Source organism: Anaeromassilibacillus sp. An172, assembly GCF_002160515.1.
GTDB lineage: Bacteria > Bacillota > Clostridia > Oscillospirales > Acutalibacteraceae > Limousia > Limousia pullorum.
In genome coordinates, this window is sequence record NZ_NFKS01000013.1 from 1 (window position 1) to 57,671 (window position 57,671).

45 protein-coding genes and 1 tRNA gene (1 of these 46 running past the window's edge) are annotated in these 57,671 nt (G+C 40.0%); 34 read left to right on the forward strand and 12 right to left on the reverse strand.

Going from position 1 to position 57,671, the window contains the following annotated elements; all coding sequences use genetic code 11:
- Positions 1-385: 385 nt before the first annotated feature.
- The 13 genes from B5F08_RS07350 (at position 386) to B5F08_RS07410 (ending at position 18,885) form a co-directional block, all read left to right on the forward strand.
- Positions 386-1,834, forward strand: a complete 1,449-nt coding sequence (locus B5F08_RS07350; protein WP_087377888.1) for an amidophosphoribosyltransferase — start codon at positions 386-388, stop codon at positions 1,832-1,834.
- A 236-nt stretch (positions 1,835-2,070) separates the two neighbouring features.
- Positions 2,071-3,294 carry a helix-turn-helix domain-containing protein gene (locus B5F08_RS07355; RefSeq protein ID WP_158096248.1) on the forward strand — a complete coding sequence of 408 codons (1,224 nt, stop codon included), beginning with the start codon at positions 2,071-2,073 and terminating at the stop codon, positions 3,292-3,294.
- A gap of 685 nt (positions 3,295-3,979) precedes the next feature.
- Positions 3,980-5,116, forward strand: coding sequence for an RCC1 domain-containing protein (locus B5F08_RS07360; protein ID WP_242968342.1), 1,137 nt, complete (start codon positions 3,980-3,982; stop codon positions 5,114-5,116).
- Positions 5,117-5,258: 142 nt separating this feature from the next.
- Positions 5,259-5,756 (forward strand): hypothetical protein, encoded by a 498-nt coding sequence (locus B5F08_RS07365; protein WP_087377892.1) that lies wholly within the window; start codon positions 5,259-5,261, stop codon positions 5,754-5,756.
- A gap of 36 nt (positions 5,757-5,792) precedes the next feature.
- Positions 5,793-7,520, forward strand: a complete 1,728-nt coding sequence (locus B5F08_RS07370) for an Hsp70 family protein (protein WP_087377894.1) — start codon at positions 5,793-5,795, stop codon at positions 7,518-7,520.
- Positions 7,521-7,543: 23 nt separating this feature from the next.
- Positions 7,544-9,310, forward strand: coding sequence for a hypothetical protein (locus tag B5F08_RS07375; protein ID WP_087377896.1), 1,767 nt, complete (start codon positions 7,544-7,546; stop codon positions 9,308-9,310).
- Positions 9,311-9,341: 31 nt separating this feature from the next.
- Positions 9,342-11,267: a hypothetical protein gene (locus B5F08_RS07380; protein ID WP_087377898.1), complete on the forward strand. Its 1,926-nt coding sequence runs from the start codon at positions 9,342-9,344 to the stop codon at positions 11,265-11,267.
- Positions 11,268-11,323: 56 nt separating this feature from the next.
- Entirely contained in the window at positions 11,324-12,583 is a 1,260-nt protein-coding gene (locus B5F08_RS07385; RefSeq protein WP_087377900.1) for a hypothetical protein, read from the forward strand.
- Between the two features lie 40 nt (positions 12,584-12,623).
- On the forward strand, positions 12,624-13,346 hold the full coding sequence (locus tag B5F08_RS07390) for a hypothetical protein (protein ID WP_087377902.1): 723 nt from the start codon (positions 12,624-12,626) through the stop codon (positions 13,344-13,346).
- Between the two features lie 15 nt (positions 13,347-13,361).
- Positions 13,362-14,633, forward strand: a complete 1,272-nt coding sequence (locus B5F08_RS07395) for an AAA family ATPase (RefSeq protein WP_087377904.1) — start codon at positions 13,362-13,364, stop codon at positions 14,631-14,633.
- Positions 14,634-14,644: 11 nt separating this feature from the next.
- Positions 14,645-15,655, forward strand: a complete 1,011-nt coding sequence (locus tag B5F08_RS07400) for a hypothetical protein (protein WP_087377906.1) — start codon at positions 14,645-14,647, stop codon at positions 15,653-15,655.
- 29 nt (positions 15,656-15,684) lie between these two features.
- Positions 15,685-17,631 (forward strand): ATP-binding protein, encoded by a 1,947-nt coding sequence (locus B5F08_RS13515; RefSeq protein ID WP_242968345.1) that lies wholly within the window; start codon positions 15,685-15,687, stop codon positions 17,629-17,631.
- A gap of 930 nt (positions 17,632-18,561) precedes the next feature.
- On the forward strand, positions 18,562-18,885 hold the full coding sequence (locus B5F08_RS07410) for a hypothetical protein (RefSeq protein WP_004613237.1): 324 nt from the start codon (positions 18,562-18,564) through the stop codon (positions 18,883-18,885).
- Positions 18,886-18,965: 80 nt separating this feature from the next.
- On the opposite strand, the gene B5F08_RS07415 is transcribed toward B5F08_RS07410, so the two are convergent.
- A complete protein-coding gene (locus tag B5F08_RS07415) occupies positions 18,966-19,145 on the reverse strand; it encodes a hypothetical protein (RefSeq protein ID WP_087377908.1) in 180 nt (59 codons plus the stop codon).
- A 358-nt stretch (positions 19,146-19,503) separates the two neighbouring features.
- A tRNA-Arg gene (locus B5F08_RS07420) sits at positions 19,504-19,578 on the reverse strand.
- Positions 19,579-20,289: 711 nt separating this feature from the next.
- Between B5F08_RS07420 and B5F08_RS07430 the strand changes: the two genes are divergently transcribed.
- The 6 genes from B5F08_RS07430 (at position 20,290) to B5F08_RS07455 (ending at position 26,351) form a co-directional block, all read left to right on the forward strand.
- Complete coding sequence (locus tag B5F08_RS07430) at positions 20,290-20,805, forward strand: PTS sugar transporter subunit IIA (RefSeq protein WP_087377912.1); 516 nt, start codon at positions 20,290-20,292, stop codon at positions 20,803-20,805.
- A gap of 68 nt (positions 20,806-20,873) precedes the next feature.
- Positions 20,874-22,523: a phosphoenolpyruvate--protein phosphotransferase gene (gene ptsP, locus B5F08_RS07435; protein ID WP_087377914.1), complete on the forward strand. Its 1,650-nt coding sequence runs from the start codon at positions 20,874-20,876 to the stop codon at positions 22,521-22,523.
- A 46-nt stretch (positions 22,524-22,569) separates the two neighbouring features.
- On the forward strand, positions 22,570-22,827 hold the full coding sequence (locus tag B5F08_RS07440; protein ID WP_087377916.1) for an HPr family phosphocarrier protein: 258 nt from the start codon (positions 22,570-22,572) through the stop codon (positions 22,825-22,827).
- A gap of 340 nt (positions 22,828-23,167) precedes the next feature.
- The gene (nagE, locus tag B5F08_RS07445) at positions 23,168-24,712 is read left to right on the forward strand and encodes an N-acetylglucosamine-specific PTS transporter subunit IIBC (protein WP_204245169.1); all 1,545 of its coding nucleotides are present in this window, start codon (positions 23,168-23,170) and stop codon (positions 24,710-24,712) included.
- 231 nt (positions 24,713-24,943) lie between these two features.
- Positions 24,944-25,339: a NifB/NifX family molybdenum-iron cluster-binding protein gene (locus B5F08_RS07450; RefSeq protein ID WP_087377918.1), complete on the forward strand. Its 396-nt coding sequence runs from the start codon at positions 24,944-24,946 to the stop codon at positions 25,337-25,339.
- Positions 25,340-25,463: 124 nt separating this feature from the next.
- Complete coding sequence (locus B5F08_RS07455; protein WP_087377920.1) at positions 25,464-26,351, forward strand: cohesin domain-containing protein; 888 nt, start codon at positions 25,464-25,466, stop codon at positions 26,349-26,351.
- A gap of 69 nt (positions 26,352-26,420) precedes the next feature.
- Here B5F08_RS07455 and B5F08_RS07460 read toward each other — a convergent pair whose 3' ends face one another.
- Positions 26,421-27,008, reverse strand: a complete 588-nt coding sequence (locus B5F08_RS07460; RefSeq protein ID WP_087377922.1) for a uracil-DNA glycosylase — start codon at positions 27,006-27,008, stop codon at positions 26,421-26,423.
- 185 nt (positions 27,009-27,193) lie between these two features.
- Between B5F08_RS07460 and B5F08_RS07465 the strand changes: the two genes are divergently transcribed.
- Together B5F08_RS07465 and B5F08_RS07470 are read left to right on the forward strand one after the other, a co-directional pair.
- The gene (locus B5F08_RS07465) at positions 27,194-27,760 is read left to right on the forward strand and encodes a PduL/EutD family phosphate acyltransferase (protein WP_087377924.1); all 567 of its coding nucleotides are present in this window, start codon (positions 27,194-27,196) and stop codon (positions 27,758-27,760) included.
- Positions 27,761-27,881: 121 nt separating this feature from the next.
- Positions 27,882-28,697, forward strand: a complete 816-nt coding sequence (locus B5F08_RS07470; protein WP_158096249.1) for a dockerin type I repeat-containing protein — start codon at positions 27,882-27,884, stop codon at positions 28,695-28,697.
- A gap of 232 nt (positions 28,698-28,929) precedes the next feature.
- Here the strand turns inward: B5F08_RS07470 and B5F08_RS07475 are convergent, their stop codons facing one another.
- The 4 genes from B5F08_RS07475 to B5F08_RS07490 form a co-directional block, all read right to left on the reverse strand.
- A complete protein-coding gene (locus B5F08_RS07475; protein WP_087377928.1) occupies positions 28,930-30,804 on the reverse strand; it encodes an ABC transporter ATP-binding protein in 1,875 nt (624 codons plus the stop codon).
- Complete coding sequence (locus B5F08_RS07480) at positions 30,797-33,019, reverse strand: ABC transporter ATP-binding protein (protein WP_087377930.1); 2,223 nt, start codon at positions 33,017-33,019, stop codon at positions 30,797-30,799. Before B5F08_RS07480 ends, B5F08_RS07475 begins: the two co-directional genes overlap by 8 nt.
- A 128-nt stretch (positions 33,020-33,147) precedes the next feature.
- Positions 33,148-33,684, reverse strand: a complete 537-nt coding sequence (locus B5F08_RS07485; protein WP_087377932.1) for a Gx transporter family protein — start codon at positions 33,682-33,684, stop codon at positions 33,148-33,150.
- An 11-nt stretch (positions 33,685-33,695) separates the two neighbouring features.
- Complete coding sequence (locus B5F08_RS07490; RefSeq protein WP_158096250.1) at positions 33,696-34,082, reverse strand: NusG domain II-containing protein; 387 nt, start codon at positions 34,080-34,082, stop codon at positions 33,696-33,698.
- A 329-nt stretch (positions 34,083-34,411) separates the two neighbouring features.
- Between B5F08_RS07490 and ilvB the strand changes: the two genes are divergently transcribed.
- The 4 genes from ilvB to B5F08_RS07510 all read left to right on the forward strand — a co-directional run bounded on the left by ilvB (position 34,412) and on the right by B5F08_RS07510 (position 41,051).
- Complete coding sequence (ilvB, locus tag B5F08_RS07495; RefSeq protein WP_087377936.1) at positions 34,412-36,034, forward strand: biosynthetic-type acetolactate synthase large subunit; 1,623 nt, start codon at positions 34,412-34,414, stop codon at positions 36,032-36,034.
- A gap of 12 nt (positions 36,035-36,046) precedes the next feature.
- Entirely contained in the window at positions 36,047-36,541 is a 495-nt protein-coding gene (gene ilvN, locus B5F08_RS07500; protein WP_087377938.1) for an acetolactate synthase small subunit, read from the forward strand.
- Between the two features lie 60 nt (positions 36,542-36,601).
- Complete coding sequence (ilvC, locus tag B5F08_RS07505) at positions 36,602-37,594, forward strand: ketol-acid reductoisomerase (protein ID WP_087377940.1); 993 nt, start codon at positions 36,602-36,604, stop codon at positions 37,592-37,594.
- Positions 37,595-38,129: 535 nt separating this feature from the next.
- Positions 38,130-41,051 (forward strand): lectin like domain-containing protein, encoded by a 2,922-nt coding sequence (locus B5F08_RS07510; protein ID WP_087377941.1) that lies wholly within the window; start codon positions 38,130-38,132, stop codon positions 41,049-41,051.
- A gap of 301 nt (positions 41,052-41,352) precedes the next feature.
- Here B5F08_RS07510 and B5F08_RS07515 read toward each other — a convergent pair whose 3' ends face one another.
- The gene (locus B5F08_RS07515; RefSeq protein ID WP_087377943.1) at positions 41,353-41,934 is read right to left on the reverse strand and encodes a sigma-70 family RNA polymerase sigma factor; all 582 of its coding nucleotides are present in this window, start codon (positions 41,932-41,934) and stop codon (positions 41,353-41,355) included.
- Positions 41,935-42,121: 187 nt separating this feature from the next.
- Here B5F08_RS07515 and B5F08_RS07520 point away from each other — a divergent pair, with 187 nt between their 5' ends.
- The 7 genes from B5F08_RS07520 to B5F08_RS07550 all read left to right on the forward strand — a co-directional run bounded on the left by B5F08_RS07520 (position 42,122) and on the right by B5F08_RS07550 (position 52,342).
- A complete protein-coding gene (locus B5F08_RS07520) occupies positions 42,122-43,657 on the forward strand; it encodes a YifB family Mg chelatase-like AAA ATPase (protein ID WP_087377945.1) in 1,536 nt (511 codons plus the stop codon).
- A 308-nt stretch (positions 43,658-43,965) separates the two neighbouring features.
- The gene (locus tag B5F08_RS07525; RefSeq protein WP_087377947.1) at positions 43,966-45,255 is read left to right on the forward strand and encodes a UDP-N-acetylglucosamine 1-carboxyvinyltransferase; all 1,290 of its coding nucleotides are present in this window, start codon (positions 43,966-43,968) and stop codon (positions 45,253-45,255) included.
- Positions 45,256-45,544: 289 nt separating this feature from the next.
- Positions 45,545-46,333, forward strand: a complete 789-nt coding sequence (locus B5F08_RS07530; protein WP_087377949.1) for an MBL fold metallo-hydrolase — start codon at positions 45,545-45,547, stop codon at positions 46,331-46,333.
- Between the two features lie 13 nt (positions 46,334-46,346).
- A complete protein-coding gene (gene rlmH / locus B5F08_RS07535; protein ID WP_087377951.1) occupies positions 46,347-46,829 on the forward strand; it encodes a 23S rRNA (pseudouridine(1915)-N(3))-methyltransferase RlmH in 483 nt (160 codons plus the stop codon).
- Between the two features lie 320 nt (positions 46,830-47,149).
- A complete protein-coding gene (locus tag B5F08_RS07540) occupies positions 47,150-48,901 on the forward strand; it encodes an Rqc2 family fibronectin-binding protein (protein WP_087377953.1) in 1,752 nt (583 codons plus the stop codon).
- A gap of 99 nt (positions 48,902-49,000) precedes the next feature.
- A complete protein-coding gene (locus B5F08_RS07545) occupies positions 49,001-50,035 on the forward strand; it encodes a LacI family DNA-binding transcriptional regulator (RefSeq protein ID WP_087377955.1) in 1,035 nt (344 codons plus the stop codon).
- A 354-nt stretch (positions 50,036-50,389) separates the two neighbouring features.
- Complete coding sequence (locus B5F08_RS07550) at positions 50,390-52,342, forward strand: beta-galactosidase (protein WP_087377997.1); 1,953 nt, start codon at positions 50,390-50,392, stop codon at positions 52,340-52,342.
- An 87-nt stretch (positions 52,343-52,429) separates the two neighbouring features.
- On the opposite strand, the gene B5F08_RS07555 is transcribed toward B5F08_RS07550, so the two are convergent.
- Genes B5F08_RS07555 through B5F08_RS07565 form a run of 3 tightly spaced genes read right to left on the reverse strand, consistent with a single transcriptional unit; the run spans position 52,430 to position 55,539 of the window.
- A complete protein-coding gene (locus B5F08_RS07555; RefSeq protein WP_087377957.1) occupies positions 52,430-52,711 on the reverse strand; it encodes a DUF6506 family protein in 282 nt (93 codons plus the stop codon).
- 27 nt (positions 52,712-52,738) lie between these two features.
- The gene (locus B5F08_RS07560) at positions 52,739-54,835 is read right to left on the reverse strand and encodes a sensor histidine kinase (RefSeq protein ID WP_087377959.1); all 2,097 of its coding nucleotides are present in this window, start codon (positions 54,833-54,835) and stop codon (positions 52,739-52,741) included.
- The gene (locus B5F08_RS07565; protein ID WP_087377961.1) at positions 54,832-55,539 is read right to left on the reverse strand and encodes a response regulator transcription factor; all 708 of its coding nucleotides are present in this window, start codon (positions 55,537-55,539) and stop codon (positions 54,832-54,834) included. Before B5F08_RS07565 ends, B5F08_RS07560 begins: the two co-directional genes overlap by 4 nt.
- Positions 55,540-55,755: 216 nt before the next feature.
- Between B5F08_RS07565 and B5F08_RS07570 the strand changes: the two genes are divergently transcribed.
- Both B5F08_RS07570 and B5F08_RS07575 read left to right on the forward strand, forming a co-directional pair.
- Entirely contained in the window at positions 55,756-57,066 is a 1,311-nt protein-coding gene (locus B5F08_RS07570) for a glycosyltransferase family 2 protein (protein ID WP_087377963.1), read from the forward strand.
- A gap of 120 nt (positions 57,067-57,186) precedes the next feature.
- Positions 57,187-57,498, forward strand: a complete 312-nt coding sequence (locus B5F08_RS07575) for a rhodanese-like domain-containing protein (protein ID WP_087377965.1) — start codon at positions 57,187-57,189, stop codon at positions 57,496-57,498.
- A 43-nt stretch (positions 57,499-57,541) separates the two neighbouring features.
- Here B5F08_RS07575 and B5F08_RS07580 read toward each other — a convergent pair whose 3' ends face one another.
- Positions 57,542-57,671 carry the 3' portion of a magnesium transporter CorA family protein gene (locus B5F08_RS07580; protein ID WP_087377967.1) on the reverse strand. 803 nt of this gene lie beyond the right edge of the window, so the window shows 130 of its 933 coding nt (coding positions 804-933); the start codon falls outside the window, past its right edge; it ends in the stop codon at positions 57,542-57,544.

The window sequence follows — 57,671 nt, forward strand, 5'->3', positions numbered from 1 at the left end:
ATTTGCTCTCTGTTTTTTCTGTTTTTCTCTATCATTTTTATCACCTGCTTCTATTTTACCACTTTTATCGAAAAAAGCCCAGCGAAAGCTGAGCTTTTTCGACAGGCTGCAGGGCGTGTGTGAAAAATACACGCCCTTTTTCATGTTATTTTCCAAAAAACAGGTTTTTTTCTGTGATGAAATTATGTTGATTTTGAAAAATATATTCCGCCGACAGAAAAAAACTATGCAAACGGTGTTTTTTAGTGTATAATATTTACGTTGTGTTTTAATTTAAGGTTGGAACACAATACAGGGAAAATGATTTTTTTATTTAGAATTTCGTAATCTCTTTTTGCAGGTTAAAGAAATTCTTACCGAATTTAATAATGAACGGAGTGTAATTATGGGCGGAGTATTTGGAGTTGTATCGAAAGAACCTTGTGCTTATGATTTGTTTTTCGGAACGGATTACCATTCTCATTTGGGTACAAAACGTGGAGGTATGGCAGTTTATGGTGAAAAGGGCTTTGAAAGAGCCATTCACAATATTGAAAATTCACCTTTCAGAACTAAGTTTGAAAAGGACGTTGACGAACTTACCCAGCATGGCGGCCATTTGGGAATAGGTTGTATTTCAGACTCTTCTCCTCAGCCCTTGCTTGTTCATTCAAAGCTCGGAAGCTATGCAATAACAACTGTTGGAAAAATTAACAATTCAGAGGAGCTTGTAAAAGAGTCTTTTGACAACGGTTTTTCACATTTTCTTGAAACCAGCGGCGGCGTTATAAACCCATCAGAGGTTGTTGCAGCTCTTATAAATCAAAAAGATACAATGGTTGAAGGAATAAAGAATGTTTTGGAAAAGGTAGACGGTTCCATGACTTTCCTTATCCTTACAAAAGAAGGAATTTATGCTGTTCGTGACCGTTTGGGAAGAACACCTCTCATTATCGGTAAAAAGGACAACGGAGATTACTGCGTTTCCTTTGAAAGCTTTGCTTTTATAAATCTTGGATATAAGTACGAAAAAGAGCTTGGTCCGGGTGAAATTGTTTACATAGACCAAAACGGCTATAAAACCCTCAGCGAGCCTCAGAAGAAAATGAAAATCTGTACTTTCCTTTGGGTTTATTACGGATATCCAACATCCTGCTATGAGGGACTCAATGTTGAGGAAATGAGATATAAGTGCGGCGAAAAGCTTGCAATGAGAGATAAGGAAGACCACACAATCGAGCCTGATATTGTTGCCGGAGTTCCGGACAGCGGTATTGCCGATGCTGTTGGATATGCAAACTCTTCCAGAATTCCTTTTGCACGTCCGTTTATTAAATATACACCAACCTGGCCACGTTCCTTTATGCCGTCAAGTCAGGACCAGAGAAACAGAATAGCTAAGATGAAGCTTATACCTGTTGACGCACTCATAAGAGATAAAAAGCTTCTTCTTATAGACGACTCAATAGTAAGAGGAACTCAGCTTGGCGAAACCACAGGATTTTTGTACGAAAGCGGAGCTAAGGAAGTTCATATAAGACCTGCATGTCCTCCTCTTCTTTTCGGATGTAAGTACCTTAACTTCTCACGTTCTAAGTCAGAGCTTGACCTTATAACAAGAAGAATAATCCTTGAAAGAGAGGGAGAGGAAAGAGCATATCTCCCTGAGGTTTTGGAGGATTACGCAAATCCGGACAGCCAGAACTACAAGGAAATGCTTGATGAAATCAGAAAGCAGCTGAAATTCACAAGCCTTAAATATCTCCGTCTTGACGATATGATAGACGCAATTACAGAGAACTCCGACATCAAACCATGTGACCTTTGCACATATTGCTGGAACGGAAAAGAATAATTATTAAACTTAGGCAGACGTTTTTGTCTGCCTTTTTTTATTATTTTAAGATATGCGGCTGCAAATTTGCTGTTATTTTAAATTTTATAAATTGAATTTATCTTAAATATAAATTTAAAATATAAATGCTTAACAGTAGTTAAATTTGTATTAAATATTAGTAACTTGCACTTGTACTTTTGTCTATTTTAATGCATAATTATGATAATAGAGAGTCTGTTTGGGGAGGAGTAAGAATGTGCAAGACAGATGATCTTATAAAAGCTTTGCGGATATATTACAAGTGTACAGAGTGTTATGCGTCTTTATATGATTTTAAATCTTCCGAAATTATAATGTCCTGTGAGGAAGAGTTTTCGGAAATTTTCTGTGCTTCTTACAGCAGAATTTGTTCCCATTTTTCAAAGGAACCCAGCTTTGTTTTTGTGAACGGATTTGAAATGTATTCCGGCTTTGTGGTGGAAGAGGAAGGCAGGGAATATGCCGTGGTTTTAGGCCCTGCTTTTACCGCAGACCCTTTTAAAGATAAGCGTCTTTACGGAAAAACTCTTTATATGGCTGCAAACGGCGATACAGAAAAAGTAAAAAGCTTTTTGTATCATGCCAGTATTGTTGATAAAAGTAAATTTGTGGACAATACCGGCCTTTGCTACTTTATGACTACAGGAAAAGTTTTGAAAGAATTGGAATACAAAGAGGAAGCTGACGAAAGATTTAAGGATATAGGAAGAACAATAGAACAAAGCATGTTTGAAATGAGGGAAGAGGGAATAGATAATTTTTATCCTCTTGCAAGACAGGACATGGTTTTGGACTGCGTAAGGAGAGGAAATCTTCACGGTGTGAAGCAACTTCTTTCCGACTATCAAAGGCATAATGTTTTTAAATGGTCACGTGACGATATTTTAAATTATAAGCTTATATACACTTCCGCTATGGTTTTGGTTTACCGAACATCTGTTGAAGCTGGAATGGTTGAAAGTATTTCTGCAATGATTTTTAAAAGCTTTTGCGATGAGCTGGACGATTGTAACAGTTACAGTCAGATAAAATCTTTGTTTGATAGAATTATTATTGACTATACCCAAAGAATAGCGGATATAAATATGGAGAAACACCAAAATATACATTTCCGTCCAATCGTAAAAAATGCCTTGGACTATATAAACAATCATCTCCATGAAAATATAACTGTTTCGGAAATAAGCTGTTACTGCTCTGTAAGCGAGTCAAATCTGAGAAAAAAATTCAAAGAGGATGTTGGTGAGAATATAATTTTTTACATAGCTAAACAAAAAGTCAGCGAGGCAAAAACACTGCTGAGGTACTCTGACTACAGTATTATAGAAATTTCCGAATACCTTTCCTTTTCATCCCAAAGCTATTTTACGAATGTATTTAAGAAAGTCTGCGGAACAACTCCCGCAGAATACAGAAATAGTTTCGAGATAAATCGATAATTACAATAAAAAATTGAAATTTGTTATGAACACAACCGCCCAAGTGATATAATCATCTTGTAAGCGGTTGTGTTTTTGTACAATATACAATGCTTAAAAATTTGATTTGTACGTGATATTGTATAGAGATTTACAATAGATTTTAATATTTTGCTACAATCTTATTTGTAGAAAACAATATAGTTGTTATTTTAAATAAAATTTTTAGGCGATTAAATAATGTCAAAGTGTTCGCAGCTGTAATTTGCTTTAATGCTGCGGGTAAATTAGAGATATAAATTTAATTTAGCTTTTTCTTCATCTCCTTTTATGTTTTTGATGGGCAGGGAACAAGTGGAAACTTGTTCCCTGTTCTTGATTTTATAGGGTATAAATTATAAATGACAAATAACATGATATTGAAAAATTTATAATATATTGATTTTATAATGCAGGCTCAATAAAGGGCTGATTTTTATTTTTTGTAGTATTGTCACAAATTGCAGGGCGTATTATTGGTAGTTAAAACTTGATTTTTAGTGGAATTAAATATAATCTTGTGATATAATGACATATATATGCAAATATACAAGTTTGTTTATTATTTAGACGCAATAGTTGATTTGTTTAGTATGAAACAAATATTGATGCAAAAAGACAGAATTTGAGATTTAATTTTAACAGCTGTGACTGAGGTGAGATGTCTATGTTCATATGTCCCGTGTGCAAAACCGAAAATGAAACACTTTTATGTAAAAACTGTGGATTTGACGGCAGTTGTGATTTTGAAAATTATGCCACTCTCAGCATGGTTCCCGAAAATCTTAAAGCGGTTTCAAGTTTAAAATACGAAAGACAGAAAATGCTGGAAACGTACAGCCTTTGCCCAAACTGCGGCGGATATACCTTTTATCTTAATAAAAAAGATTTTACCTGCGTTTGCGCAAACTGTAATACTCCTCTGAAAGACACTTACTTTGTAAACGGACTTTTTAAAGATAATTTTATAAAAAACAATAATGTTTTAATTAGCAATAAAAAAGAGTACCGCCGTATTTCCGCAGGACTTAACCACACTGTGGTGGTTCTGAGAAACAGGCGTGCTGCGGCTGTGGGCGACAACGAGGACGGACAGTGCAACGTGGACAGCTGGAAAGATATAATCTCTGTTTCTGCGGGAAATTCCCATACTGTCGGACTTAAAAGCGACGGGACAGTGGTTGCGGCAGGTGATAATTCCCACGGACAGTGCAATGTGGGGAACTGGAAGGATATTGTTTCAGTGTGCGCTGGAAGCTTTCACACGGTAGGTCTTAAAAGAGACGGGACAGTGGTTGCAGTAGGCTGGAATGCCTTTGGACAGTGCGGTGTTGAGGGCTGGCGTGGAATAGTTGACATAGCCGCAGGTGATTCCCACACAGTAGGCCTTAGAAGAGACGGAACTGTGGTTGCTGTGGGAAATGAATTTAACGGTTCCTGTGATGTTAAAGACTGGAAAAACGTCACTTCCGTATATGCCGGCGGAATGGACTCGGCTGCAATTACAAGGGACGGAAAAGTTTTGACTACAGACGGAAAAGAAAAGGAATGGAAAAATATTGCTTTAATGGAAATAGGAAGTTTCAATATTGCAGGCTTGAAAAATGACGGCACGGTGATTGTCCGTGGCTCTAATGACGAGGGTCAGTGCGATGTCGGAAACTGGAAAAATATAATAGATATTTCGGTAGGCGGCTTCCACACGGTAGGGCTTAAAAAGGACGGAACAGTTGTGGCTGTGGGCGGAAACAGTTATGGTCAGTGCGATGTGGAGAGTCTTGAGGATAAAAATAATTCATTTTGAATATTTTTTTAGTGGTATTATGGATTTTGATATGGTATAATGACATATAAGTTAAATTGAATGGATTTATTAAGGTTTGATTTGTCTATTTCTACATACAAAAAGATAGGTTTTTGTTAATAAAGTGACAGGAGGTTATTTTATGCGCTGCATGGTTTGTTTTAACGAGGTTCCAAACGGCGTGGACGTTTGTCCCTGCTGTGGTTTTACCCAGTATGATGTTATAGGAGATACCAAAGAAGCTTTGGCTATTTTAGGGACTATGGCAGATAAGCACAGAAATGTGTTTTTAAAAAAATATGACTTGGGAGTCAATATTTTTACCTGGAAAGACAAGGACGGAACCATTGTTTTGAATGAGAAAAAGCGTATTTCTTTTGGAACCTGCGATACTATGCAGAAAAACACAGTTTGGCTTGAAAGTCAGTTTGCCCGAATTCCGGATATTTCGGAGCAGTCTGTGGAGCTTTCCGTTATAAAAAGCGGAGAGCCTGAAAAAATCATCGAGGTTAAAATTCCTGCGCTGAAAGAAGCTGAGCTTCAAAAGCTTGGAGCGGAAATGAACGACGACCTTACCGTAAGCCTTGTTTTGAAAAATGATACTTCACAGACAAAGTCTAACCCGGTTAGTATTTTGTAATTTATTATAGAGGAAGAAAAAAGGAGTATTTGGCAGATGAATTTGGGTTTTGATTTTGGCAGTACATATTCAATGCTGTCCTATTACGATCCGGTGGATGATGCGGTTAAAGCTGTACAGTCTCTTGAGGGAAGCAAGTATATTCCCTCTATTGCCTGTTTTGACTACGACAACAATATTATAACCGGTCAGTCGGCAAAGGATTTGCTTGCCTCTGAACCGGAAAGACAGGCTTTTAGAGCTTTTAAAATGCTTTTGCCTGAATGTGATTTAAAAAAGCTGAGAAAGAGAGGCTATACAGAGGAATGCAGTCCCCAGTATGTTGCAAAGGAATTTATAAAACAGCAGATGGAGCTTGCAAAGGATTATTGCAGTACCGAGCGTTTTGAAAATCTTATAATATGCATACCGGCAGTCTGGAACACAGAGCTTTACACCATGAGCGGAAAAGCCATACTCCGTGATATATGCCGTGAGCTTGACATGGCTGACAAGGTAACAGTTGTCACAGAGCCTGCGGCGGCAAGCGCATACTTTGCCTATAACTACAATAAGAACACAAAGAAGCTGTATGACGGACTTATCCTCATTGTGGACTACGGCGGAGGAACACTGGATATAACTCTTACAAAGGTAAATACTGTCGAGCGTGAAGACGGCGTACAGTCCATGGAAATAGACGTTTTGGGTCAGACAGGAGCCGGAGAAAACCACGGGGATAATCTGGGCGATGCTGGCATAGCCTATATGGAGGGTGTTGTAAAGCTTGCAATCGAAAAAAATGATATTCCTGCTCCTGAGTATGACGGATACTTTTTAAAGGCATTGAACTTTTTAGAGTCTGCCCTTATCAGAAATTCAAGAGCACTTTCCGACAGACTGAGAAGAAAATACGGTAATGTGGCGGAAAGAATGGCTAAAGACGAAAATCCCTTTACAACACTTTCATATAAAGGAAAGCCTATAAAGGTTACATATTCAACACTTTATGAAGCATACGATAAAATAATAAAACCGGTTTTGGCAGAACAGCTTGACCGTGTAAACGAGGAGTATTTAAAGCTTGAAAATATAGATAAATACACAGCGTCCGACGGCTTTAAAATTGCGCTGGTGGGAGGCTTCGGACAGTTTTTCCTGGTGCAGAAGCAGGTATGGGACTACTTCCATATAAGCGATACTGTAGGTGATTACAGACTGCAAAACCTTTCCTATGCTCCGGGTCAGAACGGTCAGGCTTTGGACAGCGGAAAAGAGGACGCAATTTCCTACGGAGCGGCTTTGATTTCCAGCGGTGTTATAACAATGAGAAAGACCGCAAAGCTTTCCGTGGGACTGTTTACAACACGCAACGGAGAGGAAACCTTCGATTTTGCTATAAAATACAGAAGCGAGCTGGAATACGGCAAGGTTTCCTATCTCAACAAATCAATTTTCTACAGCGGAAGAAGCAGCAGCGACCCGTCAAAATCACCTTGGGTTTTCGCTATAGGACAGGGAAAGAATTTCAACAAGGCTTACCGAATGGTACCTTTAAAGGAAAAACAGGCTCTCCTTGAAAAAATTGCCACAGGTTCATATACCTTTGGTTTTTCTGTGGACGAGTCGGATGTATATACATTCCATGTTGTGCCTCTGGATATGGAAACAAACGAAAAGTTAGAGGACAAGGCAACAAAGATGTCACTGGGAAATTTCAGCGATATTTTCGGGCCTAACGTAATTTACGAAGAGAGAAACGCATTTTATAAAAAAGAGGATTGATTATTCTGAAAGGAGAGTGCGGCATGTTATCCACAAATTATTTTATACATTTGTTTTTTGACTATGACCACGACATACATTACACCGATACCATGCTTGCACTGGAGTCTGAAGCTTATCTGTGGTACAAGCTGAGATTAAACAACGGGTTTGACGCCGCTTTGTTTTTGAATTATGAATTCGGCGAGTTAAAAATTCAGACCTTTGACGGATTTTCAAAACAGCTTGCCGAGAAAAAGGGATTTTTGGATTCGGTTCTTAAAAAGTCAGAAAGCGACTGGGAAATAAACAGCTGCATCCAGCCGGCAAAAAAAGAATTTACATTTGAGGATATATTAAAAATCTCCGAAAGAAAAGAACTTAAAAACAAAAAGATTGCCTTTGTGCTTTCTATGTCGGCTCTCGATTATCTTTATAACAACAGCGATGACTGTGCTGTTGAAAAGATTAAAAGGAAAATCGAAACTCCCGACGGCAAAAGCATAATGGTTATTAAAATACCTCCCATGACTTCAAAAATAAGGGAGGCGTTTCTGGGAGAAAATTCTGTGCTTCCAATGATAAGCCGCAAAACAGTGGCTGTTTTAAAAGGAGCTCAGGAGCCCCTTACAGACGCTCTGCGCAGACAGATGAAAGAGCAGATTGTGTATGGTTACAGAATTGACGACGCCTTTAATATGCTTTTGAAAATTGCCGCAGAAAAAGGCGACTGGACAGACTCTTTGGAGGATATGAGAAAGCAGGCGGAATATTTACAGCTTTCCTACAACATCTGCGGAAAGCTTGTTTTAGAACAAAGGCGTGGCAGTTCATCGTCAATGTTTATAAAGCACAGGGAGCTTTACGAACAGCTTAAAACTTCTGACATCAAACAGCTTGTGAGAAACGAGATAAAAAACCTTGAGTCAAAATACCAGGGCTTTACAGTGGGCGACGCAATGAGGGAAGAAAAGCTTCTTCCTAAAAAAGAACTGTGTTATCCGTCGGTTTTGGAAAACGATGACCCTATTGTAAGAAATATAAAAACCCTTTCCATCAGTGAGAAGTTTGAAAAATGCTATGAGTACGAAAAATGGTGCGAACAGCTTGAGAGAATAAAAAAGAATTTCTCAACATTTTGGAATAAACCCCTTAATTGTCTTTCCTACAGCAAGGCGGAATTTTTCTGCAACTATGTGAGAAAAGCCTGTGAAAACGGCGACAGGGAAACATTCAGCGACGCTTTGGAAATGCTTGCTTTCTGCTCGGAACAGCTTTGCGCAGGCGTTGACAAGTGCGAGAATTTAGCGGTAATTCTTGACTACGGAAAGAGCATAGTTGAGCTTTCAGAAAATGTTTTTAACATACTTAAAAAATATGGAGCCGAAGAGGTTTACGAATTTGACAGAATATATTTGAATATGTATCAGCTTCCAAAGGACAGTCTTTCCTCTGAGAAAAAAATCGACTTGGGAATTGATAAAGCCAATTTGGACAGATACAGACAGAACCGCATAACATTGAGATTTCATGTGGGCAGACTGAAAAGTGAGATAAGACTCCATAAAATCTCCGATGAAGAAATGGAAAAAGTCCGCAGAACTATAGAGCAGGAGCTAAATGCGGAAATAGAAACTGCGGAGAAATTAGAGGGGAAATATTCTCAGATTTTGGAAGAACCGGAACCTGAGAAAGAAACCGAAGAATATTCGGAAGAGTATGTGGAAGAGGATACAGAATATATTGAAGAGGATGACGGGGACGATTTCCCGGATAAGCTTTTGAAAAAGACAATATACAAGGACATGTAAAAAGTGATGAATAAGAAAACGGGGTGAGATTGTGAAATTCTCAAACTTGACCAGAAGACTAAAGGATTTTTCGGACAAAAAAGAAATATCCCTTGAGGACGCACTGGGTATGATGACCATGCTATGCGATGATATAAGGTTTGATACCGGCGCTTTGGTGGAAAACTGCCAGGTGGGCGATTTGGATTTGCTTATTGACAGGCTATATACCATATGCTACACAGTGAACTACATCTACCAAGGAAACAGCAAAAAAATTGCCGAAGCAGAAATGGGCGGAGGTGATGAAGAGCTTTGGAATGATTTGGAAGCTGCCGAAAAGCGATGCGGTGAATTGAAAGAGAAAAACCGACAGCTAAAGGAGATAAAGGAAAAGCTTAAAACAGCCCGGGAAAATGAAGAAAATGAACTTCAAAAACAGCAGGAGCTGCAAAAGGAAAAAAGTCTTTATCAACAGCAGATTGAGGAAACAAAGAAAAAAATCCAAAGCTTGAAGCAGGGCGATTTAGAGGAAGTCAAAAACCAGCTAAAATCCTTGGAGGATGAAAAAACTCTGCTGGAAGAGGATTTGCGCAGTCAAAAAGAAAACCTCGAAAATCTCAGTAAGAATATTGAGGAAATCAAAGCTCAAAATTCTGAAACGGAAATTAAGATAAAAAACACAGAGGAAGTTCTTAAAGAAAAAACCAAAGAAAAAGAAGAACTTGAAAACAAGCTTTCATCCCTTGAAACAAGCGGCGGAAATCTTGAAGAAGAATTAAAAGCCCTTGAAAAACAGATTGAGGATGAAAAACCTCTGCTGGGAGAAACAAATACAAAAATAGAGCAGATAAAGCTACAGCTTGAGAAAACAAAAGAGAAAAAGAAAACCCTTGAGGAAAGCCTCTATAACAACAGCGAAAATCTTGAAAACCTTAAAAAATTTGTTGAGGATATAAAAGTCCAAAACGCAGAAAAGGAAAATCAGGTAAAAGAGGCGTCAAGTGCTGTTGAAACAAAAATAAGGGAAAAAGAAGAATTAAAAGAAAAGCTTTTATCCCTTAAAACAAGCGGAGAAAGTCTTGAGGAAGAATTAAAAGAGCTTAAAAAGCAGCTTGAACAGGAAAAACCATTATCCGGTATAATAAACACAAAAATAGGAAATGTGAAGTTTGAGCTTGAGGAAGTGAAAAACGAAAATAAGCTTCTTGAGGAAGCTCTGGAAAAAGAAGAAGAAAATCTTCAAAAGGAAAGGGATGCAAAAACCTCGCTGCAGGAAAAGCTTGAAAAAAGCAAGGAGGAAAAATCCTATATAACAACCGAGTGCAACGCTATTGAGCAGAACCTGGAGGTAAGCAAAAGACTTATCGAAAGCAAGACAGAGGAGCATACGGAAAAGAAAACAGAGCTTGACAAGCTTGAAGCCCAGCTTATGGGAATGAACAACGAGCTGAAAAAGGTTATCGAGCTTATAGACGAGCGAAAGAAACAGTTAAGCGGAATGAACAAGGAACAGATTGAAAAGGAGCTTAACGACGAGAAAAACAGACTTCAGGAAACCATTGAAAATCTGAAAGAAAACGAGAAGGAAACTCAGAAAATAAGAGAGGAGATAGCCGAATACGAAAAGAAAATAGAAACTATGAAATCTTCTATTTCTGCGGCTGTTTCGGAGAGGGAGAGAAAGAAAGAGGAAAATAAAACCCTCAATCTTAATTTTGAAACCCTTAAAAGAGAGCTGGACGCTTTGCTTTCAGAGGAAAACAAACAAAGTCTGGAAAGATGCAGAAATCAAATTCAGATAATGAGTCAGATACGAAGAAGCATGGAACAGAGCTTTTCAAACGCAGAGGGAGCCATGGCTTTTTCCGTGGACTCATATGTAAACGACAGGGTAAAAAATGCCCGGATGTGTATTTCAGAACTGCAAAAGCTTATGGCAAAATATGCAGGGCTTTGGCAGTCAAAATTAAACTAATCCCTGCGGAGGGGTTTAAATAAATATTTTTTATTTATCAGAGAGGAAGTTTTAGTATGGCAACTAAAGGTTTTCAAAAATTTACAAATAAAATTTTTGGCGGAAAATCTGAAAGCCCGCAGACAGAAATGAGAAAGGAACAGGTTGTTGTTGCTAACAACAGAAAAAGTGCGGCGAATATGATTTCAAAGCTTAAATGTATTAACCTGTATGATAAGAAAAATCAGATTCCCCAGGAGGTTATAGCCGAGGAGGAATTCCAGAAAGTAATAAACTGGGCAATAAAGGAGCTCAGCGAGCCTACTGTATTTACAAGGGATATCAGCAGCCTTGATGAAAAAATTGAGTTTGCCATAGACGCTTTCAGTAAGGCAATAAGAGAGGGCTGGGTTACAACCGCAAGATGGGCGGCAACAGCTTTGAATCAGGGATTGTCAAACCTCAGACAGGAAATAAGCGGAATAGACGTGCCAAATGCGGACGCTTTGTACGAAAAAAGACTTAACTTCGCCATTGAGATGGAAAACATCGTAAAGGCAAGCCAGGATTACGACACTGCTGAAATTGCTTTGAAAAAACAGCAGGAGAGATATCAGAATAAAAATAATCAGGTTCAGAAGCTTAAAGAAGAGCTTAACGATTTCAGAAACACCATTGAGGGAGCACAGCTTGAAGAGGAAATCAGACAGAACGCTCATAAGCCCGGTTCTCTTTCAAAGGAAGCAAGGGACCTCAGACAAAAGTATGAGGAGTATCACAAGCTTTTCGGAAGTATGCAGGAAATTTACCTGGAGATTATGACAAAAACCAGCGTTTTAAATGACTGCGACAGAAAAATTGAAACTATAAGAAATCATCTTGTTGAACTTCCTACAGTTAACGACCCAATGCTCAACGCAAGAATTGAACGTGCAAACAACATGTATCTGAAAAACCTGCAGAAGACATTGGATGATATTGAGATTTCCAGAAGAACTTACGACCAGTATCTTTCAAAACTGACACAGATTTCCAACCACAAGGTATTCCAGGATGAGGCTGCAAAGGTTATTGCTACAATGCAGAAAATCGAGAACGAGGAAAGAGAAAGATTAGACAGGTCCATAAGAAACGCTCAGCTGATAAAAGCAAAGCTTCAGAGAAATGCCGAGAAGCAGAAGGAATTGGCAGGCTTGAAAGAGGAGATAAATAATCTTCATCTGGAGAATGAGAAACTCTATCAGGAAAATACATTGCAGGAAGATGATTACGAAACAGATTACGAAGATGAAGAGGAGTACAACGAAAACATAGAGTACGAGTACGAGCCGGAATAATTTATTTTAAATTGACGCCATAAAGGGACAGGTGAATAACATGCTTGAAAATATTAAAAAAATGTTTAAAAAAGAGGAAACAGTAGAACAGAAGATTGCAAGAGAAATAAAGGAAGAGCATAAAAAGCTTGAGAAAAGAAGCAAGCCCAGAATAGCCCGTCAGGAAAAAATTATGGACTGCCGTGCTGTTTTGGAGGAGTGCTATAACTTTTTCCAGAATACAATAATAATTGAAAATGCCCGCACAGCAGATCTTGAAAGCTCAGGTCTTTTTGACAACGACCACAGGGACAGAGTCAGAGAAGCCGCTATCGGTATGCTTATCTCAAAACAGGCTATTATCAAGCTTGAGCGTATAAACACAGACGGAGAGCTTAACAGCACAATTAACCAGATGGGAATGGCTTTAAGACAGATTCAGCGTCTTGACGATTCCACCAACGCTATAAGCTATTCCACAAGAAAAATTCTTAATAAGTGGTATCCTTATCCTTTGGAGGAAAACGAGGCGGACAAGGAACTCAATGAAAAGCTTGCAGTTCCAAGTGATATACGTGACCGTATAGACGACGAATTTATCAGCGCACTTATTGACGGCGTAAGCTTTGACGAGTGTCTTAAAAGATCCGTTGGAAAGAAAAAGGAAAGCAAAATTAAAAACGATTACGATATGAAAATGGATATGATAAATCAGGCTTTCGCCGATGATGATTCCTCAGATTTGGATGAAGCAATGAAAAACAAGTACAGCAATCCGTTTTAAAGGAGTGAAAACATAATGGGCGTTAGCTATATGTCAGATATGAGCCGCATGGCCAACGAGTACAGGTCACTGATAGTTCAGGCAAATATGCTGCACGAAAAAGGTGACAATGCATCCATAAGAAGAGAAGCAGAGTGCTACAAGCGTGCGGCAGAGCTTACTGAAAACCTTGCAAACCTCAGCGTTGGCAAGGAATACGAATACTGGATAGAACGTCAGCAGGAGGTTTCCAGAAGATTTAACGAGATTTCCGAATATGCCCTCAGACGTGCAAGACAGATGAACGAAAGCGGCGGTTCATCCGCTTCATCACCTCAGGGCAAGCAGGCGGAAGGCACCGGTGCAAAAGCACAGAAGCCACAAAAAAGAGGCGGCTATGAAATTCCTCAGGAGGTTATTGACAAATGGTCAGCAGACCCGCCTCAGAAAGGCTTTGAAGAGGTTGCAGGAATGGAAGAGCTTATTGAAAAGCTTCGTGGCTGTATACGCAACGTGGCTTCAACAGAGCTCAATCAGTACCTTGGTATAGATATGGTAAGTTCTTTCTTCTTTTACGGCCCTCCCGGATGCGGTAAAACCTTTATTTCAAGAGCCTTTATCTGCGAGCTTATGAAAGAGGGCTACAACTATATGTCACTGTCCGGCGGAGATATCCACAATTCTCTTGTTGGAGAGTCTGAAAAATACGTTGAAAGAGCATTTGCAGAGGCAAAGGCAAAAGCTCCATGTATTCTTTTTATAGATGAGATAGACAGTGTGTGCAGAAACCGTTCCATGCCAAATATCCCGTCTCACGCAATGTCCACAACCACTGCGTTTTTGACAGGCTATAACTCTTTGGGCGACTCAAAGAAGCCTGTAATATTTATAGGAGCTACAAACTATCCGAACCTTGTGGACAACGCTATGCTTGACCGTGTTGAGCTTATAAAGCTTCCTCTTCCGGATGTAAAGGTTAGAGCAAAGACATTTGAAATGTTCTTTAACCAGATTATGCAAAACGAGCCTGGATTTACCTACGAGAACATGGCGGAAGAAACCTATAACTATAATCAGAGAGATATAAAAAGACTTTGCATACAGATCAGAGACCTTGTTAAAAAGGATGTGCAGAGCATATATCCGGACGAGCATGAAAGCGTTGAAGCTCTTAAATCCGGAAGCTACACACTGAGCAAAGAGATTTTTGAAAAGGCTTTAAATTTATATGTACCGTCAAGAAAGGACGATATAATCAGAACCCTGGATGAGTGGGACAAGGACAGAGAAAGACGCAGTGAAGAATGAGGTGAATAACCTTGGATCTTGAAAAGATTAAAAACAGAGTGGATAAACAGGTGCCTCAGATTAAGCTCAAGGACTTGGACGCCTTTTCTCTTTGGTCACATATGTTCAGAGCCACAATGCTTAAATCTCCCAAAAAGCTTCTAAGCGATTTCGGCGTTGAACCGCCAGACGGCGCTGTGTTTTTGGGAGAGCCGGGAAACGGAAGACACACTGCGGCGGAAGCTCTTGCAGGTTCTAAATGCAATCCCGAAGCAAAGGAGTATCATCACTATCTAAGGATAACCGGATGGGACTTCGACTGTGAAACAGCAGAGGAATCCTGCCGAATTGCCGAATATGCCGCAGAAGCTGCGAAAGAATACGAGTATTTCTGCCTTTTTATAGACAGTCCCGAGGAAAGCAAGTTCGGAAAGCAGGTTCAGTACGTCCTTGCTGAAAAATTAAGAGAGCTGGAAACCACGGTTTTTGTGATAGTGGTGACCACGGAAAGCGAGTATCTGTGCAGGGAGCTTACACATGATTTTAAAATCTGCCGTTGTGTTCCCCCGACAAAGAAGCAAAGGGAAGACTGGATAAAAAAGAATATGGAAACTCCTTTTGTCGCCATAGAGGAAATGACCCATATGGAGCTTGCGGAAAAAACAGAGGGCTTGTCATGGAAACAGCTTAACGATATGCTGGATTCAATGAGAGAGGTTTTGACCTGGAAATACTTTAAGATGTTCAGAAGCTACAACGGAAATCTAAAGCTGCTGGGTGAGGCTGTAAGTACAGGAAAAGCAGTTCTAACCAACGATGAAGGACAGCAGATTATTAACAGTGTTATTTCTCAAAAGGCTGTTCCCGTTATCGCCGGAGTAGCCGGTCAGATTCAGGCAGTAAACGCCAGCACTGAAACATCTAAAGCAAAAAACAGCAATGACTCCGACTCTCAGGAATCCATTCAGGCGCAGATTATTAAAGAGGCGGAATTCCATAAGCATCCCGAAGAAATGACTCCTGACCAGCTGTTTGAAATTTAATTACGGAAAATCCGGGAAAGGATTGAAAAATGCTTAAAAAAGAAAATATAAAAGCAATTTGTTCTATAGACACCTTTGATAACAGTTTGAAGCTGTGTAAACAGGACAACATAATCAAGGTTCAGATAAATGATATGGGCGAATACGGCGTAAAGGTAACAGGTCTTGTAAAGGGAAATTTCGGATTTTACCATACATCAAAGCTTACCTTAAACCCAAACTACAGAAATATTATTGAGGGATACGACTGTAACTGCTATGAAATAGAGACAATAAAAGGCCCGTGCAGACACTGCATGGCGCTGGCTTTGGCTTTGGCTGAGGACTCCGACGAGAACTTTGACTTTAAGCTTAAGCCAAGGGAGAATAAAAACTCCGTTTCAAATGTAATAAACAATAATGTAAATCAGAATGTTAATTCGGATATACGCCCTGAAATTAACCCTCAAATGCATCAGGATATACATGTGGAAATACCTGGTGTGTCTGCCGGAGCAACCGCCGGCGGTGAAAACCTGTATAACACAAGAAATATTGAAAACAGATATGTAGAGAATATTAAAAATGTTGAAAATATCAGCGGCACAGCAAACAATTATGCTGATAATGCGCCAGCCGGAACAGCTTTGATACAAGACGGTGTTAAAGCTTCAGGCGAACTGACTGATAATCCTGCTGATATTTATGTTAATTTCCCAGGGGATGTTCATTCGGGTGAGGTTAACGCAGCAGCCGGTGTAACAAATGAAACTGTTTCCGAAGAGGAAAATAAGCCGGAAGAGGAAAAATTGCCTCCGAGAGGTATGGAGATTGTCTTTGGAAATGAAAAGGTAAAGGCTTCCGATGACGAAGAGGAAGAGAGCAAGCCTCTTGTGTGGTATCCAAACGACACAACAAAGGTTTTCCATACAAATACAGGAATAATCGGAACAATGGGAACCGGTAAAACCCAGTTTACAAAATCACTTATAACTCAGCTTTACCGTCAGCAGAAAAATAATTTTAACGGTAATCCTTTGGGAATTTTGATTTTCGACTACAAGGGCGATTACAACAACACAAAAAAAGACTTTGTAGAAGCCACAAATGCAAAGGTTTTGAAGCTTCACAGACTGCCTTTTAATCCTTTGTCAATTTTTGAAACAAAGGAATACAAGCCGTTGCTTCCGGTACACACAGCAAATACATTTAAAGACACACTTGCAAGAGCTTTCAGACTTGGTCCTAAACAGCAGACTGTCCTCTACACATGTATGATGCAGGCATATGAGAAAATGGGTATATTCCCCAACGAGCCTGAAACATGGCAGAGAAGCGCTCCTACATTTGAAATGGTTTACGACATATACGATAAGAACGAAAGCGTAGTTAAAAACGATTCCCTTGCTGCTGTAATGCAGAAAATCAACGCTTTCCAGCTTTTCGAGCCTAAGCCATACAGCACAGCTTCACTTTTTGATATATTGGACGGTGTTGTGGTTATTGACCTTTCAGGATATGACCCTGACTTGCAGAGCCTTATTGTTGCAATAACCCTTGACCAGTTCTATTCACAGATGCACGCCGCAGGTTCAAGTGCTACCGACGGTACTTTGCGCCAGCTCACAAAATTCATACTTGTAGACGAGGCTGACAACTTTATGAAAGAGGAGTTCCCGTCTTTGAAGAAGATAATGAAAGAGGGAAGAGAATTCGGTGTCGGAACAATTCTTTCCACCCAGTTCCTTGACCATTTTGTAGCCGGTGAGGACAACTACTCAAAATATATTTTGACATGGATTGTGCACAATGTTGCCGACTTAAAGAAAAACGATGTGGAGTTTGTATTTAAGACAAAAGCCAACAGCGAAGAGACAAACGCAATCTATCAAAACATCAAAGGCCTTGACAGATTTAACAGCGCAGTAAAAATAGGAAACGAAAGCGTTAGATACATCAAAGAAAAGCCTTTCTTTGAGCTTGTCAAAGAGAATTGATAATAAAAAAACAAAAGACAGCAGTTGAAAAAACTGCTGTCTTTTATTTTGGCACCCCCTGCGGGAATCGAACCCACAACTAACCCTTAGGAGAAGCCCCCGAGGGGCATTTTTGACTCCCTGCAAATCCACGAAAATCCTTGATTTTACTGGCGTTTCCGGGGTTTCGTTGTTAGTAAATTCCCGTCCAAAACCTGATAATTTTTCGTGGTTTTTTGCCTTCCTTTTAGCAGGGTATTAGCAAATGCAAAGAAATATGGGAAACATCATTGAGTTAATCTGTAACCCATAAATCACAGGAAACGCATTTCAAGTTTAAGCATTCTTTTATGCAAATAAATAATCTGCGTTCAAATATTATAATGTTTTTTCGTCTTGATTTCAAGGTTTTTCAGGTATTACAAAAGGCAACCCTGACGGATTGCCTTTTTTGTATGACTAAATTGTTTTTGCTAATCTGTATCATAGGAATTTCACCTCTGCCGGGTACTCCGCCAGCTCCGTAGAGAAGTATCATTATCCTTCTGACTGTCATCGCCGTAACAGGGGCAACCTGTTACTTATACCGGGAGTTCTCGCTGTTCTGAAATGCAGAAGTCACGGCGTACCCGATAAGGTGGCTAAAATCATCAGAATCAAACTCTTAGTGAATGACTTATTCAGTTGTCAAAGTACAAGTGAAAGGCTTCCGTTTTCGCAGTTCGGAATTAACCCATTCACTTGTTTGAAATGGGAGAGCGTTTTTGGGAGGTATTTTTTCAAAATTTCTTGAATAAATTTTTTGCAAACAAAAAAGCCGCCTATTTACCTCTTAATTGAGGTCAATAGACGGCGGGTAGAAATATTCATAGTTTTGGTGTATAATAGAAAAAGACAAATTTGAATTTATCAGAAAATGAGGAATAGTTGAAATGGAGGCGCTATAATAACATGAAGATTGAAGGGAACCAGAAAGAACTGGATGCAATGGTAGAATTTCATAAGGGAAACCGTGTCGAGGGGCTGAGACTGCAAGAAGAATTTGCAGCGGAATTTCGTAAGGAGTATAAAGACAAAGATCACTGTCCTTGCCTGAAAGCCTGTCGTTATCACGGAAACTGTAAGGAATGTGTAGCAATCCACAGAGCGCATCAGGAACATGTTCCTAATTGTATGCGACCATTGATTAATAAAAAATTGAAATTGATGTCAGAATTAACAGAGCATACCTTGGCAAATGAAATAGAAGCTCCACATGAGATTTTAAGAAAATAGGCAAGTCAAATTCAAGTTTGTCGTACTCACTTTAAATAATCAAAGACCGCTTACATCGTGTAGGCGGTCTCTTTTCGTGTTTAGATATATTTGATTTTGAACTTTCTTTTCTTGGCTGAAAGCACCTTACAGAGAACATCAGGGGCCCCATCGGTGTATCTGCCTTGTGCTATCAAGCTGTTCTTCAAACGGATAAGTGATTGTATCAATATGCTGTATTCGTCATTGGAAAGGTATAAATGATATTTCTGTTCTTTCAAAACAACCACCTCCTGTTACCGTAATTATATAATAATAAAGGACATAGAGACAGTGTGCGATTGTCTCTTGACCACCCCTAAATGAACAAATTAACAGGATAACAACCGCCTTGTCCATTAGCAAGGATTTTGCTCGTTTTTTTCTCCAATTAGCAGAGAGGGCATTTTCATTAGCAAAATGGCAAAAATCCTGCTAATTTTTATTAGCAAGCCGTACACCTGAAAGGTGAGTGTTCCAAAGTTAATAAAAAACCGGCTTGCTAACATTTGCTAACAGGATTTTAGCAGAAATTGAAAATGGGTAAAAATCAAAAAAGCCTGAAAACCCAGTAAAATCAAGGCTTTCAGGCGTTGTTTGTGGCACCCCCTGCGGGAATCGAACCCACAACTAACCCTTAGGAGGGGTTTATTATATCCATTTAACTAAAGGGGCGTATTATATTTTGAGGCTTTTTTACTGTCGGTAAATCACATGTATCAAATTTCTGAAATCTCGTTATGAAGCTTTATAAAAAGCTTTACTGCATTTTTATATTCTATATCAATTTTTGGAAAAAGTCAATAGCGGGTGGTTACAGACTTTATAATACTACGGCGGCAAAAGCATTTATAAAAAGCGATTCTTTCTCCTATAATATTTTAGAATTTTACATATTTACGGTGAATGAAGCTTGTATACACGATAGTTATGATTTATTTGCGAAAATTTTATTTATAATTTGAAAAATACAATTTTTAAACGTTTCGGAATGTGGAAGTAATTTTTCGCATACATATTTCCATAATATAAATTGTGTGTATTATCTAAAAATATATGCGGGAACACTTGTTTAGGGTTGACATTTTACAAAAAAACTGTTAATATATCTATAAATGATGGCGAACGCAATACTAAAGTTCGTAAAAATGAATATTATATATGTTTTTATTCATTTTTATCTGTTTTGACATAAATCACTCGCTTAGTATATTTCAATAAATAGGCAAAATTTGCGGTTGCGTTCCCGTGACTGGATCGTGTTTATATTTTGTATTTAAAAGGAAAATGAAATGGTTATTTTTCCTCTTTTTCCTTTTTTATTTTTTCATTTTAATACATCATTTAGACTGAGATAAACATTCAGGCAGGAAGGAGATATTTATAATGGCAGGCTTTTTTAAAAAATTATTTGGAGATAACAGCGCTTCAAAGGCTCCGGCATCAAATGAAATAAAACTTTTCAATCCAATCGAGGGTGAGGTTATTCCTCTTTCCGAGGTTAAGGACGAAGTTTTCAGTCAGGAAATTCTGGGAAAAGGTATTGCTGTCAGACCATCAGTAGGCAAGGTTTTCTCACCTGCTAACGGAACAATTCAGCAGATATTTGATACACTTCATGCAGTAAGCATTCTCACCGACGACGGTGTAGACGTTCTTATTCATGTTGGTTTTGATACAGTTAAGCTTAAAGGTAAACACTTTAAGGGTCATGTTACAGCAGAGCAGAAGGTTAAAGCCGGCGATCTCCTTATCGAGTTTGATATCGACGCTATTAAGGCAGAGGGCTATGACCTTACATCTCCGATGATCGTATGCAACACCTACGATTACAAAGACGTTATTACCAAGACCGGCGAAATGAAGCCTCTTGAGGAAGTTATCCAGTTGGTTAAAGGTTGATTTTAAATCTTTAATTTAAAAAATTTTGTACGGCTTATAAATTTTTAAAATCTGGCAGGTGAAAAGTAATGCAAACCGGAAACGGAAAAGGAGTTTTTGCCGGAATTGCTATCGGAAAGGTATTCGTCTTCAAAAAACAGGAGCTGGTAATCGTTAGAGGTACTGCTAATACTGTTGAAGAAGAGGTTGCAAGATATAAGGCAGCAAAAGAGCTTTCGGCTAAACAATTAAAAGCTTTGTTTGACAAAACAGCCGCCGAGGTTGGTCAGGAAGAGGCTATGATTATAGATGTTCAGCTTCTCATGCTTGACGACCTTGACTACGAAGAAGAGGTAATGAGAAAGATTACCGAAGAAAATGAAAATGCCGCCTATGCTGTTACTGCAACAGGTGAAGAATTTGCAGATTTCTTTGCATCTATGGACGACCCATATATGAAGGCGAGAGCTGTGGATGTTGGCGACGTTTCAAAGCGTATAGCAATGAATATTCAGGGAATTAACCCTGACGGTATAAAGATGGAAGAACCAATGATTATTGTTGCTGAGGATTTGACACCAAGTGAAACTCTCCAGCTTGACAAAAACATGATTTTGGCTTTTGTAACACAAAAAGGTTCTTCAAATTCACACACCGCTATTCTTGCAAGAACAATGAATATTCCTTCCCTTGTAGGCGCTGACATTGAGATTACTCCGGAGCTTAACGGAAAACTCATGATTGTTGACGGCAACAGCGGAAAATATTATATAGACCCTGATGATATTACTCTTGATGAAAAGGAAAGACGCCGTAAGGCTCAGCTCCAGCAGAAAGAGCTTTTGAATCAGCTTAAGGGCAAAGAAAATGTAACAATCGACGGAAGAAAGATTAACATATATGCAAATATCGGTAATCCTAAGGATGTCGAGCTTGTTATAAACAACGATGCAGGCGGAATCGGTCTTTTCAGAAGTGAGTTCCTCTATCTGGGAAGAGACAGTGCCCCAACCGAAGAAGAGCAGTTTGCAAGCTATAAGTATGTTGCAGAGAAGATGAACGGCAAAAAGGTTATAATCAGAACTCTGGACATCGGCGCAGACAAGAAAGCCGATTACTTCGGATTTGAACAGGAGGAAAACCCTGCTTTGGGATACAGAGCTATAAGAATTTGTCTTGACCAGGTTGACCTCTTTAAAACACAGCTCAGAGCAATCTATAGAGCTTCCGCTTTTGGTCAGATTTCAATTATGTTCCCGATGATTATCTCAGTTTCAGAGGTAAGAAGAATTAAAGAAATCTGCGAAGAGGTTAAGGAAGAGCTTATCAAAGAGGGATACGAGATAGCACCTCATGTTGAGCTTGGTATTATGATTGAAACACCTGCTGCCGTTATGGTTTCAGAGGAGCTTGCTAAGGAAGTTGAGTTCTTCAGCGTAGGTACAAACGACCTTACCCAGTACACATTGGCTATTGACAGGCAGAATGCAAAGCTTGACAAGATTTATGATGCTCATCATCCTGCGATCCTCAGAATGCTCAAGATGATTGTTGACAATGCACACAAAGCAGGCGCTTGGGCAGGTATCTGCGGCGAGCTCGGTTCTGATACAACACTTACAGAAACATTCCTTAAAATGGGATTTGACGAGCTTTCAGTATCTCCTACATTTGTTCTCAGTGTTAGAAAGGCAGTAAGAGATACAGACCTTTCCAAAAAGGAAGCAGTTGTTGAATAATAAAGAAGTTTGATAGTTTTAAAATAAAAATACGGAGGTTATTCCAATGAAAACTATTACTTATACAATTAAAGATGAGTTGGGAATTCACGCAAGACCAGCCGGTCTTATTGTAAAGCTTGCAAATGGCTTTAAGAGCGATATTAAGCTTGCAGTAGGCGATAGATCAGGCGACGCAAAGAGAATTATCGGCGTTATGAAGATGGCTGCAAAGCAGGGCGAAGTTCTCACAGTTACTATAAGCGGTGAGGATGAGGATGCAGCAGCTGCTGAAATCCAGAAGTTCCTTGAGGCAAATCTTTAATTTGTAATTTAAACTTTATTTAAGTTTATTGGCTTATATTGATACAAGGGAAGGATAATACCTTTCTTTGTATCTGAGTATATAGGGTATTTAATAAATATTGTCGTAAATATTATGTTTTATCTTAACTTTTTACATATAAGCAAACGAAAGAATTAAAGTAAAACAAAATTTTTTTACGGTATAAACATGAACCTTGAAAAATAAATATTGAGTGGTTATTTTAATCAGGTATATTAAAAGCACAGTAACCGTATTCATTGGGCGAGAGTGGATTTTGTGTTTAGTGCTTTGATATAAAAGATACAATACATCTAAATATGAAAGGAGTAAATTTTTTATGATGAAGTATCTTCAGAGATTGGGCAAATCTTTGATGCTCCCAGTAGCATGTTTGCCTGTTGCTGCTATCCTCATGGGTATCGGTTACTGGATTGACCCATCAGGTTGGGGCGCAAATAACATCGTTGCCGCTTTCCTTTTGAAAGCCGGCGGCGCACTTGTTGACAACATGGCTATCCTCTTTGCTATCGGTGTTGGTGTTGGTATGACAGTTGACAACGACGGTACAGGTGGTCTTGCAGGTCTCGTTTCCTGGCTTACAATCACAACATTGCTTAACCAGGGAAACGTACAGATGTATCTTGGAGCTCTTGGTTCAGATGCAACAGCAGACGTTGCTTTCTCCAAAATCCAGACTCAGTTTATCGGTATCCTTTGCGGTATCATCGGCGCAGCTTGCTACAACAAGTTCCACAAGGTTAAGCTTCCTGACTTCCTTGGATTCTTCAGCGGCAAGAGAAGCGTTGCTATTGTAACAGCTGGCGTATCAATCGTAGCTGCTGTTATCCTTTACTTCGTATGGCCATTCATCTATGGTGCTCTCGTTAGCTTCGGTGAGGCTATCATCACATTGGGACCAATCGGCGCAGGTATCTACGCATTCTTCAACAGACTTCTCATTCCATTTGGTCTCCACCATGCTCTCAACTCCGTTTTCTGGTTCGACGTTGCAGGTATCAATGATATCGCAAGATTCTGGACACCAGATACAAACGGTGGTCTTATCATCAATGGTCAGACATTCGATATCCTCAGCGCAGACAAGACAGAGGTTATCCGTTCTTCAACAATCAATGCTCTCATGATGGGCGATGGCACACAGATTACCGGTATTTATATGTCCGGTTTCTTCCCTGTTATGATGTTCGGTCTTCCAGCTGCTGCTCTTGCTATGTATCACATGGCTAAGAAAGACAAGAAGAGCGTTGCTTTCGGTCTTCTTTCAGCTGCTGCTCTTGCATCATTCTTCACTGGTGTTACAGAGCCTCTCGAGTTCTCATTTATGTTCCTTGCTCCAGCTCTTTATGCTGTTCATGCTGTTCTCACAGGTATTTCTGTTGCTGTTACAGCTATGCTTCCAACAAGAGCAGGCTTCAACTTCTCAGCAGGTTTCGTTGACTGGATTCTCAGCTTCAACGCTCCTGGTGCACAGTCACCATGGATGCTCCTCATCGTTGGCGTTATCGTTGCTGTAATCTACTATGTAGTATTCAGATTCATGATCGCTAAGTTCAACTTCAAGACACCTGGCCGTGAAGATGACGACACAGATGAGACAAAGGTTACACTTTCAAACAACAACTACACAGAAGTTGCTAAGATCGTTCTCGAAGGCGTAGGCGGCAAGGGCAACGTTGCTTCTATCGACAACTGCATCACAAGACTCCGTCTTGAGGTTAAGGACTACACAAAGGTTGACGAGAAGAAGATTAAGTCTGCAGGTGTTGCAGGCGTTATCAGACCGGGCAAGACCAGCGTTCAGGTTATCATCGGAACACAGGTTCAGTTCGTAGCTGATGAGTTCAAGAAGCTTTGCAAATAAGATTTCTTAAACTACATAAATTTTTAAATGCTCGCTAATTGGGACGGGTCGCTTTGCGGCCCGTCTTTTTTACGCTGTTTTCCCAATAAAAAATATAGCTTTTGTGAATATGGTGTGTTTTTTATTGGGAAATACGGTAAAATTTATTGAAATGTTCTCAAAAATAATATACAATAAACATACACAAAAATTTGATTATATATGTTGTTTAAAGGAAAGGGTTGTTAGTCTATGAACAAAATTGCGGTGACATATGCTGACGGTCAAATTTTTCAGCATTTCGGCCATACAGAATATTTTAAGATTTATGATATCGAGAACGGCAAAATTGTAAGCAGTCAGGTTGTTTCCACCAATGGAAGCGGACATGGAGCTTTGGCAGGATTTTTGCAGATGATGGGAGTTGATACCCTTATCTGCGGAGGAATCGGCGGAGGCGCAAAAATGGCTTTAGCTCAGGCTGGAATTACCCTTTACGGCGGAGCTTCAGGAGACGCTGACACTGCGGTTCAAAATCTTTTGGACGGTATTCTCAGTTTTAACCCGGACGTTATGTGCAGTCATCACAGTCACGGGGAAGGACATACCTGTGGAAATCACGGAAACCATTCCTGCGGTAACCACTGATATTTTGACTATTTTTTCTATTTTGGCAGATTTTATATCGGATTAGTTTGTGAAAAGTGTTGAAAAATACACGAGTATCTGATATAATTAAAAAACAATATTAAAAATTCAAAGGAGAACGGCAATGAAAATCACGAAAAGAATTTTGTCAGTAGTAGCAGCGGTTCTTATACTGACTGTATCATGTCTCACTGCGGTTGTTTCAGCCGATGAGAACACACTCACTTTCAACGATGGAAAGACAGCAAACGTTGGGGACACAATTACATATACCTTCAGTCTCAGCGATTGTCCGGAACCACTTGTAGGTATCCAGATGTATATCTATTACAATCCTGAATATCTCCAGGCAAGCGAAGAATATGAAACAGATATGACCGGCTCTGTTATCAATCCAACATATGTTGATGAAAAGGGCAACGGACAGGTAATTGTTACAGCTTCAGATATCAACGGTATGGACTATAGCTCAAAGAAAACTGTTGTAAGCGTTGACTTCACAGTTCTCAAGGGCGGCTCAAGCGACATTACTTACTATGTAACTGAGATGTATACACTTAATGAGTCATCAGAAATAGTTCCTCTTACAGGTTATGCATTCCATCAGGATATCACCGTAAATGGTACATCTGTTTCAGAAAATGAAACTCCTAAGCTTGAAACAAATGATGATAAGTTTACAAGCGACCAGATTTCTAACTTCGTAAATAACGAGGAAGGAAAGAGCGACGGCCAGACAACTTACGTTCCTTCAGTTGATGAGAGTGCAACAAGCTCTGGAGAGGGTTCAACAACTCCAACATCTACAGGAGAAGAAGTAACAGACGAGAACGGACAGACAGTTACTCAGCCTACAGATGAGAATGGACAGCCAATCACATCCGCTGATGAAAACACTGAAACAGAACAGTCTCAGGGTGGCGTTAACGTAGTATTGATTATCGTTATCATTGCAGCAGTTGTAGTTGTAGTTGCAATCATCCTTCTCTTTGCTACAAAGAAGAAAAAATAATAAAGCGTAAATAAGCGCATAAAAGAACAGCGTCGGTTTTCCGGCGCTGTTTTTGTGTTTGTGAAATTTTTATTCTTCAATATCCTCGTATGTATGGTCACATACTTCTTTGATTTTTTCCTGAAGCTTGAGAAAATCCTCAAAAGCCTCGGGCTTCTTTCTCGGGTCACGGAGAACTGCGGCAGGGTGGAGCATCGCCATCATCAGAACACCGTTTTTCTCAAAAAATATTCCGTGTTCCTTTGTGATTTTTATATCCGACTTAATGATTTTGGCTGCGGCAATTCTGCCAAGACATACAATAATTTTCGGACGTATAAGCTTTACCTGGTTTCTCAGCCAGTCAATGCACATTTCCTGTTCCTCGGGACGTGGGTCACGGTTTTTTGGAGGACGGCATTTTACCATATTTCCTATGTAGATGTTTTTCTTTCGGTCTAAATCTACCGCTGTAAGCATTTTGTCAAGAAGCTGTCCGCCTCTTCCTACAAAGGGTTCGCCCTGTAAGTCCTCGTTTTCTCCAGGGCCTTCACCGATAAACATTACCTCGGCGTTTCTGTTTCCTGTGCCGAAAACCACGTGGGTACGGGTTTGACACAGCTGGCATTTATTACAGTTCATACATTCTCTTTCAAGTGTTTCCCAATTATCGTACATTTTTCGATTTCCTTTCTGTCTGTGTATTTATTTTAATTTTTCCGTTGATTTATATGAAATTTGTGTATTTTTACTTTATTTATTTATATCGCTCTTAACGGTTGAAATTTTTTCCCATGGGGTGTAAAATATAATAAAGATAGAAATTCGGCGTTGCCGATTGAAAAGGTAAGGTGGTTATGATTATGAAAATTATGGTAGAAACATCAGCAAGACATATTCATGTAACTAAAGAGGCTTTCGCTGTTCTTTTCGGCGAGAATGCAACTCTTACAAACAAGAAAGACCTTTCCCAGCCTGGACAGTTTGCCTGCGCAGAGAAAGTAAAGGTTGTAGGCCCTAAGGGAGATATGACAATGTCAATTTTGGGACCGTTCCGCAATGCTTGTCAGGTTGAGATTGCTCTCACAGACGCAAGAAAGCTTGGTGTTGCCGCTCCTGTTCGTGAGTCAGGCGATATCGAAGGAACTCCCGGATGCAAGCTTGTTGGCCCATGCGGAGAATATGACATCGACAAGGGCGTAATCGCAGCAAAGAGACATATTCACTTCACACCTGAAAACGCTAAGGAGTGCGGTGTTGAGGATAAGCAGATTGTTTCTGTTAAAATTGATACAAACGGCAGAAGCCTTGTATTCGGCGATGTAGTTGTAAGAGTAAGCGAGAAGTTCGCTCCTGCAATGCACATTGATACAGACGAGTCCAATGCAGCAGGCATCGTAGGAACAGTTGACGGAGAGATTATCCTCTGATTTTTCCTCTAAAGTTTCAATACATATTATAAAACAAAAATCCAGCCGTGAAAAGCATTTTTTTCGGCTGGATTTCTTTTTATATGCTTTAATGAATAGCTAAAAACCACTGCAAAAATAATTGACAAACCTAAAATCTTATGCTATCATCATGCTTGTAAATCTTGACCTTACAAATAATACAGAGCTTAAGGAGCTGTATGTAAACAACAACCGTACCTTGAAAAGCCTTGATATTACAAAGTGCACAAAGCTTACCAAAATTGATACAAGATATACTGAAGCTATGAAAGAGCTTGATTTGAGAAATAATTCAGCTCTTGAGAATGTAAGCGCAAGCTACGGCGGACTTGTAAATGTTTATCTGGGCAACAGCTATCCTAATTTGAAAAACCTGTCTCTTGATACCAATGCAATTGTTGAGGTTGATTTGAGCGGCGTTACAAATACAGGTTATATCAATTTAAGAGATAACGCTCTTACAAGCTTGGATGTAAGCGGCTGTCTTGAAAGTGCAAATATTCAGACTACAGGCAACCAATACGACATTGAGGTTGACGAAACCCGTACATTTGACCTTTCAACACTTCCCGGAAAGTTTGATGTTAATAAGGCAAGCGGCTGGACAGGCGGAACAGTAAGCGGAAATATCCTTACAGTAGATGAAGGCGCTGAAAAGGTTACATATAACTATGACGCAGGCAGAAACCTTTCTGTTAACTTTACACTTAACGTAAAGGAAAAGACATTTGCATTGGGCGATGTAAATATGGACGGAAAAATCAATGTAGATGACTCAACAGCCATTCAGTACTATTTGGTTGGCAAGCCAATAGAAGGAACTTTCAACCTTGAGCTTGCAGACTTTAATGGGGACGAAAAAATTGATATTTCTGACGCAACATGCATTCAGCTTGAGCTTGCAAAAAATGTATAATAAAAAATTTATAAAATAATAAACGGCGGTATCTTTTTGATACCGCCGTCAGTTTTTTAAAAAACAGATAATGAATAACGTATTTTTAATAATCCTGCATATGAGGCGGGATTATTTTTATTTATAAAACATAAATGAAAGAATAGCCATCTCACAAATAAAACAAACTCTTATCCGCCGCACGAACGACCGGTGACTGTTCAGGAGAACCTCTCCAAGGCGGATATAAAAATCAAGCTGCTTCAAACTGTGAATTGTAAAGGTTGGCGTAGAAACCGCCCTTTGCAATAAGCTCATCGTGTGTGCCCTGTTCCACAATGTCGCCGTCCTTCATAACAAGGATAAGGTCGGCATTTTTAATGGTGGAAAGTCTGTGGGCGATTATGAAGCTTGTTCTGCCCTGCATAAGGTTATCCATGGCTTTCTGGATTTGTATTTCGGTTCTTGTGTCAACAGATGAAGTTGCTTCGTCCAGAATAAGGATTTTCGGGTCGGCAAGGATTGTACGTGCTATTGTCAAAAGCTGTTTCTGTCCCTGGGATACGTTGGAGGCTTCCTCATTTAAAACCATATTGTATCCGTCAGGCAAGGTCTGAACAAAGCTGTGTACGTGGGCTGCCTTTGCCGCTTTTATAACCTCTTCGTCGGATGCGTTGAGATTTCCGTAACGGATGTTTTCCATAATTGTGCCGTTGAAAAGCCATGTGTCCTGCAAAACCATTCCGAAAACTTCACGGAGCTCACTGCGGTCAAAATCGGTTACATTGTAGTTGTCGATGTAGATTGAACCGCTGTTTAAATCGTAGAAACGCATAAGAAGTTTAACGATTGTGGTTTTGCCGGCACCGGTTGGGCCTACAATGGCGATTTTCTGTCCCTGTTTAACCTGTGATGAGAAATTCTTGATGATTATCTTATCAGGGTTATAACCGAAGCATACGTTTTTAAAGGTTACGTTGCCTATGATATCATCGGGAGTTACTTTTCTGTGACTTCCGTTTTCGTATATTTCTGCGTGATTTTCGGCGGTCTGCTGTTCTTCCTCTTCCTCAAGGAAAATGAAAACTCTTTCTGCCGCCGCAGCCATTGACTGCATCATGTTGGAAATCTGAGCAATCTGCTGTATAGGCTGTGTGAACTGTCTTACGTACTGAATAAATGACTGAATGTTACCTACGGTAATTCTTCCGCTTATTGCGAAATAGCCGCCCAAAACTGCTATTACAACATAGCTGAGGTTTCCTATAAACTGCATTATAGGCATCATAAGACCTGAAAGGAACTGAGATTTCCATGCGGAGCTGTAAAGCTTGCTGTTGGAATTTTCAAATTCCTTTATATTGTCCTCCTCGTGGTTAAAAGCCTGAACAACTATTGAACCGCTGAATGTTTCCTCTATCTGTCCGTTGACCTCGCCCAGATAATTCTGCTGATTTGTAAAGTGCTTTTGAGATTTCTTGATAACCTTTGAAATTATAAAGAATGAAATAGGGAGTGTTATAAGGGCGATAAGTGTAAGAATAACATCCATTGAGAACATCATAATGAGTATACCTATGATTGTGGTGACGGATGTTATAAGCTGTGTCGAGCACTGGTTAAGACCTGTGGTAAATGTGTCAACGTCGTTGGTTATAACGGAAAGCACATCGCCGGTCTGTCTTTTGTCAAAGAAATTCATAGGCAGGCGATGGATTTTTTTGCTTATCTCATCTCTCATTTTATAGCCGACCTTTTGGGTTATGGTTGACATTATAAGACCTTGAATGAAGCTTAAAACAGCGGAAAGAATGTAAATGCATATAAGGAAAATAAGAATCTGACCTATTGCACCGAAGTTAATTCCGCTTCCGCCGGAGAATTTACTCATGACGCCGTTAAAGATTTCCGTTGTGGCATTACCTAAAATTTTAGGGCCTACAATGGTGAATATGGTGCTGGCGGCGGCGAATATCAAAACAGCCGCAAGACCGATTTTATAGCTTCCAAGATAATGGAAAAGTTTTTTCATTGTGCCCTTGAAATCCTTGGCTTTCTCAGCGGGGTTCATTCCGCCGTGCATACCGCCTCCCATAGGGCCTCTGCCTCTTCTGTGATTGTTAGCCATTGTTCAATTCCTCCTTTGAAAGCTGTGACGATGCGATTTGTCTGTAGACTTCGCAGTTTTTCAAAAGCTCCCCATGAGTGCCCATTCCGGCAATTTTTCCTTCGTCAAGAACAATGATGTTGTCGGCGTGGAGTATGGTGGAGATACGCTGGGCAACAATGAGTATTGTGCTGTTTTTGGTGGCTTTGTTCAAAGCGGATCTAAGCTCCTTGTCGGTCTTAAAGTCAAGGGCTGAGAAGCTGTCGTCAAAGATATAGATATCCGGGTCTTTTGCAACTGCACGGGCTATGGAAAGTCTTTGACGCTGTCCGCCTGATACGTTTGTACCTCCCTGAGAAACTACTGACTCATAGCCGTGAGGCTTGCTGTCTATAAATTCCTTAGCCTGAGCGATTTCTGCTGCCTTTTCAATTCTTGAATCCTCCATTTCCTCGTCGCTGTAGGCAATGTTGGAGGCTATTGTTCCGCTGAACAAAAATCCCTTTTGAGGTACATAGCCGATTTTGTCACGGAGGTCATGGATTTTTACATTTCTGACATCTGCGCCGGAAACCTTTATTGAACCTTCTGTTACATCGTAAAATCTTGGAATAAGATTTATCAAAGTGGATTTTCCCGAGCCGGTGCTTCCGATAATGGCTGTGGTCTGTGCAGGATAAGCCGTAAAGTTTATGTCTTTGAGAACACATTCGTCTGCGCCCGGATATTTAAAGCTTACATGGTTAAATTCAACAACGCCTTTCTTTGTTTCGTCGAAAGCGTGAAGGTCTTTAGCTTTGGGGTCTGCAATGGAGATTTCTGTTTCCAAAACCTCTCCAACACGTTTTGCGGAAACAAAAGCTCTCGGCAGCATAATGCTCATCATAGAAAGCATAAGGAAGCTTAAAATAATCTGAACTGTATACTGAATAAACGCCATCATGTCGCCGACCTGCATTGCGCCGCTGTCAACATATCCTGAGCCCACCCAGATAATAAGTACGCTGGTACCGTTCATTATAAACATCATTGCCGGCATCATTACAGCCATCATTCTGTTTACAAAGAGGTTTGTTTTCATAAGCTGTTTGTTGGCTTTGTCAAAACGATTTTCCTCAAATCTTTCCCTTGAAAATGCTCTGATTACAGGCAAGCCTGTGAGGATTTCTCTGGAAACAAGGTTGAGCTTGTCGATGAGCTTTTGCAGGCTGGTAAACTTGGGCATTGCGAATATCATAAGCATGAGAACCACAAGGAATACCGCCAAAACAGCTACAAGAATTACCCATGACATATCGGCGTCTGAGGAAAGAACCTTAACCAGTGCGCCGATTCCCAATATCGGAGCGTACAAGGCTATTCTAATAAACATTATAATAACCATCTGTATCTGCTGGATATCGTTTGTACAGCGGGTGATAAGTGACGCTGTAGAGAATTTTGATGACTCTTTTCCTGAAAAACGTATAACCTTCGTGTATACGCTTCTGCGCAAATCCCTTGAGAAAGCGGCGCCCACCCTTGATGCGAAAAATACGGTGGAAATATTTGCCGCCGCCATAAACAGGGTGTACAGTATCATAATAAGACCGGATTTTATCAGATAGATGTTTCTTATGGAATCCGTGTCAACGCCTGCGTGCTTGTAAAGGTCCTGAACGTAAACGGTGAGCATTTGGTCAACCGTGTCGCCGCCCAGAGTTTCAAGCTGTTCTATGGCTTCGTCGATTTTATCTCTGATTGCCATTCTCGATTCTTCCGGCATTGCGGATATAACATCTATTATGTCCATGCCTTCGGGAATTGTAAATTCTGTTTCATTTCCCAGAACACTGTCGGTGAGATTTCCGCTTTCGGAAGCTTGAGAGTTGTAGTTCTGCATAAGATAAAGAGCAGCCATCGGATTTCTTAAAGTGTTTTCAAGCTCTTCAAGCTCCTCTGTTTTTACGTTGCCCAGCACATACATCTGGTCGCCGTTGATTTCTTCCTGGTTGTAATAGCTGAGAATAGTTTCCTTTTCGTCAGCGGTCATAAACAGCTCTAAAGCTTCCATATCCTCTGCCCTTAATCTTTCAGGGACAATGGAATCGATACCGCCTTGCTGAATACCTACATTTACAATGTTGCTCATGTATTCCGGCAGTGACAGGTCACAGTATGCCTGAACACAGAGCAAAGCAAGGCAGGCGAGAATGGGAAGTGTGTACTTTTTAAGATGATTCAATACTTGTTTCATAAACGCCTCCTGTTGTATAGCTTTGCTGTCTGCAAAGTTTTATAATATTATACATTTCCAATATTCATATGGCAATGTATAAGGATACCCTGTTTGTTCATAACTGTGTGAAAAGAAAATGAATTTTTTTATGTGTATTTTGCTGAATTTTTGTCCTTTTTCAAGGCATTTAAAACCGGCGGCAAAATAAAGTAAACTGCCGTTCCGGTGATTGTCCCGGTGATAAAGGAGATAAGGGAAATTATCGGAAGATAAAAGAATATAAGCGTATCCGTAAGCAATGAAGCCATTGCAAGCTGCGCTATGTTATGGGTAAAGGCTCCGGCAATTCCTGTTCCGATACAGCCAAAACTAAAGGCTTTGCTTTTTAAAATCAGGTACATAACCAGCATACTGGCAAGACCTCCGGAAAAGCTCATCAAAAATGCGGTAAAGCCCCTTGTTATCAACACAAAGGCGGACTTTGCCACTGTTACATATAAAGCAGATGAGAAACCGAAACCCTCAATTGCCGTCATAGTAACAATATTTGCAAGTCCCGGCTTCATGCCCGGTATAATAAAGGGAAGGTCGGGAATAAAGCTCTCGAATATTGAAAGCACAATGGCGCAGGCGCACATAAGGGCGTTTTGTGTAAGGTTTAGTGTAAGATTTTTCTTTTTCATATTTATGTACCTCAGTTTATTACTGCATCTAAATCGTTTTCCTTGTCCGATGATATTATTGATACGGAAAATCTTCCCGGCAGGCACACAATGCTTTCACCGTTTCTTGAGATTGCACCCTGATTTACACAGAGCTTGTCGGGGCAGTCTGAAAAGGAGAAATAAACCTCGCCATTATCTATATGTATAGAGGCGTGATGACCGTTGTTTTCAAGGTCTATGTTCTGGGTTTGATTTAAAGATATTTCTCTGTAGACTTCCCCGTTGATTTTTATGCAGGCGACGGAGCTTGATGTGTCATTTTGAAAAAATAAAAACAAAGTAAAGCACAAAGCTATCAGTGCGACTACAACTATTATCAAAAAATCACATGGTGCAAAAAGTTTTCTTTTGTTCATAAACATCACTTCTGTATACTTAAAATATTACAATAATATGATATTATAAAGGAAAAGGTTTTTCAATATTTTATTGGGTTACTGAACAGTTATACAAAAATAATTGTGAGATAAAGAGAAAAACAATAGGATATTTTCTTGCGTTACTGTTTTACCGCTTTAACTTTTTAAATTTTTTTTGAGGTAAAATAGCCCATATTACTTTACTTTTTTTTGAATTTATATTATAATAAGTTAAATTGCATTGAAATACCGATGTGGAAACGTTTTTTAAAGGAAAAAACTTTCCGCTTTGGAAAAGCAGATTACTAATAACGGGAGAGAAAAAAATGATAAACGGTGCAGACATTATGGTAAAATGCCTTGAAGCTGAGGGCGTTTCGGTAGTGTTCGGATATCCCGGAGCGGCAATCTGTCCCTTTTACGATTCCTTATATGATTCATCAATAAGGCATATTCTTGTAAGACAGGAGCAGAATGCTGCACACGCTGCTAACGGCTATGCCCGTGCCAGCGGAAAACCCGGCGTTTGTGTTGCAACTTCAGGGCCGGGCGCTACAAACCTAATTACAGGTATTGCCACAGCTTATACAGATTCAATTCCTATGGTTGCAATCACCGGACAGGTAAGAAGCGATTTACTGGGAAGAGATGTTTTTCAGGAAGCAGATATAACAGGCGCCTGCGAGCCTTTTGTAAAACACAGCTACCTTGTAAGCAAAACTGAGGATTTGCCAAGAGTTTTTAAAGAGGCTTTTCACATTGCCTCAACAGGCAGACCCGGCCCGGTGCTTATTGATATTCCTATTGATATACAGCAAAACGAGATAAAAGAATTCGTGTACCCGGAAACTGTTGATATTATAGGCTACAAGCCAAACACAAAGGGTCATCAGGTTCAGATAAAAAGAGCAATAGACCTTTTGAAAAGCAGTTCAAGACCTGTTATCGTTGCAGGCGGCGGCGTGCTTTCCTCAGGTTCAAAGTTAAAGCTGGTGGAGTTTGCAAAGAAAACCGGTATTCCGGTAGTTTCCACCATGATGGGAATAGGCGTTATGCCATCCGACCATGAGCTTTATCTGGGAATGTTGGGAACTCACGGAAAAGCCACAGCAAACAGAGCTTTGCACGAGGCTGACCTTGTAATGGTTTGCGGAGCAAGACTGGGCGACAGAGCCGTTGCCGCTCCCGACCAGATGTCCACAAAGTCAAAGATTATACATATCGACATAGACCCGGCCGAAATCGGAAAGAATGTTAAAACAACTATTCCGATTGTAGGCGATATGAAAAATGTTGTAAACAAGCTTTTGGAGGAAATCGGAGATTACCACGTTTCCAACGCATGGAGCGAAACACTCAGCCGCTGGAAACAGGAGCTTTACAGAGTTCCCCCAACATTTGAAGGCTTTGTAGAGCCGAGAGCCTTTGTTTCAAAGCTCAGTTCAATGCTTCCATCAAAGGCAATTCTCGTTGCCGACGTTGGACAAAACCAAATCTGGTGCGCCAACAACTTTAAGATAAAAGAAGGAAGATTTTTGACCACAGGCGGTATGGGAACAATGGGTTATTCCGTTCCTGCTGCGGTGGGCGCAAAAATCGCAAGACCTACAAGAGAGGTTATGGCTGTATGCGGCGACGGAAGCTTCCAGATGAACATGAACGAGCTGGGAACTATCGTTCAAAACAACATAAGCGTTAAAATCATTATTATGAGAAACACACGCCTGGGTATGGTTAGAGAGCTTCAGGACAAGCTCTACGACCACAGACATTCAGCTACAATCCTTGACACAAAGCCGGATTTCCTGAAAATTGCAGAGGCTTACGATATCCCCTGCGCAATGGCTTCATCCAATGAAGAGGCTGAGAAATACGCTCAGGAAATGCTTAAAACAGACGGCCCATTTATTCTTGTTTGTAATGTGTATCCCGATACACCGTCAATATAATGAGGTGAAGATATGCAGCAATATACATTATACATACTTGTAGAAAACCAAGCCGGTGTGCTTTCAAAGATTTCCGGTTTGTTTTCAAGACGAGGCTACAACATAGACTCACTGGCTGTTGGTGTTACCAACGACCCGAGAGTTTCAAGAATTACAGTTGTTGCTAACGGCGACGAATATGTCGTTGAACAGATTGAAAAACAGCTCAACAAGCTTATCCCTGTAATAAAAGTAAAAAGACTTGTGGAGGGTGAGTTTGTAAGCCGTGAACTGTGTCTTATAAAGGTTCACAGCTCGGCTGTAAAGCGTTTTGAGATAATCAAAATCGCAGAGATTATGCAGGCAAAGGTTGTTGACGTGGCAAACACCACAGTTACCCTTGAGTACTGCGAAACAGTGGAGAAAATTTCTACTCTGCTGGAATTACTTAAACCATATGGTATCCGTGAAGTTGTAAGAACCGGCACAATCGCTATTGAAAAGGGCGCATCAGAGTCTTCAAAATAATTTCACGAATCAACATATAGAATTTTTTTATATGCCGTATACGGCAAGGAGGAATTTAAAATGGCGAAAATTTATTATCAGGCAGATTGTAATCTCAGCCTTCTCAAGGATAAGACAGTTGCAATCATTGGCTACGGCAGCCAGGGTCATGCACACGCACTTAACCTTCACGACAGCGGCGTAAATGTAATTGTTGGTCTTTACAACGGTTCAAAGTCCTGGGCAAAGGCAGAGGCAGCAGGTCTTAAAGTTATGACAGCAGCAGACGCTGCAAAGAATGCAGACGTTATTATGATTCTTATCAACGATGAGAAGCAGGCTGACCTCTACAAGAAAGACATCGAGCCAAACCTCACAGAGGGTAAAGCTCTTGCTTTTGCTCACGGTTTCAATATTCACTATCAGCAGATTGTACCTCCGGCAGACGTTGACGTATTCATGATTGCTCCTAAGGGCCCGGGTCACACAGTACGTTCAGAGTATGTAGAGGGCAAAGGTGTTCCATGCCTTATCGCAGTTTATCAGGACGCTACAGGCAAGGCTCGTGACATCGGTCTTGCATATGCAGCAGGTATCGGCGGCAGCCGTGCCGGTGTTCTTGAAACAACTTTCAAGGCAGAAACAGAAACAGACCTTTTCGGTGAGCAGGCAGTTCTCTGCGGCGGTGTTACAGCTTTGATGAAGGCTGGTTTTGAAACACTTGTTGAGGCTGGTTACGCTCCAGAAAATGCATATTTCGAGTGCATCCACGAGATGAAGCTCATCGTTGACCTTATCTACAAGGGCGGCTTCAGCATGATGAGATATTCAATCTCCGACACAGCTGAGTTCGGTGACTACGAAACAGGCAAGCGTCTTATCACAGACGAGACAAAGAAGGAAATGAAGAAGATTCTCACAGAGATTCAGGACGGTACATTTGCTTCCAAGTGGATTAACGAAAACAAGGTTGGCCGTTCACACTTCAACTCCTGCAGAAGAATTGAAGCAGAGCACCAGCTCGAAGCAGTGGGCAAGGAACTCCGCAAAATGTACTCCTGGAACGAAGAATAATTTTAGTTCCGCCTTGCAAAACTTGTATTTAAAAATTAAGTTCGTTTCAAGGCGGGCGAGACCTTCGGTTTAATCTTAAGAATGGCTCGCTTACATACAGGTTGTATTTTTACTATATAAAACAATGAACGTGGTTTGTAATTTGCAAGCCACGTTTTGTTTTTATTTCCGCCTTGCAAAACTTGTATTTAAAAACTAAGTTCATTTCAAGGCGGGCGAGACCTTCGGTTTGATTTTTGGAATGGCTCGCTTACATACAGGTTGTGTTTTTACTAAATAAAACAATGAACATAGTTTGTATTTTGCAAGCCACGTTTATTTTTTATCCGCCTTGCAGGGCTTTTATTTAAAAATTAAGTTTGTTTCAAGGCGGGCGAAACCTTTGTTTTGATTTTTGGAATGGCTTGCTTACATAAAGGTTATATTTTTTATAATTATATAGTAAATGTGATTTTCTTTTTCTTGCTTTACCTGTTTTTTTATTGTAAAATTAGTCTTGTTTAAGGTAAGTTATATTAAAAAGGAGAGATGTTATTTGAAAAAACGAATGTTAAAAGGCGCTGTAAGTATTATTTTATCGGCTGTTCTTGCATTAGGCACAATATCTGCTTATGCGGCGGAAAGCGAAGATAAAAATAAAACAAATCCTGAAAACAGGACAAGCCCTATTTCTGATTTGTTTGACGAGTCAGATATAAATCCGGAGTACATAGAGTGGCTGGAAAACGGAAGTCAGGGAGTTGCCCCAAGTATGCAGGACTTTTCCTATCTTTCTGAAAGCTACACAAAATATTTTTCAAGACAGAATTATTCTGCTCTCCAGGAACTGCCGGAAAAATATGATTTAAGAGATACCGGAAAGGTTTCTCCGGTATACAATCAGGAATTGCTGGGAGTTTGCTGGGCTGTGTCTGCAAATTCAGTAGCTGAAAGCTCATTGTTAGACCAATTTCCTCACACAAGTTTTTCATCTCTCCATACAGCATGGTTTTCATACAGAGGAGATGAGGAAGAAGAGTTTTACAAAACCAACGACCCGTATATGCAGGGAGGTTCAAACGGATTTGCAGTGGGCACAATGGCTGCGTGGAAAGGTCCGGTTTTCAGTGAAAAAGCTCCTTTTGACGGTGTAAATCCCCAAAACCCTGATGAAGAACTGCGCTACACAGCGGATTATCATTTGCAGGATGCATATTACATGCCGACAGGTATTTACGGTTCATCAGACAGCGGTATTCCTCTTGATATAACTAAAGATGTAATCCTCAATTACGGTTCTGTTGCAATTCTCTACAGTGCAAACAACGAAAACTACAATCCGTTAACTTACGCATGGTATAACGATGAGTATGAAAACACAAACCACGTTGTAACTATTGTTGGCTGGGATGATAATTATCCTAAAGAGAATTTTAACAGTGACAAACAGCCGGAAAACGACGGCGCATGGCTTGTTCGCAACAGCTGGGGAACAGATTGGGGAGATGAGGGCTATTTCTGGCTTTCATACGAGGATAAGACCACTGTAGCCGGCAATACATACATATTGGAAGAAGCGGACAACTATTCAAATAACTACCAGTACGACACTATGGGATGGTCATATTCCATGCCGACGAATGCAGAAAATCCAAAATCAGCCACGGTAGCCAATATTTTCACCGCTGAAAAAGACGAGCAGCTTGAAGCCGTGTCTTTCTACACAACAGACGTAGGAACTTCCTATTCTATTTCCGTATATACAGGAGTGGAAGAGGGTCAGCCTCAGTCCGGCACATTAAAGCTGGAAAACCAAACCGGAACAGAGGTATATTCAGGATATCACACAATAGAGCTTGACCATCCTGTAAAGCTTAACAAAGGCGAACGCTTTAGCATTGTCATAGAGCTTGAAAATCCAAACTATACATCTCCTGTAGCCATTGAAATGTGTATAACACCAACACCTGACTATGTGCCGCAATATCTTGGAAACGGCGGAGAGAGCTATGCATTTGTAAATGGTGAATGGTTTGACATATGCGGTTCTATGGCAGATGACGCTTATGTGACAAACGTATGCATAAAAGGCTTTACAAACCCATTGCCTGATTCCGACTCGGCTGTATCAACCGTAAGATTTTCAGAAATGGAGGGACCTATTCCGGACGGAACTGAAATTTCCCTTTCCGCCAACGGAACAGAAGAAATCTATTACTCATTTGATAATTCTTCTTATGAAAAATACACTTCTCCAATAACAATAGATTTCACCGCCGGCGAAAATGTGACACTGTACGCATACGGCGTTGACCACCAGGGAAACCGAGGAAATACAGTGGAAAAAGAATACACAAAGGCTTCCTCAGAGCTTACTGATTTAGCTGTGCAGTACGGCGACAAAAAAGAATATTATAAAACAGAGGACTTCACCGAAAAGAATATTTATCTTTCTAAATTTGATGACAAAGTGAGTTTTATGGCTCAGGGTACAGATAAAATTTTCTTGGACGGAGAGGAAGTTAATTCTGCCGACTGGAATGAAAAGGTCTTTACCTCACCGGGAAAAACAACCGTGAAAATTGTATCTGAGGCAGAGGGTAAAAATCCTACAGAATATGTTTTTAACATATACAAAAATGAAATATCCTTTGACTATGAAAATGAGACGATTATTTATGACCAGGACGCCTATACTGTTAAGGATGAAAATGGAAATATACTCGCTTCCGATTCATCTGTTTCCGATATGATAAAAAACGATGAAGCGACCTTGCTGACAGTAACTCCTGCTGACGGCGGGGAGGAGTTTGTTAATTTTATCCCCAGCCGTTTTGAAATTGAGCCTTTGCGTATAGCCTACATGTACAATATAATCTATAAAGTATTTGACGGAAACTACATGGTAAGCACAAACCCGGATATGTCTGACGCTGTTTATATTATAGAACAGCCAGATTTTGTGGTGACACCTGGAGTTGATTTGTATATCCAAAGAAATGCCACATATAATGATTTTAAAAGCCAGATTTATCATCTTGAGGTTCCTCAGCGACCAACAATACCGGAAGTAAATGTGGAAAAGATTTCTTCCACCTCTGTAACCTTGCAAAGCATTGACGGCGCAATGTACTCATCCTCTCCGGATTCTGAATGGCAGCCATCACCTGTTTTCACAGATTTAGCTCCGGGTACAAAATATCGTTTCGGAGTTGCTCTTCAGGCAACATATCATTCCTTTATGTCTGAAGTTTATGTTGTAGAGGTCACCACAAAAAATCCCGATGATTATGAACTGGGCGACGTAAATATGGACGAAGAGATAAATATTTTGGACGTAAGCTTAATTCAGAAATTCCTGGTAAATCTGGTATCTGCGTCCGATGAATTTGATAAATCTCTTGCCGACTATAACCAGGACGGCAAAGTCAGCATTATAGACGCTACATATATTCAGATATATACATCTCGCAAATGAATTTATATTAATTAATTTATAAAATATCCGTGGATGTCAGTTTTGCTGAACCACGGATATTTTTATAAAAGAAAACCAGCCGGCAAAGGACGGCTGGTTTTCGATGTTGAAACATTCTGGCTATTCAAAATATAAGTTATAAGCTTTAGATATACAGGGGGAAGCGTTATATTTATGTGTGCTTTGTCCTGTTTCGTCTTTATTATAACGAAAACTCTGTTTTAAAGGCTATCAAAAAGAAGTAAATTTTCTGTAAACAGAGAAAAACTGCCGGTTTGAAACAGATTCAGTAACCGACAGTTTAGTTTTCAGACATTTTCTTTTTAATTCTCTGCAAGGCGTTGTCAACGGCTTTTTCAGTTATGTTTAAATTTTCTGATATTTCCGCATATTTTGCACCGCTCATATACTGCAAAAAAACCTCATATTCAAGCTTAGAAAGCTTTTCACGGAATTTTTTATAGGATGACTGCAAAAATTCCTTTGAAAGCACGATTTCCTCCGGGTCGGATGAGCTGTCTGCGGTTAACTCCAAATCGTAAATAGAAACAACTCCGTTTTGTGCGGTATCTTTGCGTTGTGAAGCCTTTTTTATTATTGAAATAAATCTTCTTTCAACACAAAGAGAGGCGTAGTTTTTAAATGAAGCCCCTGCGTTTTCATCGAATGTTCTGCAAGCTGAAAGCAGACCGATAAGTCCTTCCTGAACAAAATCTGACTTTTCAAAGCTTTCCGCCGAATATTTTGAGGCTATAGAGAATATAAGTCTTATATATCTTTTGAAAATTTCGTTAAAGGCTGATTCGTCGCCATCTTGGATAAGCTTTGCAAGCTGGGCGTCGCTCAGTTCCCTTAAATTTTTTTCATGCTGATTTTCTGACATGATTTCCTCCGAATACAATTTTACATTTTATTCTACCATAAAAGATAAACTGAGTCAACTTTAAGAAAAATTTTTCTTTTAAAAAATATTTAATAATCAAATCTATTGTTTTATAATGAAAAATATGATAAAATTAGTTCAGACTTATAAATTTTTGTACAGCTATTCAGTTTGTGGAGTGGTAGTTATGATGTATTCCTGCAACAGCATGGGATTTTTCGGAATGGACAGTTTTATGGTCGAGGTTGAAGCAGATGTTTCCGACGGAGTTCCTGCTTTCGATATTGTTGGCTTGCCGGATACTGCGGTAAAGGAGAGCCGCAACCGTGTTCGTGCCGCCGCCGAAAACTGTGGTTTTGAATTTCCTACAACAAGAATAACAGTAAACCTTGCCCCTGCTGATATAAGAAAGGAAGGTCCGCTTTACGATTTGCCTATACTTGTGGCGCTTCTTAAAGTTACCGGAGCCATAAAAGCTCCCATTGACGACTGTGCATTTGTGGGTGAGCTTTCCCTGCGTGGAGAGGTAAGGCGTGTAAACGGCGTTCTGCCTATGGTGATGAAAGCAAAAGAAAAGGGAATAAAGAGAGTTTTTGTCCCTGTTGGAAACGCCATGGAGGGTTCCGTGGTTGAGGGAATAAGCGTGTATCCCGTAAAGGATTTCTATTCTCTTTTCAGACATCTAATAGGAAAAGAAGAGATAGTCCCCGTAAAGTACAAAAGAAAAAGAGAATTTATAGGGATAAATCTTCCGGATTTTTCCCATGTTATGGGGCAGTTTGAGGCGAAACGTGCATTGGAAATCGCCGCCGCAGGTGGGCATAATGTTTTAATGATTGGCCCTCCCGGTTCAGGAAAAAGCATGCTGGCAAAAAGGATACCTTCCATACTTCCCGATATGACCTTTGACGAGATGATAGAGGTTACAAAAATCCATTCCATAGCCGGAACAATGCCTGAAAATGTTCCCCTTATAACCACACGTCCTTTCAGGTCCCCTCATCACACCGTATCGGCGGTGGGACTCAGCGGAGGAGGGTCAATACCTCATCCGGGAGAAATTTCTCTTGCCCATAACGGAGTTCTGTTTTTGGACGAATTTCCAGAGTTTTCCCGTTCAGCGCTTGAGGTGCTTCGTCAGCCTATTGAGGACGGATATGTTTCAATATCGAGGGTTATGGGAACTGTGAAATATCCATGTTCAATTATGGTGGTTGCGGCTATGAATCCCTGTCCCTGCGGTTATTACGGACATCCAACTAAAAAATGTATTTGTTCCGAAAAAGCTATACAGAGATATGCCGCCAAGGTTTCAGGCCCTATTATGGACAGGTTCGATATACATATTGAAGTCCCTCCGGTGGACTACGATGACCTGACTTCCTCTGTTTTGTGTGAAAGCTCGGCAGAAATCAGGATGAGAGTCAATGACGCCAGGAAAATTCAAAACGAAAGATTCAAAAATACAAAAGTAACCTGCAACGCAAAAATGGATGCAGAAAGCTTTAGGAAATTCTGTATTATAGATGAAAAGGGAAACGACCTGTTGAGAAAAGCTTTTGAAACAATGGGGCTTTCCGCAAGAGCCTATGACAGAATAGTGAAAGTTGCCAGAACTATTGCTGATTTGGACAACAGCGAATGTATAAAGGCAAAGCACATTGCGGAAGCGGTTCAGTACAGGAATTTAGACAGAAAGTACCGTTTTTCGATTGTCGATTAAATAAAAAACGGAAATTGAAAACCTCAATTAAGTGCAAGTTGCTAAATTTAGGTTCGAACGGACTTTTTCATATTGACAAAAGCATATAATTATATTATTATGTATCGAGGACAGGTTTATGTATTTATCTATGCGTAATAAGTGTTGTGAATATATAAGCTGTCGTTATTTTTATTATATAGATGTTAATTTGGTATTTATAGGTATATATATTGCTGTTATCTGCCAGCGAAAAAGTTTTAATTTCCGCAATGCGGTAATTTAAAATACAGCATTATCCATGTTAATGAGTATTGGAGTGTGCACAATTGGATAAGTTTATAGTTAAAGGCGGATGCCACCTTAACGGGGAGGTTTCAATCAGCGGAGCGAAAAATGCGGCTCTCGCAATAATCCCTGCAGTAATTCTTTGTGACGAGCCTTGCAGAATTGAAAATGTTCCAAACATTAGTGATGTAAGACTTATAGGTAAAATTCTTTGTGAGATGGGCGCAAATGTTACCCGTGTCAGTAAGAATGTTTTAGATATAGATGCAAGAAATATTAAATATCCGGTTGCGGTTTCAAATTCAGTAAGAGGTATGAGAGCTTCTTATTATCTTTTGGGCGCATTACTGGGAAAATTTCATAAAGCTTCTGTTGCTATGCCGGGAGGCTGCAATTTCGGTGTAAGACCAATTGACCAGCATCTCAAGGGCTTTGCCGCTATGGGCGGAAAATCTCAGACATTGAACGGAGCTATTGTTGAGGTCTCTTCAGACAGAAAACTTCACGGAGCACATATTTATCTGGACGTGGTTTCAGTAGGTGCTACAATGAATATTATGCTGGCGGCAGTAAAGGCAGAGGGTCTTACCGTAATTGAAAATGCGGCTAAGGAACCTCATATTGTTGACCTTGCCAACTTCTTGAACTCCATGGGCGCAAATATCCGTGGAGCCGGTACAGACGTTATTAAGGTAAGAGGTGTAAACTATCTTAAAGGTGTTACATACTCCATTATTCCCGACCAGATTGAGGCCGGTACATACATGGCAGCAGCTGCTGCAACAAGAGGAAAGGTCCTCGTTAAAAATGTTATTCCCAAACACCTTGATTCTATCACCGCAAAGCTTTCCGAAATGGGCGTTGAAATTACAGAGTATGACGAAGCTGTTCTTGTGGATGCAACCCAAGGAAATCTTCGTGTCTGTAATATAAAGACAATGCCTCACCCGGGATTTCCTACAGACTGTCAGCCTCAGTTTGCAGCTTTGCTTGCAACTGTTGACGGAACAAGCACAATTAAGGAAAGCGTATGGGATAACAGATACCAGTATGTGGGCGAGCTTGTGAGAATGGGCGCCAATATAACTGTTGAGGGAAGAATTGCTATAATTGAGGGCGGAGAACTGCTTAACTCTGCACCTGTAAAAGCCACCGACCTGCGTGCAGGAGCCGCTTTGATTATTGCCGCTCTCTGCGCTGACGGCGACACTGAAATAAGCAATATCGAATACATTGAACGTGGTTACGAAGAGGTAGTGGAAAAATTCAGAAGCCTTGGAGCTGATATCAGGAAAAAGTTCGACCCTGAAACGGTTGTTGTGACCGCATAATTAAATTTATATTTATGTGATTTCCGGGGATACGTTTGTATCCCTATTTTTAATTTTATAAAGATTTCCATGAAGGACTCCGTCCTTCAAACTTCCTGCCAAAGGGACGGTGGTCCCTTTGGAATCCCATATTGCTTACATAAACCTTTTATGATAAAACAAACACGACAAAGCGATAGGGTTAAAATAGAGAAATATAATTGATATACCAAACATAAATCCGCCGCATGGAGGAAGTAATATGATATATGAACCCTTGTAAGGCGGAACTAAAAAAGGAGGAAAATGAGTGGCTAAGATTGTGCCGCTTTTCAGTGGAAGTAAGGGTAACAGTTATTGTATAGAGTGTTCCGGCGAGGGAATACTCATTGACGCAGGACGAAGCTGTAAACAGATAGTTACTGCCCTTGAGGACAACGAGATTGATGTAAAAAGAATACACAGCGTTTTTATTACCCACGAGCACAGCGACCACTGTTCCGGACTTGACGTGCTTGCAAGAAAACTGGGGCTTACTGTTTACGGAAGCGCCGGAACAATAAGAGCCTTGAGAAATTCCGGAAAGATTACCGGCAGAGTTAAAACTCAGGTGATTGAAACAGGAGAAGCAGCCGGCGGATTTTTTGTAGAGAGAACAAACACCCCTCACGATGCCGCAGAAAGCTGCTGTTATACAGTGACAGCTCCCGACGGCAGAGTTTGCACCGTCGCTACAGATATGGGATATATGACAGATGATGTGAGAAAAAAGCTGGGCGAAAGCGATTTCTGCGTTGTTGAGTCCAACCACGATATAAATATGCTGAGATGCGGTCCTTATCCCTATGTGCTGAAAAGAAGAATACTTTCCGACGTGGGACATCTTTCAAATATTTCCTGCGCTCAGGAAATAGCAAACCTAGCCCAAAAGGGAACAGTGAGATTTTTGCTTGCTCATTTAAGCCGTGAAAACAATACTCCCGAGCTTGCCTATCAAACCGCAATGTGCGAATTTTTACAGATGGGAATGAAACCGGACAAGGACTTTACCCTTGACGTTGCTCCGGAAGTTACAATGGGAAAGAAGTTCATATACTGATAAGAGGTGTTTTATGCTCACCGTTAACATAATTTGTGTAGGAAAACTCAAGGAAAAATACTGGACGCAGGCCATTGCCGAATATGAAAAAAGGCTTTCAGCTTTTTGTAAGTTTAATATCATAGAGGTAAACGAAGAGAAAATCTCGGACAACCCATCTGACAGCCAAATTCAAAACACAATCGTCCACGAGGGTGAAAGAATAGAAAGCAAGCTCAAGAAAAATTCCTTTGTGGTTTCAATGTGTATTGAGGGGAAAATAATATCATCAGAGGAACTTTCTCAGATGATTGAAAAAGCCTCGGTGGAGGGTTTCAGCTCAATAGATTTCATCATAGGCGGTTCATGGGGAATAAGCCAAAAGCTGAAAGGTCTCAGCAACGCTAAAATTTCCATGGGAAGAATGACTTTCCCTCACCAGCTCGCCCGTGTAATGCTCACGGAACAAATCTACCGCTCCTTCCAAATCTCTTCCCACACCAAATACCACAAATGATTTTTAGCTCCGCCTTGGAGGGCTTCTCTTGAACAGTCACCGGTCGTTCGTGCGGCGGATAGAGGTTTGTTTTGTTAGGTGGATTGATATTCTTTCATTTACGTTTGATTTTGATATAAATTCAAAGAGTTGATATGTTATGATGTTAAATAAAAAATAAACCCAACCGTTATAGATAATTACATAAAAGAAAAATAAATAGTTAAATAAGTGCGAAACATTCCAAAGATAGAGGAAAAGGTCTCGCCCGACGGAAAACGGGAGCCTATTTTAAGCTGAACCTATCCCCGTCGGATATAAAAGAAATAGGAGGGGAAAGTGTGGCACTGGATGGTATATTTTTAAGGCATATAGCTAAAGAGATAAAAGACCAGGCTTTGGGCGGAAGAATTACACAGATTCACCAGCCCAATAGAGATGAAATAATTATGGCAATAAGAACGATGGAGGGAACGAGAAAAATTCTCCTTTCCGCAAGGGCAAATTCGCCGAGAGTGAGTTTTACACGCTTTGCGCCGGAAAATCCTCCGGTTCCGCCTATGCTTTGTATGCTTCTTAGAAAGAAATTGGGAAGCGGTAAGCTTGTAGACGTGCGCCAACCGGAACTGGAAAGAATACTGTTCCTTGATTTCGAGGCGGTAAATGAGCTGGGCGATAAGGTGAAAATCACCGTGGCGGCTGAAATTATGGGTAAGTACAGTAACGTCATAATAATAGATGAAGATGGAATTATTATTGACTCTTTAAAAAGGGTTGATATGACCGTTTCTTCTCAGAGACTTGTGTTGCCGGGCTTGAGATACGAGCTTCCGCCGCCTCAGGATAAGCTCAATATTTTGAGCAGTGAAGCGGAAAAGATTTGCGAGAGAATAAAGGAAAATTATTCAGGCGGTTCTGTTTCAAAGGCGGTTATCGCTTCAATTCAGGGTATTTCACCTGTTGTAAGCCGAGAGGTTGAGTATAGAGCTTTCGGCGACTTCTTTTCCGGAAGTCTTTATGAGGAAAAGAATTTTCAAAGCCTTGTAAATGCCGTTGAGGATTTGAAAAATACCGCAGAAAATGTCAGCGGCGAACCTTATATTTTGATAAAAGAGGGAAATAACGCTTTTGATTTTTCTTTTATGTGCCCAAAGCAGTATGGGGACGCAGTGGAAATAAAGAAGTGTCAGTCCTTCGGTGAGCTTCTGGACACATATTACAGCACACGTGACAGCGCAGAACGCATGAAGGTGAAGTCCAAGGACTTGCATCGACTGCTTGTGAATATTACGGAAAGACTTTCAAAGAAAATCAATCTGCAAAAAGCTCAGCTTCAGCAGTGCGAAAATAGAGAAGAGCTGAGAATAAAAGGCGATTTGCTCCAGGCTAATCTCTATAGAATTGAAAGGGGCGCAAATTCCGTTACAGTGGAAAATTTCTACGACCCGGAAATGAAGCCTATTACAATAGAGCTTGACCCGGCTTTGTCACCGTCGGTAAATGCTCAGAGATATTACCGTGATTATAGAAAGGCGAAAACAGCGGAAAAATATCTGAAAGAATATATTGAAAAGGCAATGGAAGAGCTTGAGTATATCGACGCAGTTTCCGACGAGCTTGAAAGAGCGGAAAGCGAAAGGGAGCTTTCTCAGATTCGTTTGGAGCTTTCAGAACAGGGATATATAAAAGAGCCTAAGGGCAAGAGAAAACCGCCGGCAGCTTTGCCACCTTTGGAATATAAATCATCAGACGGCTATAAAATCCTTGTGGGCAGAAACAATAAGCAAAACGACCAGCTTACCTTGAAGCAGGCAAACAATAATGATATGTGGCTTCACACCAAGGATATACACGGTTCCCATGTTATAATTGAGTCCGACGGAGAGGAAATCCCAGACAGAACGCTTGTTGAAGCGGCAAGCCTTGCTGCATATCACAGCAAAGCAAGGGAAAGCTCAAAGGTTCCTGTAGATTATACAAGGGTAAGATATGTAAAGAAACCGGCAGGAGCAAAGCCGGGAATGGTTATTTATGTCAACAACAAAACTCTTTATGTTGAGCCGAAGTCAAAAATAGGCGAGGACGAAAAATAAAATAAATTTATTTAGTAAAATATTGAGTGTTGTTTTTAAATGTAGTATAATTTTCATAGAACTTAAAGAGACTGCTTTTTAAGAAGTAAGGTGATTGTTATGGCAACATTAAAAGATATAGCGAAAATAGCAGAGGTGTCCGTTTCCACTGTTTCAAGGGTATTAAATAAGGACAATACACTCAGCGTATCTGATGATACAAAGCAAAAGATTTTTGCCGCCGCCGCACAGCTTGGCTATAAAACGGTGGGACAAAGATATTCTGTGGAAGCTGAGGTTGGGGCAAGACGTATAGGCATTGCCCAGATGTTTGAGATTTCCGAGCAGATGGAGGATGTCTATTATCTTATTATGAAAAACGCCCTTGAAGAGGAATGTTTTTCTGAAAAAATAAATACGGTTACAATGTTCCGTGACCTCACCAGAAGATTTGTAAAAACCGATGATTATAAAATCGACGGAATTATCGCAATAGGCAAATTTACGCCGGACGAGGTTGAGGGATTTTACGAATACACAGATAAAATCGTGTTTCTGGATTCCTCCCACGACGAGCAGAAGTATTACAGTATAGTTCCTAACTACCATTTGGCGTTAAGACTGGCTATGCGCCATTTTCGTGAGCACGGCCATAAGAAAATAGCTTTTATTGGAGAAAACTATACTTACGGAGATACTAAGGAACCGACACTTGACTCCCGTCTTTATTATTATCGTTTTTCAATGATAGACAGCGGATATTATGATGAAAATATGATAATAGATTCGGCGATGAATTCAAAAAGCGGATATGAAAAAATGAAAGAATTTATCGTTCGCAATAGGGATAATCTGCCAACAGCTTTGTTTATTGCCAGCGACGCAATAGCTACAGGTGCAATAAAGGCTATCAAGGAAGAGGGACTGAGAATTCCGGAGGATTTAAGTATAATAACATTTAACAATACAAGTCTTTCCGAGTTTGCAGACCCGCCCCTTACCTCAATCGAGGTTCATATAAGAGATAACGTGAAGTCCGCTATTTCATGCATGAAAAAGCTGTGGAACGGCGACAATCATGTCCAGAAAATCGTAATTCCCTGCGAGCTTATAGACAGAAACAGCGTGCGTTTTATTTCTGATGTTCAGGGATAAAATACAAAGCAACCGTGGTTCGTTTTTTGAACTGCGGTTTTTCTTTTGAAAAAAATTTACTAAATTTAGTAAATAATTTAGTTTAAAACCATTGACTAATAAAAAGCTTTGTGGTATTATTCTTATGTAAATTACAGCGTGTGCTGCTTACTGTATATTAAAACAAAGGATATATACTGATTTCAACCTGTAAATAGGCGGTTGAATATGGTAAAATATTTACTAAACAAAGCGATGAAAAATTATTTTTGTAATTATAATGATTTACGTTTTACTTTACTTTCAGTGATTTGTTTTGTAATATATAGGTGATAAACAATGACAGCTCTAAAAGCAGAAAAGGAGGACTTTATTATGTGGTTAGGTGTTGATTATTATCCTGAACAGTGGGACAAATCTATGATTGACAGCGATTTGGACAATATCGTGGAAATGGGCGGAAACGTCATAAGAATTGCTGAATTTGCTTGGCATCTTATGGAGAAAACAGAGGGACAATACGACTTTTCTTTCTTCGATATGGTTATTGAAAAGGCGAAAGCCAGGGGAATAAAGGTGATTATGGGAACACCTACCGCTACAATCCCCGCATGGCTTGCAAAGAAACACCCTGATATTCTTTCCGAGTTTGAAAACGGTCAGAAGAGAGTTTTCGGCGGCAGACATGTTTACTGCTTTAACAGTCCGGTGCTTTACGAGTATTCGGAAAAAATTATCCGTGAAATGGTAAGCCATTATAAGGGAGAAGAAGCCATTGTTGCATGGCAGATAGATAACGAGCTTGGCCATGAGGGCAGCGACGTGTGCTACTGCAAAAACTGTCAGGAAGCTTTCAGAAAGTTTCTTTCAGATAAATTTAACGGCGATATAGACAAGCTCAACGAAACCTACGGAACAGCTTTTTGGTCACAGGAATACAACGATTTTTCAGAAATTCCAACACCTATGGCAACAATCACTACACACAACCCATCTTTGAGAATGGATTGGGAGAGATTCAGAAACAAAAGCATAGTAAATTATGCTGAATTTCAGGTTAAGCTCCTTAAAGAAATCTGCGGCGATGTAACTGTTATTCACGATTTCCCCGGCGGCGGTCTTGAAAAGCATATGGATTATTCAGAAGTTGCAAAAAATCTTGATGTTGTCGCCTACAATAATTATCCGGTGTGGGGCGGACAGAAAGAACCTCTTGCTCCTTTCGAGATAGCTTTTGCGCTGGACTATATAAGAGGTTTAAAAAGACAGAATTTCTGGATTACAGAAGCGATTATGGGCGCACAGGGTCACGACATAACAGGATTTTTGCCAAGACCTAACCAGGCTAAAATGTGGTCATATCAGGGATTGGCAAGAGGCTGTGAGTCATTGCTCTATTTCAGATACAGAGGCGCTACAAAGGGCGCAGAGCAGTTCTGCTACGGAATAATAGACGCAGACAATTTAAAGAAAAGAAAGTTCTATGAAGTTCAGAGTCTTTTTAAGGATGTAAAGAATTACGAAAAAGAACTTACTACACCTATAAAAAGCGATGTGGCAATTCTTTACGATTACGATTCCTTGGCAGCCTTTAGAATACAGCGTCAAAGCCAGACACTGAACAATATGGAAGAGATGAAAAAGCTTTTCAGACCTTTCTATGAGCTTAATATAAATGTTGATGTTATAAATGCACGAGAGGATATAAGCGATTACAAGGTGGTTATAGTTCCTCAGATGATAGTGTATAAGGAAGAGTTTGAAAAGAAGCTGAGAGAGTTTGCCCAAAACGGCGGTACAGTGGTTATGACATACAGAACCGCTGTAAAGGATAAGGACAACAACCTTGTGCTTAACAAAATTTTACCGGTGAACTTTGATGACTTTGCAGGCGTGTATGTAGAGGAAACAGAGAGTTTACAAAGCTATGACGCTTTCCCAATCTGCGGAAATGGTGAATACCTTGGCGAAAAGGGAACAGGCGGAGTTTTCAGAGATATGCTGGTTTGCAAAGGTGCAGAATCTCTTTACAAGTACGGCGATAAGTTCTATGACGAATATTCCGCAATAACCAAAAACAGCTATGGCAAGGGAACCGTATACTATTTCGGATGCACTCCTGACAGAGAAACAATTAAAAAAATAATGAAAAATATTATCCGTGATGAAAATATAGAATACATTGTATCACCTGAAAATATAGAAATAGCTGTAAGAGGCGACGACAGCGGAAAAATTAAAATGATAATCAACCACAACGATTTTGAGGTTGATGTGGACGGAATGAAGCTTGAAGCCTTTGAAACAAAGATTATACCTATTAAGTAATTGATAAAATATATTTGAATAACCTCATAAAAACCAAAGCGCCGCAGATCAGTGACCTGCGGCGCTTTGGTTTCATGTATGTTTGGTTTAGGAAAAAGTCTTTTTGTAAAGATCGTCCTGCATGGGCAGGTGGGTTACATATCCAACGGGAATAAGGTTTTCGGTGGCTTTTATCACCGCTTTTGCGCCCTCTTCTCCAAAGGCTCCGCACAGCTCTATGCAGTCTATGCCCTTTTGTAAAAGCTTTTTGCTCTCCTCACAGGCTTCCTGAAGATTTTTAACGCCGATTATCTGGGCGGTTCCATTATGAATTGACTGCTTATCCTTTGGATATTCAAAATCTCCCATTATTATAAAAGCAAATTTCATTTTTTATCATCCTTTCAGAACATCGGCTTAAAAGCCGTCTTTAGTCCATATATCATCGTTGTTTATTTCTATGAAATCCATATTCTTTTCATGGGATTTGGAGTTTGATATTTTGATTTCTTCTCCCAACAGCTCGTAATCCTCTGTAAGTGCCGGCTCGTTTTTTACGGCAAAGACAGGGAAGTTAAGTACAACTTTGAAAAGGTCGCCGTCGATTTTTATTTCAAAGGTTCCGTTTTGGGTTTCCGTAAGGCTTTTGGCTATTGAAAGTCCCAAGCCGCTTCCCTCGGTATTTCTTGAGCTGTCGCCTCGCACAAATCTTTCCGTAAGCTCTTCGGCGGTTATGTTTAAAGGCTGTGCGGAGATATTTTTTACTGTTATTTCCGCATTTGTTCCGTTCAGTCTTGTGGATATATAAACTCTTGTTCCCGGCAAAGAGTATTTGCAGATGTTTGAATAAAGATTGTTGAAAACTCTCCAAAGCAAGGTTCCGTCTGCGGTTATTTTGAGATTTCTAACGTTGTGTTCTGTAACTGCGGTTAGCTGGGAATTTTCAAATCTGTCGAAAAATTCTCCGTTTACCTGAGATAAAAATTCCTCTATGTCTATTTCCGAAAGCTCTGCCTTTACGTTGCCTGTAGAAGCTTTTGAAACCTCTATAAGGTCTTCAATAAGATGCTTGAGCCTTTTTGATTGTTTGTCCAGAATGTCAAGGTATTCCTTTGACTTGGGACTGTTTGGGTCTTCATTTTTCATAAGGTCAACATAATTTATTATAGAGGTCAGCGGGGTTTTCAGGTCGTGGGAAACATTGGTTATAAGCTCAGTTTTAAAACGCTCGCTTTTTATGCTTTTCTCAAGAGCGACGGACATTCCCTCCTTTGTGTGGTTAAGGGACTCGGCGAATTTTCTGAAAAACAGCATATAGGAATTGCTGTCTGTAAGTGCGTATTCTCCTTTTTCAAGGGCTTGGGTTTCCTTTCTCAGTCTGTCCAGGTTTGAAAGGAAAAGACAGATAAATATCAAAACGCCTATGTTAAAGGCAATGGTGAGAAATACGGAAACTCCTTTTAGGCTTGCCAACGAAAATATTAAAAACATATTTACAATTATGTAGATAAGAAAACTGAGTATTCCCACAAACACGGCGGAAGAATTTTTTACAATAAAAATCGCCGCTTTCTTTGCCTGTACACATATAAAATGAATAAGTCTGGGGATAAGGAAATTTTTCCAGAATGGCAGAACCTTGTTTGTGGACGCCTTTATTCTTGCCGCCATGGACACTATAAATGGCACAAGTATAATATTTACAATAAGAAAAGGCGGAACCGATAGCAGCGCAGTCTGCGGAAGCAGTGGCTTTAATCCGTCGTAACGGTATGGCATCATGTAAATTTCGGCGATTCCCCTTGCTGTGAAAAACAGCGCAGCTATGTATACTGCTAAAATTATTTCGATTGGTATTCTGTTGTAAAAATTGAGAAATATGGTATCGCTGTTCTTTTTGTGGCCTACTCCTGCACACAGGAAAATCAAAAGAACAATAAACAAAAGTGAAAAGATAATAGAAGCAGCAACAAAAACATTGTGGTAATCCTTCATATAGGCATAGGACTCAAACGCCGCTTTGTATTTGTCGTCATTTTTAAGCTCTCTGTCAAGAACAAGCTTTGTGATAATGGTTGTTTCCGGGTCGTAGGAAGCTGTCATTTCAACCACGGTGGACAGACCTTCTGAAATTTGAAGACGATTGTTAAAATAAAGGGATGTGTTGGTATTATCCTTAGCTGAATATACAAGTACCTGCAAATTGGATCTATCCGCTGAATAGCTTGCAAGATAAGAGGAATCCACCATTTGATATGCTGAAAACAAAGAGCATATGTTGTAAGCATCGTCTGTTAAAAGCTCCATGCACTGGTCGCTTTCCAAAAAAGAATGCATTTGGTAATCCTCTTTTGTAATGTAATTTGGTTGTTCGGCGGTTTCATCATCATTGTAAAAATCCTGATTTATGTTTGTCATTGTGGCGATTATGGAGAATATAGCCATATAGGAGATAACAGGAGTGAGAATTACGCATATTATTTTTACAGCGGAGTTGGAAACAAAGTTCTTCATATTTTATTTCCCCTTTCGTCAAATCCGAATACATACCCATGTCCCCATAAAACCTTTATGTACATGGGCTCTTCCGGATTTATTTCTATCTTTTTTCTCAAATGTCTTATGTGAACTGCTATTGTCTGACCGGGAGAGGATGTGTCCTCGTTCCAGATATGATGATAAATTTCTTTTGAGGAAAATGTTTTTCCGGGATTTTCCATAAAGAGTTTTAATATAGTATATTGTGTGGAGGTTAGCTGTACCGGTTCTCCGTCAACTGTCACTTTCTTTGAATCCGGGTCAAGGGTAATTCCTCCTATTGTTATGGTGTGTGGCTTTTTCTCAATTCCGCCCAGCCGCAGATATCTTCTAAGCTGGGAACGAACTCTTGCGCAGACCTCCGCAGGCTGAAAAGGCTTTGTTATGTAATCGTCTCCGCCGACTTCAAGGCCTGTTATCTTGTCGTTGTCCTCGCTTTTGGCAGTTAAGAAAATAATTGGCATGTTATACTTTTCTCTTATTTTTTCGGCGGTTTGAAGTCCGTCTGCAACCGGCATCATTATATCCATAAGCACAAGATGGATTTCATTGCTTCCTATAATTTCAAGAGCTTCTTTTCCATTAAAAGCCTCAAAAATGTTATATTCTGGATTGTCAAGGTATATTTTTAACGCCTTTACAATATATTTATCGTCGTCACAAATCAAAATATTGTACATAAAAGAATGCTCCTTTGCTTTGTTTGATTATATTATACCACTTAACAGGTGTATGTTTAAAGGTTGCAATTATTAAGAATTTATTAAATTTTTGAAAAACAGATGACTTTTTTTTAGATATTTGATAAATTAAGTACATTGAGGTTGATTTCTTATGAAATTATTATTATAATGGTGGTTATGGAATAATATACTGTAGAAAAGGAGGACAAGGTGATGAATTGGGTCGATTTTTTTGTGGACGCTGCGATGGTTATAGGGATACCTCTTACTGTTATGGGCTTTTACTTTTTAATCGTAGCTCTATTTTCCTTGAAAAAAGAAGTAAGGTATAAAGCTTCAGCGCCTGAAAAGAAATTTGCCGTTGTAATTGCAGCCAGAAATGAGGCCGCTGTAATCGGCAAGTTGGTTGACAGTTTGTGTTCGCAAAAATATCCCAAAGAACTTTACAAAATTTTTGTAGTTCCTAATAATTGTACTGATAATACGGAAGAGGTGGCAAGAAGACATGGTGCCGAGATTGTTCACTGCACTGTTCCTGTAAAAACAAAGGGAGAGGTGCTTCACCATGCGCTGCCAAAGATAATGAACGGTTTTGACGCAATTTGTGTTTTTGACGCCGACAATATTGTTGACGAAAACTTTCTTGCGGAAATGAACAACGCTTTTTGTGCAGGCGCAAAATGCGCACAGGGTTACAGAGACAGTAAAAACCCATACACAAACTGGTTGTCCGGTTCTTACACGTTATATTATAAAATGATAAACTTTATTCAAAACAGAGCAAGGTCAAATGCTAAGCTTTCAGCACTTATAAACGGTACAGGTTTTGCCGTAAGCTGTGACCTTATCAATCAAATCGGTGGATGGAATACAAAGACATTGGTAGAAGACCTTGAGTTTTCTGTTCATTGTATTCTTGCAGGGGAAAAGGTACACTGGGTTCCTGCCGCTTTAACTTATGATGAACATCCTGTTAAATTCGGTCAGTCAGTTACCCAGAGAAAACGCTGGACCAGCGGAACTTTACATGTGTCAGCCCTCTACATACCAAAGTTTTTCAAGGCTTTTAGAAAACAAAAGAAGTTTGCTTTCTTGGACGCACTTTTGGTGCTTTGTCTGCCCTATGTGCAGCTGCTTTCAATGTTCCTTGCAGTGGTAACCGCATTGCCTGTTATTATAGATAGTTTTACAAAGCCCGACGGCTTCCAGAAAATTCTTGAGTTTGTAGGAATTCCTTTGGCGTTTTCCTATGCGGGACTTTCTTTTGGATGCGTAATTCTTTCCTTTATAAAACCGAGAATGGCTATAGGAATAACCAAAGGGGTATTGAGCTTCTGGATATTTATGGCTACATGGATTCCTATTCAGATTTTCTGTGCAATAAAGCGCACAACAACCTGGAAGCAGATAGACCATACCGGAAATGAAAACAGCAGATCTGTAAATAAAAAACAGTATAAAGCTGCAAAGCAAAGCCAGGAACAGAGAAGATCAAGAAAGATTGCTTCTGTAAGGGTAGATTAAAATTAAATAATAAAAAATTTGAGCTGCGCAAAAACGCAGCTCTTTTTTTGTAACCCGGTTACGGATAATCCGTCGGATTTTGTGTATAATTTATCCATAAAAGCAAAAGGAAGTGTAAATATGGGATTTTTTAATATATTCGGTGGAAACAATAATTTTGATTTGATTATGGACGAGGCAAGAAAAGACAGCAGCGGTGTAATTCTCGATGTGAGAACACCTGAGGAGTTTTTCGACGGCAGAGTTCCCGGAGCAGTAAATGTTCCGCTTGACAGCCTGGAAAATGCTTCACTTGATAAATCTAAAAAATATTATGTTTACTGCCACAGCGGAGCAAGAAGTACAGTCGCCTGCGGATATCTGAAAAAACATGGCTATGACTGTATCAATGCGGGCGGTATCATGAGCTACAGAGGAAATATAGAAAGATAATAACTAAAAGGGAAACAAGACGCAGAGCCTTGTTTCCCTTTTTTTAAAGCATTTTCTTTTTCTTAAAGTAGATTATCTCTGCCACAATTATAATGACGCTTAGAATAATCACTGCCAAATAGCCGTAATTCCATTTAAAGGCAAGCATGTTGGAAAAGTTCATACCGTACCAT

Excerpts from the sequence above, each read along its gene's own strand:
- B5F08_RS07350 (WP_087377888.1), top strand. The coding sequence starts at position 386 with ATGGGCGGAGTATTTGGAGTTGTATCGAAAGAACCTTGTGCTTATGAT.
- B5F08_RS07355 (WP_158096248.1), top strand. The coding sequence starts at position 2,071 with ATGTGCAAGACAGATGATCTTATAAAAGCTTTGCGGATATATTACAAG.
- B5F08_RS07360 (WP_242968342.1), top strand. The coding sequence starts at position 3,980 with ATGTTCATATGTCCCGTGTGCAAAACCGAAAATGAAACACTTTTATGT.
- B5F08_RS07365 (WP_087377892.1), top strand. The coding sequence starts at position 5,259 with ATGCGCTGCATGGTTTGTTTTAACGAGGTTCCAAACGGCGTGGACGTT.
- B5F08_RS07370 (WP_087377894.1), top strand. The coding sequence starts at position 5,793 with ATGAATTTGGGTTTTGATTTTGGCAGTACATATTCAATGCTGTCCTAT.
- B5F08_RS07375 (WP_087377896.1), top strand. The coding sequence starts at position 7,544 with ATGTTATCCACAAATTATTTTATACATTTGTTTTTTGACTATGACCAC.
- B5F08_RS07385 (WP_087377900.1), top strand. The coding sequence starts at position 11,324 with ATGGCAACTAAAGGTTTTCAAAAATTTACAAATAAAATTTTTGGCGGA.
- B5F08_RS07390 (WP_087377902.1), top strand. The coding sequence starts at position 12,624 with ATGCTTGAAAATATTAAAAAAATGTTTAAAAAAGAGGAAACAGTAGAA.
- B5F08_RS07395 (WP_087377904.1), top strand. The coding sequence starts at position 13,362 with ATGGGCGTTAGCTATATGTCAGATATGAGCCGCATGGCCAACGAGTAC.
- B5F08_RS13515 (WP_242968345.1), top strand. The coding sequence starts at position 15,685 with ATGCTTAAAAAAGAAAATATAAAAGCAATTTGTTCTATAGACACCTTT.
- B5F08_RS07410 (WP_004613237.1), top strand. The coding sequence starts at position 18,562 with ATGAAGATTGAAGGGAACCAGAAAGAACTGGATGCAATGGTAGAATTT.
- B5F08_RS07430 (WP_087377912.1), top strand. The coding sequence starts at position 20,290 with ATGGCAGGCTTTTTTAAAAAATTATTTGGAGATAACAGCGCTTCAAAG.
- ptsP (WP_087377914.1), top strand. The coding sequence starts at position 20,874 with ATGCAAACCGGAAACGGAAAAGGAGTTTTTGCCGGAATTGCTATCGGA.
- B5F08_RS07440 (WP_087377916.1), top strand. The coding sequence starts at position 22,570 with ATGAAAACTATTACTTATACAATTAAAGATGAGTTGGGAATTCACGCA.
- nagE (WP_204245169.1), top strand. The coding sequence starts at position 23,168 with ATGATGAAGTATCTTCAGAGATTGGGCAAATCTTTGATGCTCCCAGTA.
- B5F08_RS07450 (WP_087377918.1), top strand. The coding sequence starts at position 24,944 with ATGAACAAAATTGCGGTGACATATGCTGACGGTCAAATTTTTCAGCAT.
- B5F08_RS07455 (WP_087377920.1), top strand. The coding sequence starts at position 25,464 with ATGAAAATCACGAAAAGAATTTTGTCAGTAGTAGCAGCGGTTCTTATA.
- B5F08_RS07460 (WP_087377922.1), bottom strand. The coding sequence starts at position 27,008 with ATGTACGATAATTGGGAAACACTTGAAAGAGAATGTATGAACTGTAAT.
- B5F08_RS07465 (WP_087377924.1), top strand. The coding sequence starts at position 27,194 with ATGAAAATTATGGTAGAAACATCAGCAAGACATATTCATGTAACTAAA.
- B5F08_RS07475 (WP_087377928.1), bottom strand. The coding sequence starts at position 30,804 with ATGGCTAACAATCACAGAAGAGGCAGAGGCCCTATGGGAGGCGGTATG.
- B5F08_RS07480 (WP_087377930.1), bottom strand. The coding sequence starts at position 33,019 with ATGAAACAAGTATTGAATCATCTTAAAAAGTACACACTTCCCATTCTC.
- B5F08_RS07485 (WP_087377932.1), bottom strand. The coding sequence starts at position 33,684 with ATGAAAAAGAAAAATCTTACACTAAACCTTACACAAAACGCCCTTATG.
- B5F08_RS07490 (WP_158096250.1), bottom strand. The coding sequence starts at position 34,082 with ATGAACAAAAGAAAACTTTTTGCACCATGTGATTTTTTGATAATAGTT.
- ilvB (WP_087377936.1), top strand. The coding sequence starts at position 34,412 with ATGATAAACGGTGCAGACATTATGGTAAAATGCCTTGAAGCTGAGGGC.
- ilvN (WP_087377938.1), top strand. The coding sequence starts at position 36,047 with ATGCAGCAATATACATTATACATACTTGTAGAAAACCAAGCCGGTGTG.
- ilvC (WP_087377940.1), top strand. The coding sequence starts at position 36,602 with ATGGCGAAAATTTATTATCAGGCAGATTGTAATCTCAGCCTTCTCAAG.
- B5F08_RS07515 (WP_087377943.1), bottom strand. The coding sequence starts at position 41,934 with ATGTCAGAAAATCAGCATGAAAAAAATTTAAGGGAACTGAGCGACGCC.
- B5F08_RS07520 (WP_087377945.1), top strand. The coding sequence starts at position 42,122 with ATGATGTATTCCTGCAACAGCATGGGATTTTTCGGAATGGACAGTTTT.
- rlmH (WP_087377951.1), top strand. The coding sequence starts at position 46,347 with ATGCTCACCGTTAACATAATTTGTGTAGGAAAACTCAAGGAAAAATAC.
- B5F08_RS07545 (WP_087377955.1), top strand. The coding sequence starts at position 49,001 with ATGGCAACATTAAAAGATATAGCGAAAATAGCAGAGGTGTCCGTTTCC.
- B5F08_RS07550 (WP_087377997.1), top strand. The coding sequence starts at position 50,390 with ATGTGGTTAGGTGTTGATTATTATCCTGAACAGTGGGACAAATCTATG.
- B5F08_RS07555 (WP_087377957.1), bottom strand. The coding sequence starts at position 52,711 with ATGAAATTTGCTTTTATAATAATGGGAGATTTTGAATATCCAAAGGAT.
- B5F08_RS07560 (WP_087377959.1), bottom strand. The coding sequence starts at position 54,835 with ATGAAGAACTTTGTTTCCAACTCCGCTGTAAAAATAATATGCGTAATT.
- B5F08_RS07565 (WP_087377961.1), bottom strand. The coding sequence starts at position 55,539 with ATGTACAATATTTTGATTTGTGACGACGATAAATATATTGTAAAGGCG.
- B5F08_RS07570 (WP_087377963.1), top strand. The coding sequence starts at position 55,756 with ATGAATTGGGTCGATTTTTTTGTGGACGCTGCGATGGTTATAGGGATA.
- B5F08_RS07575 (WP_087377965.1), top strand. The coding sequence starts at position 57,187 with ATGGGATTTTTTAATATATTCGGTGGAAACAATAATTTTGATTTGATT.